This is a genomic window from Pedobacter ginsengiterrae (assembly GCF_039537385.1).
Lineage (GTDB): Bacteria > Bacteroidota > Bacteroidia > Sphingobacteriales > Sphingobacteriaceae > Pedobacter > Pedobacter ginsengiterrae.
The window spans coordinates 57672-115342 of sequence record NZ_BAABAK010000004.1 but is presented as its reverse complement, the minus strand read 5'-3'; the positions used below and the strand labels follow the sequence as shown (position 1 = coordinate 115342).

The window sequence follows — 57671 nt, the reverse complement described above, 5'->3', positions numbered from 1 at the left end:
AACTGAACCATGGGCGATTGACCAAAAGAATGGTTTAAAACCATATCCAAAATTACCGCAATGCCCTTTCCGTGGCATTCATCTATAAAGTTTTGTAAAGCTGTTTTAGTTCCGTAATATTTATCAGCAGCGAAATAAAACGATGGATTATAACCCCAACTTAAATTCCCCTCGAATTCGTTAACTGGCATTAACTCGATTGCGTTTATCCCCAAACCAATCAAATAATCCAATTTCGCTAACGTTGATGCATAAGTATGCTCAGTCGTAAAATCGCGGATTAGCAATTCATAAATGACCAGATTATTTTTTTCAGGACGAACAAAGCCATTATTTTTCCAGTTGTAAGTTGGTTGATTTGCTTGCATCACACTCACAATACCCGTTGTTTTCCCTGTTGGATAGGCTTTTAAATTTGGATAAATACTTGAAGTGATATATTTGTCATTATCTGGGTCAAGCACTTTTTCACAATATGGATCGGCAACTTTTAAATTTCCATCAACATAAAATTGATAAGCGTATTCGGTATTAGGATTTAGGTTATTGATTTGAATCCACCAGGTATTTCCGTCGCTTGTTTTCTTCATTACAGAAGCTGTTGTAGACCAGTCATTAAACTCTCCGATTAAAGAAACGGAGTTTTTTCCAGGTGCATAAAGGGTAACAATGGCTGATGTTCCGTTGTTAATGAAAGCAACTCCATCTTTTGCACCAGCAGGTAAATCTACAGACGGTAGAGTTGGAATTTCTGTTCCGCCATCCGTTGAGGATTTTTTGCAGGAGGTATTGAATGCCGCTACGAACAGCAATAGGTAAATGATTTTTCTCATTTGGTTAGGGATTTATAGAGGATTTTCGTCATTGCGAGGCACGAAGCAATCTTAAAGCTATTGTAGTAAGATTGCTTCGTGCCTCGCAATGACGATTAATTAAACTGATCTATTTTCTTCAATAGCCAGTTCTGAAGCTAATGTTTCATCCGTTTTCTTTGGTTCTCTGATGAACAGGTAACAAATCACAGCGGCTAAAATCATCAAGCCACCGCCCAACTGAACCGCCAAAAGTCTGTCGTTATTTAAAACATTGCGCATTAACCAGCCAAAACCTAAAGAGGCGATAATCTCTGGCAATACAATGAAGAAATTAAAAATCCCCATATAAATACCGATTTTATCTTTTGGTAGTGAACCGCTCAACATGGCATAAGGCATAGAAAGAATACTCGCCCAGGCAATACCAACGCCTGTCATACATAAGTACAACATGTTTTTATCGTGAACCCAGGCCACGCTGATTAAGCCAATTGCACCGCAAAGCAAACATAAAGCATGAGTGGTTTTTCGGCCCAAAGCATCAGCAATTTTTGGCAGAACCAGTGCAAAAAGAAAAGTGATTACACTATAATAAGCTAAAGTTAAACTTCCAAAATCGGCACCATGAGCGTAAACTGGGTCAGCAGCGTCTTTACCGCCAAAAACATTTACTGCAACGGCCGTTGTGTAATAAAACCACATTAAAAATAATCCTGGCCAGGTAAAAAACTGAACCAAAGAAACGATTTGCATGCGTTTTGGCATGTTTCTTAAAGCACTGAAAATTTCTTTTAATCCATTACTGAAACCTTTATCGCTTTGTTCTTTAAGCTCTTCTTCTCGAGGTGGGTATTCTTTGGTGGTAAAAACCGTCCACAATACAGCAGCGAAAAAGAAGAATGCGCCGATATAAAAAGAGAATTTTACGTTTTCAGGAATGTTTCCTTGCGTTGCAGTATTCTGTAGATGAAAAACGTTATTCATCAACCAAGGTAAGGCCGAAGCAATACTTCCTCCCAAACCAATCATCATGCTTTGCATAATAAAACCACGGTTAACCTGACTATCAGGCAATTTATCGGTAACAAAAGCACGGAAAGGTTCCATCGCGATATTACCGAAAACATCTAAGATCCAAAGCAGACCTGCCGCCATCCATAAAACGCTGCTATGTGGCATAAAAATTAAAGCAATACTACTTACAATTGCGCCAATCATAAAGTAAGGTCTTCTTCTGCCCCATTTCGGGTGCCAGGTTCTATCACTTAAATAGCCTATAATCGGCTGAACCAAAAGACCAGTTAATGGAGCCGCTAAAAACAATAATGGAACCTGGTCAGGGTTTGCACCCAGGTTTTCGTATATACGCCCCATGTTGGCACGTTGTAAATCCCAACCAAATTGGATTCCGAAGAAACCTACACTCATATTGATAATTTGTGCAAGTGTTAGTTTCGGGTTCTCAAAAATTGTTTTCAAGCTCATTATTATTGGTTTTTTTAACCGCAAAGGTCACAGAGTGAAAAAGCGCTAAGGCCGCAAAGCCAGGTCTTCTATTCTTTGCGAAAATCTTTGTGTTCTTTGCGGTTAATTATAAAGGTTTAAAATTCTATTACTTGTGCCGAAACTGGCCCAAGTTTTACAGGAATACTCGTTCCTGCTGGTATATTCAATTTTCTATCAGTAAGTAAATCTGTTACTGGAGAAGAGTTTTTCACTTTTAAAATATGGTCGGGGATTTCGATATTGGCCTCTAAAGTTTGATTTCTATCGAAGTTAGCCACAACCAATAAACGCTGATTGCCAGAATAACGAATAAATGCATACATGCGGTTATTCATATTTCCCGCTTGCGGAACATCGTAAATTTCGCCGTTCACAACCGCATCACTTGTTGAAGTTACCTTTAAAAGCTGCTTATAATAAGCTCTTAAATTTTGCTGTGCTGCACTTAATTTATGTCCATCGAATAAACCGCCATTCATCCATTTTTGATGATTAGGAACGCCCCAATAATCAAAGATTGTGGTACGATTATCATCGCCACCGAAACCCTCAGCACCTTTTCCAGGCTCGCCAACTTCCTGACCGAAATACAACATTACTGGACCAGAGCCAAGCGTAGCCGAAACCACCATTGCAGGCAAAGCCAGTTCAGCTTTTCCTGCAAATCCTGCTGATGCAATCCGTTCCTCATCGTGGTTTTCTAAAAAGCGCAACATATTTTTGCCAAAACCAGCGCTTTCTTTCTGCCACACGTAACGAATAGCGGCTACATCTGCATGAGGTTCGTTTCTAATTAATCTTTTCAGTCCGTCATACAATCCGACTTTATCATATAAATAATCGAATTTTCCCTCTTCTAAATATTGTTTATACACTTGCGGATTATAAGCTTCGCCAAGGAAAATTAAATCGGGATTGACTTTTTTAACTTGTGGGATAACCCAATTCCAAAAAGCAATAGGTACCATTTCGGCCATATCGCAACGGAAACCATCTACACCTTTTTTAGTCCAATAGATTAAAATGTCACGCATTTTAGTCCAAACAGGCGGAATGGGTTCGAAATGATTTTGTCTGCCGTTTTGATAATCAACACCGTAATTTAACTTAATGGTTTCGTACCAATCATCATATTTCGGCGATGCAGTAAAAGCATCATTACCTGTTGCTTTTGCAGGATTTTCATCAAATTTTCCATCCTGTAAACCAGATAACGGCGTTTTTTGTCCGTTGGTTGGCACTACAAACGGCTGACCTGGGACATAATAAAAATCGTTCTGCGTACTGAAAGCCTTTGTTACATCATCCTTAGCGCCAAAATCGATTACGTTTTTTGGCTTAGCGTAAGAATGATAACTTCTGGCTACATGATTTGGTACAAAATCAATAATTACTTTCAGATTTTTAGCGTGTGTTCTTTTGACCAGAGATTCGAACTCTTTCATTCGGTTCTTTACATCAACGGCTAAATCTGGATTGACATCGTAATAATCACGAATGGCGTAAGGCGAACCAGCTCTCCCTTTTACAACATCTGCATCATCAACCTTAATTCCATAAGCAGAATAGTCGGTTAAACTGGCGTGAGCGATAGCACCTGTGTACCAAACGTAGTTTACATGAAGTTCCTTAATGCCATCTAAAGCCTTATCTGTAATGTCATTAAACTTACCCGAACCATTTTGTTCAATGGTGCCGTAAGGGATGTTTGTCGTGTTTTTATTTCCGAATAAACGGGGCAATAACTGATATATAACGATTTGCTTATCGTTCATATTTTTACTCTTTTTTTGTGCAAAGGATGTTTGAGAAATTATGGTAAAGATAAATAAAAGAGCTAAAGTCCTCCCCCAACCCCCTCCAAAGGGGGACAAGCATAGAGCCGAAAAACTCTTTGCTTGTTTTAAGGTCTGCGGCTTAAACCCTATACCCTCAACCTCTAAACCATCAACCTTTCTCATACCAACTCCGCGTTATTAACTTCGATTTCTGCGTTTCCAGCCAGTTTATAAACCTGGTTTCTGATTCCGATTTCTAAATCAACATCATTGTTATTTTTAATAGTGATGCCGTTTTCTGTGATGTTTATCTTCAAAGTTGCACCTCTAAAACCAATGGTAAACGAGAACGATTTCCATTGTGTTGGCAAGAAAGGATTGAATTGTAATTTACCATCGCGGACACGCATACCAGCGAAACCCTCTACCACGCTCATCCAGGTTCCAGCCATCGATGTGATGTGCAACCCATCTTCTGTATCATTATTGTAATCGTCTAAATCTAAACGGGCAGTGCGTAAATAAAATTCGTAGGCACGGGCCTCATCATTTAATTTAGCAGCTAAAATACTGTGTACGCAAGGCGATAAAGAACTTTCATGAACCGTACGTGGCTCATAAAAATCGAAGTTTCTTCTGATGGTTTCCAAATCGTAATCCTCTTCGAAGAAATACAATCCCTGTAAAACATCGGCTTGTTTAATAAATGGCGAACGCAAAATTCTATCCCAACTCCACTTCTGGTTAATTGGTCTATCACTTGCGGGCAAATCTTTAACTAAAGTTTGCTCTTTATCTAAATAACCATCTTGCTGTAAGAAAATTCCCAGATTTTTATCCTCTGGATAATACATTTTCTCGATGATATCTGCCCAATCGGCAAATTCCTGATCATCGAAATTTAAGCTTTTTAATAAGCTGGTATATTTTTCGGGTTGCTGATTTTTTACAATTTCCGCAGCTTCTGTTGCATATTTCATGCACCAGGTTGCCAATAAATTGGTGTACCAGTTGTTGTTTACGTTGTTCTCATACTCGTTCGGACCAGTAACACCAAGCATTACATATTGCTGTTTTTCGCCACTCCAGTTTACACGTTGTTTCCAGAAACGGGCAATGCCGATTAAAACTTCTAAACCGAAATCCGACAAATAACTTTCATCGGCAGTATAGCGGATATAATTGTAAATCGCGAAAGCAATAGCGCCATTACGGTGGATTTCCTCGAAAGTAATTTCCCACTCATTGTGGCATTCTTCGCCATTCATCGTCACCATCGGATACAATGCAGCGCCATCTTTAAAACCTAATTTTGCCGCATTTTCTATCGCTTTACCCAATTGCTTGTGACGATAAACCAGTAAGTTTTTGCTCACTTCCTGCGGAGCAGTTGCTAAGTAAAAAGGGACACAATAAGCTTCGGTATCCCAATAAGTAGAACCGCCGTATTTCTCGCCAGTAAAACCTTTCGGACCGATATTTAACCGATCATCTTTACCTGTGTAAGTTTGGAACAGTTGAAAAATATTGAAACGAATCGCTTGCTGAGCCGAAACATCGCCCTCAATGATGATGTCGCTTTCTTCCCATTTGGTTGCCCAAGCTTCAGTTTGTTCTTTCAATAAAGTATCGAAACCTTTAACCGTAGCTTTTGTGATAACCGATTTAGCTTCTTTTAAAAGTGATTCTTTTGGATAATTTTCTGAAGATAAATTGGCTGCGATTTTAATCAAAGTGATTTCCTCGTTAGCTTTTACATCAACAGAAAAGGTTTGTCCAACGAATTTTTCTTTACGAACAGCCTCTGGATTGATAGCAACTTTCTCTGAATTTTTATATAACTCGATGTGACTTCCTGTACAAACCTCGAACTCCGTTTTCTTTGTTCTTAATTTGATGTAAGCTTCTGCCTCTGTGATTTCATCAGAAACCATTGTCCAGAATTTTTCATCGTAGTTGCTATCCTGATTTTTGATATCGCCATCGATGAATGGCATCAATGTGATTTTGCCATCAAAGTTTACAGGCGTAATGCTATAACGGATTGCACCTACTTCATCATCAGCGATACTGCAAAAACGAGTAGCTTTTACTTTTACAGTTTTACCACTTTTCAGTTTTGCAGTGAAAGTACGCTCTAAAATACCAGCATGCATATTCAAAACACGTTTGAACTCGCTCACTTCAGCGGTTGCTAAATCTAAGATTTCATCCTCCAGTTTTACTTCGATACCCACCCAGTTTGCGGCATTCAAAACTTTGGCAAAATATTCTGGGTAGCCGTTTTTCCACCAGCCCACACGGGTTTTATCTGGATAATAAACACCCGCAACATAATTACCCAAAAGGGTTTCGCCAGTGTAAGTTTCTTCAAAATTGGCTCGCTGACCCATGCGGCCATTACCCAAACTGAAAATACTTTCTGAAATTTTATTTAAATGTGGATCAAAGCCTTCTTCGATAATGTTCCACTCATCTGCTTTAATGTAATTCTTCATAATTTAAGCTGTTGTCATGCTGAAGAATGAAGCATCTGTTTCATCGCTTGCAGATCCTTCGTTCCTCAGGATGACAAATATTATAATGCCTCTAAATCCTTAACTGTTAATTTATCTAAACCACTTACCACTACATCGGCTTCGGTTAGTACACTTTTTTCGCCAATACCAATGGCTTTCATGCCACCGCGTTTGGCTGCTTCAACGCCTGCAACAGCATCTTCAAAAACAACACATTCATCAGGCTTGAAGCCTAAAAGTTCGGCTCCTTTTAAGAAAACTTCTGGATCTGGCTTTGATTTAGTAACCATATTCCCATCTACAATTTCATCAAAGAAATGAGCCAGATTAGTACGTTCCAAAATGATTCCTGAATTTTTGCTTGCAGAACCTAAGGCCAGTTTATAACCTGCTTTATGAATCGCTTGTAAAAAATCTACCGTTCCAGGTAAAACTTCAGCAGGTGTCATTTTAGTAATCATATCCACATACCAGCTGTTTTTTAAAGTCGCTAACTCTTCCTTTTCAGCATCAGTTTTTTCTACATTGCCCCAAGCCAGAATTTTATTTAAGCTTTCTACGCGACTCACACCTTTCAATTGCTCGTTCTGTTCTTCGGTAAAATCGAAACCCATGGTATTGGCTAAACGTTTCCAGGCTTGATAATGGTAAACTGCTGTATCAACCAGTACACCATCCAAATCAAAAAGACAAGCTTTAATTGAGGTTGAGGGTTGAAGGTTGAAAGTTGAAAGTTCCGGATGTTTATTTTCTTGCATTGTTTTATAATATTTTAGTAGCGAGTATCAAGTATTAGAATAGATAAATGAACTAGCTTTCTGCTTTAGTCTTTTTGCTTTTACCCTTTAATTTAGTTCTAACACTAACGTTGTTTTTGCTGGCACTTTAATCTCTTTCATTTGAATATTTTCTCCTGAGATTACATTTTTTGCAGTTGTGATTCCTGCTGTACGTTCAGCAAATCTATCAGTACTTAGAGTTTTATCTTTTTCGGTGTTATTTACAACAACCATTACTGTGCCTTTCGCACTTCCATTATAGCGGAAGTAAACATAAATATCATCTTGAGGTACAAACTGCATTAACTTACCGTTTTGCAAGGCATCGCTATTTTTACGGAAGTTAGCTAAAGTTTTCACGAAATTGAATGCTTCGTTTTCTTTATTAGTCCTGTCATCGGCAATGAATTTATCTTTCTTATCTCCATTCCATCCACCAGGAAAATCAGAGCGGATTAAACCATCGGGATTAGAAAAGTTTTTCATCAAAATTTCTGTGCCATAGTACATTTGCGGAATGCCTCTCATGGTTAGCAGAATAGACATGCCCATTTTATATTTTTCGAAATCTTCACCAACCATCGAATAGAAGCGGCTCATATCATGATTATCTAAAAATATGCAATTTGTATTCGCGTTTTTGTAAAGGAAATCATGTGACAACGTTGCATACAGGCGATTAATTCCATCTACCCAGCCGTTTTTTCCATTAATACCTTCATAAATGGCATCTTTTAATGTTGCATCCGTTATACCTTGTAAATGGGTATCAAAACCACGGTTAACCGTATTACCGCCAGTAAAAAATGCTTGATTAGCTACCGCGGTAACCAATGTTTCTCCGAAAACGGAAAGGTGTGGAAATTCGGCTTGTAATTTTAAAGCCCAGTCGGCCATGTAAACAGGATCGTTATATCCGTAAGTATCTAATCGCAAACCATCAATACCAGCATATTCAATCCACCAGATGTGGTTTTGAGTTAAATAATTTTGAACATAAGGATTGGTTTGATTTAAATCGGGCATTGAAGGCACAAACCAACCATCGAGCATTTGCTTACGATCGGCAGCTGATGCATGAATATCCATTACGGTTTGATCGCGATAGCTTGTTTGCGTATATTTTGGCCATTGATTTAACCAACTTTTCATCGGCAAATCTTTATAAAACCAATGATGCGTGCCGATATGGTTGTGAACGATATCTTTAATCACTTTCATGCCTTTAACATGAGCAGTTTCCACATATTTTTTATAAAGTTCGTTTGTACCGTAACGTGGGTCTATCTTATAATGATCAGTTACTGCATAACCATGATAAGAAGCTTGTGGCATGTCGTTTTCTACTTCTGGAGTCATCCAAACAGTAGTTACACCTAAATCTTTAAGGTAATCCAGGTGATTAATTACGCCTTGAATATCACCACCATGGCGGTAATACATACTATCACGATTTAGTGCAGTTTCAGTTAAACCCTGAACCACATCATTGCTTTTATCGCCGTTTGAAAAACGATCAGGCATTAATAAATAAATAAAATCTTTTTGTGTTACACCTTGAATTCTACCAGGGCTTTTGTCGCGGTTTTTTAATTCGTAGATATAAGAAAATAGTTTTTTGCCGTTGGCAGAAAAGTTTATAGGAAATTTACCTGCTTTAGCTGATGGAGTTAACTCTAAATCAACAAACAGATAATTAGGATTTTCGACTTTATTAACTTTAACCAGTTTTACACCTGGATAAGTTAGAGAAATTGTACTTGCAGCAATATTATCGCCATGAACAAGCAATTGTAATTTGGGATTGTGCATCCCTGTAAACCAGAACATCGGTTCCATACGCTCTAATTTTTGAGCGAAAAGATTAATGCTTGTATAAAATACAAGAAAAGCAAATATTATAAGTTTAATTCCTGCTAAATGCAAGAATTTAGTTTGAGCATTATTAGAAAGAGAACGAACGGAAGTAGTATGTAATTTGATCATGCTAAACTCTATGTATAAAAAAGCCCTGAAGAAATCGCATCCTTCAGGGCATCGAAAAAATATTATTGTTTTACCGAGGTAAAGCTTCCCGTTTTACCATCGGCATTAAGTGTTAATGTTATTTTATAAGTTCCAGCAGAAGCAATAACAACATTGCCCGAACCATCACCAATGCTAGTTCCCCAATCGTGGTTTAACCTAAATTTTAATTCTCCAGCAGTTAAAGGTATTGTAATCGTCCAGCTATTTTTCCCATCGTTTATAAATTTCATATCTGTATCAACAGACCAGTCACTGCCTGGTACAGCATTACCTATAATTGACCATACTAAAGGTGTTAACGTAAAAGTATTTGCATTTAAATCAACCACCAATTGTTTTGCTCCTTTAGAAACAGAATTGATATCTGCACCCGAAGTGCTGATTTTACCACCGCCAGCATCGCCGTAAGCAATATCCCATTTCTTAGCAGGCGTAATTTTAAATTTATCACCGTCAAAAGCAATAATTCCAGTATACACACCATTTCCCGTAGGCGAGATTAAACTATCTGCAGTTGCAGGATTCCAGCCCTGATAATTACCAGGTACGTAAATCCATGCCGTTAAAGGGAATGGTCTTGTGCTTATGGTAACCACATTACTATAAACTGGTGCTGTAGATGTAGAAATTGAAGACTTAATTCTAATCTCTACATCAGTATTTGCAGATGTAGAAATTCCTAACGACAATAATAGATTATTAAAGTCGAGGCCATTGTAAGCTTTTGTTGTTGCTTTAGCATCTAGAATTGTCTCTTTTGGTGCCGCAAAGTTTGTTCCTTTAACAGCTAACTGTAATGTATTTGAAACTGCAGCCTGATAACCAAAATTTGCATCAGTTAAACTAAAAGTTACAACATTTGTGGTTAGTTTAGATTTATCTAAAACAACGCTTGTAGCTGATGTTTGTAAAGCGCCTCCCGTGCCAGATGTAGCGATGGCTTTAGTTTCATCTTTTTTACATGACCATAGCGACAAAGCGATTAAGCTTAATGCCATGGATTTAAATAAAATTGATTTCATATCTTATGAATGATTGAGATTAATAACCAGTATTTTGTTTCAGATTTGGATTTGCAATTAAATCTGCCGTTGGAATTGGGTATAAGTTACGGTATGCAGGTAATGCAGTACCGGCTTTTACACCACCCTTAAATTGCCATAGATAACCACCATCTGTATATTTTCCGTAACGCACTAAATCAGTACGACGGTGACCTTCCCAATACAACTCGCGACCACGCTCATCTAAAAAGAAATCTATATTAATGGTTGATACATTACCTGAAGCATTTCCATAAGCACGGGCACGTAAAGCATTTACATAGGTTAAAGCTAAAGCCGTGGTACCACCAGTTCCGCCACGCATTACAGCTTCTCCATAAATTAAATATTGCTCGGCCAGGCGGAAGATTGGAAAGTCTACGGAACTGAATGTTCCGTTTAATGATGCACCCATAGCACCTGTTGAGGTAACATTTTTAAATTTAGTTGCACGTAAACCATCAGTAAATACACCAATATCGTCTATACCTGTTTTTGTTCCAAAGAAAACACCACGTTTATCTAAAGTACCATTAGCATCTGGAAACAAGGCTGGTAAATTAGCACGGGTTCTATTACCGCCCCAACCACCATTCGGCACACCATACGAGGTCGGATTCATATCACCGTTTATACCTGCATTAATCAAGAAAGTTGTACCTCCGTAATTCGTTCCATTTATACCATCGTAATTAATGCTTAGAATTATTTCCGCATTATTTACATTGTTATCAGCTTTAAACAAATCCATGTAATTTGTTTTTAAAGCATAGTTTGCATTGATTACTTTACTAGAGTAAGTTATTGCTTCAGTATATTTTGCTGTACCTGTGTATATCTGTGCATTTAAATAAATTCTTGCCAATAAAGCCCAGTCAGCGCCTTTATCTGCACGACCATACTCGTTTGTACGAGGCTCTGCTAAATCGGTTTCGATGGCTTTTAATTCAGACTCTACATACGTAAATAAAGCAGCTCTTGAAATTTGTTGGGGTGCAACTTTACCAATCGCATCATTTTCGGTTACGAATGGTGGATTACCAAATGCATCCATCAATACCCAATATTGATAAGCACGTAAGAAACGAGCTTCAGCACGATATCTGGTAACAGCAGTTGCATCTGCACCAGTAATATTGCGGCTAGCTAATTTTTCTGGTGTACTTTCACGTAAGAATTCATTAACAAATGTAATTTGAAGAATACTTCTTGAATATAGACCTCTTAAGAATTGATTGTCAACACTTGGAATAGAGTAATCTAATTCTGGAATACCTGTATCACCCCAGGCACAAATTGCTTCATCAGTGGTTAACTCTTGTGAAGTCCAGAATAATCTTAAAAAATCGGCAAAACCTGAGTTTAAACCACCAATATCACTCACATCAGAACCGCCTGGACTGGTTAAAGCATATGCAGCATATAACTTAGCTAAACTATTTTTGTATCCTGCAGGTGTAGCATACACCGTTTCTGCAGTCGCATCGTTTGTTGGTTTTAAATTTAAAGCATCCTTTTTGCATGAATTTAAAGACAACAGTAAAATACCTGATGCTAATATTATTTTAAATGAATTTTTCATCTTAATTTTTTATTTAAAAACCAACATTTAAGCCTAAAGTGAATGTTCTTGGTCTAGGGTATAAATTATAATCTATACCTGATATCGACTCTGGATCAATACCTTTGTATTTGGATACCACAAATACATTTTGGCAGTTTGCCGAAATTCGCATTGTGGTATTGCCTGTTGGAGAAAGCTTACCTACGTTATATGATAAACCAACGTTATCCATTTTCAAGAAAGAAGCATTTTTGATATAATAATCACTCAAATACTGAGAAGTTTGGAAACCTGTATTATAAAGATCGATACCAGAATTATTCAGAATACCTTGTGTGCTTAATACATTGTTCTTAATTCCTAAGTTAGAAGAAACGTTATCGTAAATGTAGTTACCAATGTTTGCTCTTAACACCGTACTGGCTGTCCATTTTTTGTAAGTGAACGAAGTATTAAAACCAAATGTGAAGTTCGGATCTGGAGATTTGAAGAAATACTGATCACTTGTATTGATTACTCCATCGCCATTTAAATCTGCATATACCCCTTCAATTGGTGTACCAGCAGCATTATAAACTTGTTTGTATACAAAGAATGCACCTGGCACTTGATTTACTGCATGATATTTAAGCGTTACACCACTTCCACCAGTAATATCGCCTGCACTAACTTTCGATCCTGGATCAGGATTTAAAGTTAAATTGGTAATTTTTCTTTTGTTGTAAGCCGCATTGAAACCAAAGTCCCAGGTTACCTTGTCGTTTTGTATAGCAACAAAGTTTAAACTTGCCTCAGCACCTCTTACATCCATATTACCTACGTTTGTAGTTAATAAATTTGTAAAGTTTGTTCCTACTGGGATGTTCACGATACTTAACAAGTCTTTCGTCTTTTTGTAATAAACATCCAAGCTACCATACAATCTTCCGTTTAAGAAGCCATAATCTAAACCAGCATTGTAAGTAGTTGTAGACTCCCATTTCAAATCTGGATCGTAACCAGCTGCACTATAATAATTGTAAAAAGTATTTCCTAATTGATACTGACCATTATTACTGTTTGCATAATATCTTGCTATATAGTCATAGTTTCCGATACCATCTTTGTTACCAGTTACACCATAACTTAATCTCAATTTCATATCAGATACAACTTTGCTATCCTTAAGGAAATTTTCACCAATAATTCTCCAGGTAAAGCCAACTGATGGGAAATAACCCCAACGATTGTTTTCAGAAAATTTTGATGAAGCATCTGCACGCATAGTACCATTTAAAATATATTTATCATTAAATGTATAAGTAAATCGACCATAGTAAGAAAGCAATTTATTTTGCTCTACAGAGAATGGAAATACTGGTGTTGTCAATAATTCGCCCGTACCTTTGTAAGTATTAAAATTAAAATTCGTCTGTGCGATATCATAATATCCATAACCAGCAGTTACATCGAATCTACTTTTAATGCTTTCTACATTTTTAGCATAGTTTAAGTAAAACTCCGAAAACTTATCGTGTTCGATGTTTTTTCTGCTTGAATAAGAACCCTGAGTAGATGCACTTTGAGCTGCGAAAGTTGGAACTGAAGTAGAACCATAACCTTTAGAAACATCATAGCCTACGTTTAAGTTAGCATGTAACTCTGGTAAAAAATGGAAAGAGTAATCAAACCTTGCATTACCAAAACTTCTTGCAGCATTACCATGGTTATCCTGTAATCTAATTAAGCCAACGGGATTACGTGGTGCGTTTGGATTTGGCACAGCGCCGTTAACCCATTCAAAATAACCACCGTATGTTGCTGGGCCTTCAACCGTTTTAGTAGGATCAAACTGAATAGCATTTTGTATTGCTGCATCATTTGGGTACTGAGACTGTGTTAATGAGCCCTTTAGGTTTAAATCGATTTTTAAATGATCGCCAAATAAACGAGGAGATAAAGTGAAGCCACCCGTGGCTCTTTTTAGTTTACCAGAAATTACAACACCATCCTGATCTAAATAACCACCAGAAACACGGTAAGGAACACCCTTAAATGAACCTGCTATACTTAAGTTATTGTCAGTAGTAAAAGCTGTTTGATAAATCTCATCCTGCCAATCGGTACTTGCTGTACCTAATAATGCTTTTTGAGCAGCACTACCATTTGCGTTAACATAAGCACGAACCTGATCAGCAGAAAGTACATCTACTTTTTTAGCTACTGTACCTATTGAATTGTTTGTACTGAAATTGATTACAGGAGCTCCAGAACCACCCTTTTTAGTTGTAATTAAAATTACACCGTTAGATGCTCTTGAACCATAAATGGCCGTTGCATTCGCATCTTTTAAAACCGTGAAGGTTTCAATATCATTTGGGTTAATTAAAGAAAGCGGACTTGGTGCGTTACCAATGCTGTTACCACTAAAAGGAACCCCATCCACCACGATTAACGGATCATTACTTGCATTTAATGATGCGCCACCACGAATACGAATCTGACTTCCACCGCCTGGAGCACCACTACCGTTGATGATGTTGACACCAGCAACCTTACCTTGAATTAATTGATCAGGTGTAGTAATTGTACCTTTTTGGAAATCTTTTGAACTTACAGTCGTAATCGAACCTGTTAAGTTTTTCTTTTCTGCTGTGCCGTAACCGATTACAACAACTTCATTTAATTTTTGTGCATCTGGAACCAATTTAAAATCGGCGGTTGCATTTGCGGTAACATCTACTGCTTTATCTAAAGTTTGGTAACCGATAAAACTTGCTGACAACGTTAAGGTTCCATTCGATAACCCAGCCAGTTTAAATTTTCCGTTCACATCTGTCGATGTTGATCTGGTTGTTCCTTTTATTAAAATGGAAGCACCAGGCAACGGTTGGCCAGTTTCATCAAGCACTGTTCCAGATACAGATCCAGTTTGTGCTTTTACGATTAATGCTGAAAAAACTAACAGCACTAAAAGCCCCTGTTTTAGCAGGTAAAATACTTTCATATTCGAAGCTCTTTTAAGTATAAAAATTTGGTTAAATATTATTGTGATTTACACACATGCCTAATTTACAGCAGGAAATCATAATTCAAAATTTATTTAAAAAATATATTTTCAGCTCAATAGCGAAGCTGAATTTTAATAGAAAAAGACCGAGTTTTAGAATTTAAAAAAGCTCTATTCAAGCAGATATATGTTTTTAAATAATTTATAATCAGATAATTACAAATAAATAGAAACTATTTTATGTGTATTTTTTACACTAAGCTATTTTTCTTGTCAATTTCGGGAACGTTCCCGATGATTTTAAGAGAATTTAAGAATGTTTTTCGGGAACGTTCCCGAAAAATCGGATGAATTCTGCGTAAAACACACTAAGTGTTGATTTTTTTTGATCAAAATCCTTCGGAAAAAGACTGCTGTTTTTTAGGGTTTTTGGGGCGAATTTGAGGTCGAATTTCGCTTGATAATTTTCGATTGCAGAATCAGTTCTGAAGGTATTTTTTTATCCACTTTTGATAACAAAATATCGAACAACATTCTGGCTGCTTCTGTACCAATTTCAGTAGCGGGTTGTGTTATTGTGGTTAAAGATGGGTTAAGTAATGGAGCAATTTCCAAGCTCGAAAAACTAATTATTTTTACATCCTTAGGAATCGAAATATTCAAATCGTAACAAGCGTAATAAGTAGCGAAAGCCAAACGTTCTACCGATGTAAAAATTCCATCAGGTTTTAGATCTGTTAATGCAGCTTTGATAATTATGCTGTTTTCATCGTAACTGTTACTACAATCTACAATCAGGTTTTCTTCAAAAGGTAAATTGTGCTTTTCCAGTGCATCTATATAACCTTGCATACGCGTTTTACCAATCGATAAACTTTTATTAACTACCAGGTAAGCAATTCGAGTACAACCTTGCTCTATTAAATGTTCAGTAGCCAGAAAACTGCTATTATAATCGTTTGTAACAACTCTTGGCGTTTCAATATCTTCATAAATTCTATCGAAAAAAACTAAAGGTAATCGCTTCCCTCCAAATTTATTCAGGTAATTATGATCATTAGCTTCTCCAGATACCGACATAATTATACCGTCGGCCCTCCCATTATGTAAGTGTCTAATAAAATTTACTTCTTTAGAATAGTCATCATCGGTTACATAAATTAAAATATGGTATCCGTTTTCTCGGGCAACGCGTTCTATACCGTGAATGGCTTGGGAGAAGTAATTATTTGCAAGTTCGGGAACAATAACTGCAATGGTTTTACTCTTTTGTTCTCTTAAATTACTTGCGTAATGATTAGGCTGATAGTTTAATTCTTTGGCTTTTTCTAAAATAAGCGTTTTAGTTGAAGCGTTAATATCACTGTTATCTCTAAAAGCTCTTGAGATTGTAGATGTAGATAAATTTAAGGCTTCAGCTAATTTTTTTATGTTAATACTATCCATTTTGGTTAAAAGCCTGATCATTATAAATAACGTGGTAAATATAACTAGATTAATACATTACTTGTATTGATATTTGTAAATCTACATTTAATCACCTACAGAGCATCTAAAGGCAGTATAAAACCCATATTTATACTATATTGTAATTTAACGTAAAAAAATAATCTATATTTATCAAAACAAAATGTTAGCTAAGTATATTAATAGTATGCCTAAAGTTTCAAAGGCAAATACACAATAAGCAATACTTGGTATTAAGAGTAAGAAATGGAAAATAAAAGAATACTAATTGCTGATGATGATGAAGGAATAGTTGATGCCGTAACCATGATATTGCAAGTAATGGGATATGAAGTCGACTTTACATATGATGGCGGTGCGGTATTGGATGCCGTTAAAAACAAACCAGATCTTATTTTACTAGATATCTGGATGAGTGGTCACGATGGTAGAGACATTTGCAAACAACTTAAAAGCGATCCTGATTTTAAAGAAATCCCTATTTTAATGATTTCTGCAAGTAGAGATATTAAACAATCGGCCCTTGATGCTGGTGCCAACGATTTTATGGAAAAGCCTTTTGAAATGGATTCCTTATTGAATAAGGTTACACATTTACTGAACTAATTGTTCCTTAAAGTATATTTTCTCAGGCAATTCTTTAAAAACAAATTCGGTAACGCCACATAACCATAGTTTATGATTAATATAGTTACCTCTAAAACTTTCTAAAAGATAATCTCCACCACCACCTAAATTCTCTTCGCGGGTATAAATCAATTTTAAAATTTCTGCATTGGGCATGTGCAGATCTGCCATAAGCAAGCTACATTCGTTGGTTGATACCGAAACCCATTCTAATAACTCGTCGGCACCTTCAACCATTTGTAAATCAGCTTCATTCCCATCCCACTCAGGAATATCGGCATACCATTCCCCTTTCGCATTTTTATAAAATCTGATTAATCTTTCCATATTTTGTAAAGAAAAAAAATCTAATTGAATATTCAAGATAAAAATCCCGAATTTTAGATCATTAGATGGCTGAAGAAAACCCAACGGTATTAAGAAAAATTATTCATATTGATATGGATGCATTCTATGCGTCGGTTGAGCAACGTGATTTTCCCGAATACCAAGGTAAACCTTTAGTTGTTGGAGGCAAACCCGATAGCAGAGGCGTGGTTTCAACGGCGAGCTACGAAGCCAGAGTTTTCGGTATCCGTTCGGCTATGTCATGTAGTAAAGCTTATCAACTTTGTCCATCTGCCATATTTGTTTATCCTCGTTTCGATGCTTACATGTCGGTTTCGCGAAGTATTCGTGAAATTTTTAGCCGTTACACGGATATAATAGAGCCACTTTCTTTAGATGAAGCCTATCTCGATGTTACTGAAGATAAATTAGGCATTGGATCAGCCATTGATATTGCCCAATCCATAAAAGATGCCATAAAGAATGAGCTGAATTTAACTGCATCAGCTGGAGTATCAATTAATAAGTTTGTAGCAAAAATTGCATCAGATATAAATAAACCAGACGGATTAACCTTTATCGGCCCATCGAAAATTAAAGGGTTTATGGAAAAACTTCCTGTAGAAAAATTCTTTGGTGTGGGTAAGGTAACCGCAGCTAGAATGAAAGCGATGCAAATTAATACTGGTGCAGATTTAAAAAAACTAACTGAACAACAGTTGATCGCTCAATTCGGTAAAGCAGGTAAATTTTATTATAAGGTAGTTCGCGGATTAGATGATAGACCTGTTCAAGCCAACCGCGAAACTAAATCAGTTGGTGCAGAAGATACACTTGCCGAAGATACAAATGATGATTCTGTTATGCATAGCTTACTGCAGCAAATTAGTATCACTGTAGCAAAACGTTTGGAAAAATATCAGCTTAAAGGAAAAACGGTGACCTTAAAAATAAAATTTGAGGATTTTAAACAAATTACCAGAAGCAGATCTTTTGCAACACCGCTTAACAACGCAGAAACCATTTACAGCGAAGCCATTAAGTTACTTAACGAAGCTAATATTGGCTTAACAAAGGTTAGATTACTTGGAATTACTTTATCGAGATTTTATGACGACATCAGGCTCGATAAAACAGAGAATAATCAGCTTGAGTTGGAATTTTAATAGCGAAAACTATCAATTTAATCTTACGGTTTACCTTTGAAACTATTTTATTGAGGCTTAAAATTGGATTAAAAAAAGGTTTAACAATTAAAAAAAGATATGAAATCGATCTTCATATTTGAATTAAAATTATTACACAAAGCTACTCAAATACACAACATCCATAAAATCAACACAATACAAAATAAATAATTCAGTTTAGTCATAAAAAATACTTAACTTAACTTGTAATAAATAAACAAACTGTCATGAAAGGCATTATTAAAAAAAACGCCACGACATTAACGCAGGAGTTAAATTGGCTGTCAAAAGTTATCGATACCAGTATTAAGTTATTTTTCGGCGAGAAAATTGAATTCGAAAGTATTTATGATGTTCAACCACCAGATATTACTCATGATGAGTCTTTTTACGCTGAAGTAATTAAACGCGATCAAATCACTATACCTGAAAGGATTGTTTTATTACTTTCCATTGCACCACACGTTAAACCAGAAATGCTTGATGTTTTTCTTATAAAAAATAAAACCCTCGACAAATACTTTACCGAATTTGGTGGCATAAAAGATGCCAAATACGATGGATTTATTCCTACTGGCGAAACGGCAGCATTTATTTTGGCAATGAATAATTTAGAAAGCAGATTTGATTTATTTAATCTTTTTTGCGACGATCATTACTTCAACAAAAGAAATATCCTGCACATTATAAAGCCTAGAGGTTACGAGCCTTATCTTTCTGGGGCATTAGTACTTTCTTTAGAATATCTAAGTTATTTAACGGTTGGCGTTTCAAAATTCACCGCTGTACATTCAGATAATTAAAATATTTATCTGATAGATTAAATGATTAATAAGAATTTACAACCATAAATAGCTTTAAATTAAATTACCCTTTTAAAAACTACTTTAATAAAAATTAGATCTGAGCCATCCAGATGTTAATATCTATGCCGTGTGGGATCTCAATTTTCTTTCTTATTCTGTATTTTTTGCCTTCAACAGCCCGAACCGAACTCTTTGTATAACGGGCAATTTCTTTGGTTTCGAAATTTAGCCTGAGTAATGCACAAAATTCAATTTCTGATGCAACCAAATTCGGTGCAATACTTAAAAGCTTTTTACTAAACTCCGTATCAAACTCATTAAATTTTACAAAAAATGCTGGATTATTCTCTACAGCAAGCTGAACAATCTCTTTTAGTTCTTCCGTTTTAGCAGGAGATTGTACACGACTGTTAAACTCAGCCTTTTTTACCAGTTCATCTATTTTTTGGTGGGCTTTCTCAATTGACATTGCACTTTCAGTACGCAATAGAATCTCCGCATCGTTTAGCCTAACTATAAATATGATTAGTAAGATTGCAAATACCACTACCAGAAATAAGGAAGCCAGGTAAAATTTATTTAGCAAGGTTGTAGTTTCTTTATAATTTTTAAGTGCCAAAACTTTAAACTCATCAATCATTTTATAATTGATGTCTTTTACGTTACTTATTATAATTTGCAGCTCATTTGTGATGTGGCTATTTAAAACAATAAGTTCGCCCTGCATAGCTAGTAATTTTTTATTTTCACGTTGTAGCTGCTGTAATTTGTTAAGATATGCTCTTCGATCGTTGCCAGCAATTTTAGTACTGTAAGAATCAATCTGCTGGGTATTTTTGTGATTGATTATTTCAATTGTTTGGTTTTTTTCCTTATTCGAAATGGCATCCTTTAATCGCTTAAAAAAACTCTTCTTTTCAGGCTTTATAACCTTTACAATGGTATCGGCTACATTTTTAACTTTATTTTCCTGTTTAGGAACATTACGATTTAAATTATTAAGATTTTGTTCTGCCTCTTTATTAAAGTTAGCGTAAATCGTTAAGAGAGAATCAAAACTATGTTTCAATACAAACAGCCGATCTGATAAATTTGATTTCTTTTGATACCAGAATTTCACTTTATTAATCTGCAATTCAGTTAAATGTGAAGTATCCGTTCTTTCAGTAAGAAGCGTATCAATCATATTAAAAACCCTGGAGATTTTTTTGTTGTAGTCTACATATTTTTTACTGCCAGCATTGATCAACGATTCTTGAAAATCGCCTTCTGCCTGGTGTATAAGCAATAGAATTTGTTCTGGTTCGGTTTTTACATGTTCTATATTAGTGGCCAGATTGGAAATGCTTCTCAGTTTTACATTAATTGTATTTAAAACAATTAGCGCTGCTCCAGCTGCAATAATAACAAACACTAAAAACACCAAAAGTATTTTTTTTGCCAGTGCTCGGGTATAAGTTAGCTTCATCAATGGGATATAATAGGGTAAATAATCTGTCGCTATCGCAGAACTATTTCATGGATTAATTGTGCTAAATTGACAATAATCAAAGAAATAACTTCTACTCACATCTACACGAACAGCTATTAACGCTCAATAGCGACTAAAATGTGAGAATACTAACAATGATTTACTGTATTAAAATAAGCATAACATTTACCACTTCCAAGTGATAAAATTTACAAACATTCAATTTGATTGCCCATCGCAAACATTTTTCAATATTGATTATCAATAATTTAAATATTCCGTGTAGATGTACGTATTGATTATTTATTAATGTTTATCTGAAAACTATTCTTTTGCTACACACAAATTTTAAGTCTAAAAATATGAGAACCAATTTTTTTCAATCCATTAACAACCTGCCAGAAGCAGATTCGTGGAAAATAGACATTGCATTTACTGACGAAAGCCGAATGATTGTTACTGTTTTTAATGATGAATTAAAAGTTGACCATAAACTTCCAATTGCAATTTTTGTTGGCACGGCTAAAGAAATTAATGAAATTTTCTTTGATGTGCTTCTATCAAAGGCTAAACAAAACACTTCGCTTTTCTTAAATATTCAAGTCAATCAACGAACCCCCGTACTCCAAAAAGCAAGTAGTTTATAAATACATTTTTTATATTTTAAGTGAATGACTAATTATTTCCTTTTAAAAGCTGTCTGATTGCCGCAAATGTTGAGAGCATCACTAACGGTACTAAAAGAGATGGAAGTAATACAAAAGGGAAATAGCCTAGCGCTATATTGGCTTGTTGGCTTTGATAAGACCCTCGCGTTTCAGCGCCTTGATAATTCCACCCACTCCAATAGCCGTAAAGATCAATTTTAAGTCAAGGTATATTGACCGGAAAGTGGTTTTCTTCAAATGGGGATATAGGATGAGTGCACACGCTCTTTTATTATCGGAAAGCCACGTCTCACCGAACAAGGAGCATACCTCGAAGGAATAATCTATTAAGGCGCGAATGCGTTCAGGCTTCTTTTCATCATTAATGATGATATAATTTAAGCTTTGATTATGTTCAAATGATTTTGCTAATAGTTCAATTATCAATTTCCTATCAACAGATTTTGCTTTTATCATTAAATTTATAGTTAGTGCCTATTGAGAATCGTTTTTAGATACTCGATCAACAAAAGGGAAAACTAGGGGAATTGGAATTTGATATCAAGTACCAGCTTTTGTTTCTTAACTAGTCCAATAAATTAATTTTTACCTTTCTGACAATTAAAACCTTCAAATATCTATCATTAGATTTAAATCAGGCTTCTTGTAACTTCCATGATAATTTCTAACTGTTAAAGTAAATCCATTTGATATTTTAATCCAGGAGAATTTAGGCAATGTTTGCCGGAAAGAGAAAGAATTAAATTGACCCTAAAAGAAACTGTCGGAACTAAAATCCAGTAATCCTGATAGTATTTATCATTATTTAGGTTTAAAAATTTGGGTAATTAGGACTCCACCAAGAACAAACACAACGGCTGCTAACTGCCAAACTGAAACATTTTCCGATGCCAGCATCCAACCCATAAGAATAGCAATAATTGGATTAACATATGTGTGAGTGCTGACAATAGCAGGTGGTTGGACTGTAACGAGATAATTAAACGATAAATAAGCTAATAGCGATCCCATGATTACAAGGTAAATTAGACCGATCCAGGCTATGGTTGGAATGGGACGTAAAAGCAAATGTGGCCACTCTCCCATAAGACCAGCTATAAATGATGAGCAAATACCGCCAGAGATAAGCTGCACTGCACTATTTACCATAGTTGAATTGGTCGATGACAAATTTTTATTTGCGTACAATACGCCAATAACCCAAGAAATCGCGCTGAGAATAGTGATGACAGCACCAAAAATGGGGTGCGATTGGATTTCGGTTTTATTATCTGGCGCAAAATAAGTAAATAGAACGATCCCGACGAAACCAATTATTAAACCTGTAATAATACGCTTATCCGCAAAATAAAATGTCCATCGACTCCTATCTAATAATAGAAAGAACAAGGGTTCTGTTGCTACAATGACAGCCGCCGCACCTGAACTAATATATTGCTCTCCTACTACCACCAATCCTGAGCCACCAGTTAGCATCAATACTCCGCTAATGATTAAGATTTTTATGTCCTTTGGTTTCGGTAATTTGGTTTTTTTGTAACAGATCCAAGCGGAAAGTATAATTCCTGCTGCCAGATATCTTAAAGCAGAAATGGTAAAAGGCATAAAACCCTTCAATGCAAAAGAAATCGCTAGATAGCTAGTTCCCCAAATAAAGTAAATCGCAATAAATGCGCAAATCACTAATAGCTTCTTATTTGACACTTTAAATCTTACCATTAAAATCAATTTTACTAGTGTAAATTAAAATACTAAACTATCAAAAATTGTTTTAATGGTGTGATTTTTTTTTTACTTTTGAAGATGAATAAGTTATCAACAGTAAAAACGATGACGTTTGACGGAGGGGCAGATTGTCTTGATTTTATCAATTCTGGTTACCACGCGGAAAGAGACATAGTAGTTGAGAAGTTACATAGCTATGATGATTTGCTCATTTTATCTGAACGCCTTGATTTACTTACTTCTCAGCATCTACATTGTTTGACATTGAAGGCCGCAACTAACCCTGAAGAGGCAAAAGCAGCACTGATAAAGACTTTAGAAGCCAGAAAATTACTTTACAATATTTTTGCTGGCTTGGCAGCCAGACCCCAGAAAAATACTGAGCAATTGATTTTAGATCAAGTCAACGCCCTATTTTCAGACGCATTAAAGTATAGGAGATTGATTTTTGAAAACGGTAATCTAATTTTTTCCTTTCAGCCGAAAGTAGATGATTTAATGGCTCCTCTCTGGAAATTTATTCTTTCAGCATATGATTTATTCAAGACTCAAAATTTGAATTATATCAAACAGTGCCAACGATGTGCATGGCTATTTTTGGACCAAACAAAAAACCATCGCAAAAAGTGGTGCAATATGGAACCTTGCGGAAATATTGAAAAAACTAGGCGCTATTATCAGAATAAAAAACGCAGTTAGAATCTCTGAAAACTGACTTCTATCTTAGTTTTGAGTTTATAATAAATCTCACCAATAATCTATAACCCAAATGATAACATATCTCGTCGACCATATTTCTAAGTATGTACCATTGATTCCTGATGAAATAAAATTTTTAGAGCAACATCTTGTATTTAGAAAAGTAGGTAAGAAGAAAAAGATTTACCATCCAACAGATACCTTTTCCGAAAACTATTTTGTTATTGAAGGTTGTCTTCGGTTATATAGTAAAGACGAAGAATGCAAAGAGCGTACAATTCAATTTGCAATCGAAAACTGGTGGATGTTCGACCCCAGATCAATTTCTCTGAATGGCACCCCAAATTTCTATATTGACGCAATTGAAGAAACTACGCTAATTGTTATATCAAGAGATAGTTGGAACTTATTAGGTTCTCGAATACCGGCATTAGAACACTATTTTAGAATAATCTTTCACAGAGCCTATAATGCCTCATTATGGAGGATTAACCACATTTTTTGTTATCAAGGTTCAGAAAGGTACTACCACTTCACAAAACTCTTTCCTTCTTTTGTACAACGCATCCCTCAATATATGCTAGCTTCCTATTTGGGACTAACCCCAGAATTTATAAGTATGATACGAGCGAAAAAATCATAATCCCTTATTTCTTAAAATTGTTTAAGGATTTTTAGGTTCAAGGCTCTTTAAATTTGCCTTACATAAATATTCAGGATATGAACATACAAGAAATTAGACCAGAGGCATTTAATGCCCAAATCGCTTTTGCAAATGCTATAAAGCCTAAAATTATTACTCCAATACAAACTGAACTATTAAAAATCAGGATATCACAAATTAATGGTTGTTTTTATTGTCTTAAAATGCATACCGAAAAGGCAATTTCGATTGGTGAAACCCAGTCACGATTAACGGCACTACCGGTTTGGAGAGAAGCCCCTTTGTTTACCCAAGAAGAAAAATCGATTTTAGAATTGGCGGAGAGACTTACTCTAATACATTCTCATCAAGACCCTTACGAAGGCATTGTTGATATTATAGGGAAAGATGTTGCAACAGATGTACTAATGACAACTGTGGCAATAAATAGTTGGAATAGAATTATGAAAACGCAAGTGATTAATCCATAAATTTTATAAGATGCTACAGTACGAAAAAGCAAATTACTTTAGAGACCAGCATAATTCACCTAAACTTTTAATGCTTCCTAATGTGTGGGATGTAATGAGCGCTAAGTTGATGGAATCTGTTGGCTTTCATTCATTGGCTACTGCCAGTGTTGCATTAGCCGCAGCAAATGGGTATCCGGATGATCAACATATTCCTCTTGAACTTTTGTTGCAGCAGGTTTCGAAAATTGTAAGGTCGGTTTCAGTTCCCGTAAGTGTAGATTTCGAAAGAGGCTATTCAAATAATTTGAGCGAACTTCAAGACAATGTTAAGCGCCTAATGGATACAGGTGCAATAGGAATTAACATTGAAGACAGCGAAGCAGGTGGAAAAGGCCTTAAATCAATAGCCGAGCAGTGTAAGATTTTGGAAATGATAAGGAAGGTTGCTAACGATCAAGGCATCAATCTAGTTATTAACGCCCGTACTGATGTTTATTTGAACAGACAAATAAAACAACCTGTTGCAGAAGCTATCAAAAGGGCAAAAGCTTACGGCGATGCAGGCGCTGATTGTTTTTATCCAATACTAATCAGTAGGATGGATGAATTGGAGACATTGGTTAAGGAGACGTCGATACCGATAAACGTATTAATGATCAAGCCCTTCGCAAATCTTTTACAGTTAGAGCAGCTCGGAATAAAACGCGTCAGCCTAGGGCCAGGAATGCTCAATTATGCTATTACAAAGATGCAAAATGTTGCAAAGGCTCTCCGTGAATATGATACAAAAGGGTATTTTGATGAAGAATCTGTAAATACAGCTTTTCTTAACCAGCTGATTTAATAGGACAATTAACCATATAAATGAAAACACTTTATTCTCTTCAAGATGCTGTGCAGCTTATAACTTCTGACAAACATAACCTTAAAGTGGTTATAATGTGCGGATTGGCTGGATCTGGTAAAACGACCTTTTCTCAGATCCTTGAAAAACATAATTTTATGCGGTTATCGATTGATGAAGAAATATGGGCTAAATATGGTAGATACGGGATAGATTACTCCAAGGATCATTATGGGGCAATTCAGACTAAGGCTTACAAATCGCTATTGCACAGATTTTATGATCACCTTAAATGCCGTGACAATATAGTGGTTGATATGAGTTTTTGGCAAAGAAAAAAAAGAAATGAATTTAAAAGAATAATTGAATCTGAAGGTGGAAAATCGTTTCTAATATATATGGATACCCCCATTTCAATTATAAAAAAGCGGCTAGCCTATAGAAAAAATAGATTTGACGCTAATTCAGCCTTTCCAATCACCGATCTCATGCTAAATGAATTTGTAAGCTCTTTTGAAATACCTGAAAATGAAGAGCAATTTAGAATCGGTGAAGAGCTTTAAAGTTTATGCAAATAAGCCCGTTAATTTATTGTTATTCAGGCAAACGCGTTAGCTATTGATTTTATGAGGATTCTTAAAGAACGCCTCTTATTCTTTTTCTAATAAGAAATCCTATCTGGATCCGGAGAGCTGTCCTGAACAATTATGTCAAAAAAATATCGAATAATTTTCGTCATATATTGTATTTTTTTTTGCACCAGACCTCTTACAACTGTAAAGTGTTTCTCGTAATCCATTACATGGATACCGTTCATTTCTTAAACTAGATTAATTTTTTTGCCTCAAAATATTGCAGAGCTTTACAATATTAGAAACACTGGTTTTAGCTCTCTGATTTTCTAAAAAAGACTTGATTTGCAATATTAAAATTCAAAAATATGGAGGAAGAAAAGACTGAAAGAAAGGATATTATAATAGTTGCGTACGAGATGAAATATCACGCTGCGTTTAAAGCCATTAATGAGGAATGGATCAGCACTCATTTTCAAATGGAACAGGAAGATTACAATTCTCTAGAGAATCCCCAAGAATTCATACTTAATAGAGGAGGAAAAATATTGGTGGCACTTTTGAATAATAAACCTGTAGGCGTATGTGCTTTAATTAAGATGAAAGATTCGGAGTATGATTTCGAAATGGCTAAAATGGCTGTATCCCCAGAAGCGCGAGGAAAGAAAATTGGTTGGTTACTAGGAATCAAAATTATTGAAACCGCAAAAGCTATTGGAGCAAAAACTTTATATCTCGAAAGCAACACCATTTTAAAACCGGCAATCAGCTTATATTATAAATTAGGATTTGAGAAAATCGTGGAACAACACACAGCTTATAAACGCTGCAATATTCAAATGAAATTGGAACTGAACAATTTAAAATAAATATGAATGCAGAAAAAATCTGCACTATATAATATCAATTATTCTATAAACTATCATTTATTAAAAAACATGGAGCAAAGATTTAACATTCAACAACTGGAACCCAACGCTTACAAGGCAATGTTCGAATTGGAAAAATATCTTAGTAAAACTGACATCGAAGAATCACTTTTCGAATTGATTAAACTAAGAGTATCACAAATAAACGGCTGCGCCTACTGCATTGAGACACATTCCCGCACAGCATTAGGACATGGAGAACGCCCTCAAAGAATTTTTGCATTGAGCGCTTGGAAAGAATCACCGTTATTTAATGAAAAGGAGAAAGCAGCTTTAAAGCTTGCAGATGAAGTAACCCTAATCTCAATCCAAGGACTAACGGAAGAAACTTACAAGGATTTGAGAAAATATTTTTCTGAAAACGAAATTTCACAGATGATTATGCTTATAGGTACATATAATCTGTGGAACCGGATAGCCATTTCGACTCATATGTTCGTTCCTGACAATAATCAATAAAAATATGTTAGGAATATTGGAATATGTTGCTTAGTGATAAAGCAAATTGACATTTAGCGAGCAAACGGTTGATTGATCTTAAAAAACAACTATAAGAAATCAACGACGAAAAAAGCTTTAGCGGAGTTGATATGTCACTGTCCAAATAATTCCATTTTCTCTAACGTTTCGTGAATATTCGTTAATCGACAAGCAATCCTTAAAAAATATAACTTTCATGAAAAAGAATCAATCTAGCAAAACAGCTGAAGGTGTAGCGCTCATTAGGGCCATTGAATCCGAAAAACCAGTAAACATCCGGATATGTTATGATCCTTTCGCACGAGCATTCATACCTAAGATTTCTTACTTTTTAAGTAAGCTGTTCATCAATTCAGGGATATACAACAGGGTAGCTCAGGGTTTAATTGAACTTTTGATAGTAAGAGATAGGTATATTGATGATTGCCTAAAGGGATTCATAAGGGAAGGTGTTGACCAGATAGTTATATTAGGTGCTGGATTTGATACCAGAGGTTATCGAATAGATGGGATTGAAAAGATAAAGATTTTTGAGGTAGACCATCCGGATACCTTGAAAATCAAATTGAAACGGCTCAAAAAAGTTATTAAAAAAGAACAACAGAATATTTTCCACGTTCCTGTAGATTTTAATACCCAGTCACTTGCAGAGCGCCTTCTCGAAAGCGGATACAATGATCAGCTCAAAACTTTTTTTATCTGGCAGGGAGTAACTGTTTATCTTACTAATGAGGGTGTAGATAATACATTGTCATTTATAGCGAACCGGTCAGGGGAAGGCAGCAGCATAATTTTCGACTTTTTTGATAATGAAATGTTACAAGACACCAATCGGCCGGAAGTTAAGATGATGCATCGCTCTGCCAAAGTGACAGGGGAAGGTTTCCTTTTTGGAATAGACAGTGGAACAATTGAGGTTTTCCTTTCCAAGCGAGGGTTTCAAGATGTCGAAAATAAAACAGCCAAGATGTTAACGGAAATCTATTTAACTGGGCAAAATGCTCACCATAGCATTCCTGAAGGATTTAACATTGTACTCGCACGAGTAAAGGAAAGGAATTTTAATCAAGGGTAAACCAGATGATCGTCAGGAGCGATAGCGGGTGTTTACTAAAAAACTAAATAATAGAGGCACACAAACTAATAAATAAATGAAATCGATAAAGACTTGCTTAGTAATTCTTTGCGTTTTAGGAATGACAACCTTATACGCCCAAAAACAAACATCAATCCACATACCTGAAAATGAAATAGGAACAATTACATTTAGCTCAAAAGTTCCTATAAAAAACATAGGGATATTTATTTACGACGGGTTTAACACCTTGGATGCAATGGGACCTTATCATATACTTTCCCAGATAGTAGGTTCAAAAGTTTTTTTTATTTCAAAACGAAAGGGATTAGTGAGAAATCAAACAGGTATGGAGGTAAAAGTAGAAAAATCTATAGATGAGGTAAACCACCTAGACATCTTAGTAATTCCGGGAGGTGCCAGGGAAACCTATCTACACACAAAAGATCAGTCATTGCTAGATTGGATTAAACGAATTGATAAAGGTTCTGTTTACACCGGAGGTGTGTGCACTGGGGGCTGGATACTGGGTGCTACCGGACTGTTAAAAGGTAGGAATGTTACGACCAATTGGTACCGTGCAGAAGAAATAATGAAGAAGTACGGTGCTAATTTTAAACCAGAGCGATACGTACGCGATGGCAAATACTGGACCTCTGCTGGGGTAACGGCAGGAATGGACATGTCACTTGCTATCGTTAATGATCTTATGGGAAATCAGTATACACAGGCGGTCATGCTTGACTTGGAATATGATCCTAAGCCTCCAATTGATGGAGGAAGTATCGAAAAGACAACACCAGAGGTTAAGCGATTCATGAACAGATTGTACGATGGCATTTTTACTCCTGTCATGAAATAATAACAGAAAAAAAAACCGGCACGTTATAGAAATTGGAAGCCGTGAGGCCAGGAAGCACCTGTTGTCTTAATATAAATTGAAGCTATCAGTCATTAACAAATTGAAATGTTGCCATTCCGTTCACTCATCAATTTTGGCGAAAGAAAGAATATGCCTATTTTTCAGTTCATTGCCAATCATTTAATTACCCTTATTCGACAAGGAAAAATACTACCAGGATCGAGTTTGCCGGCAACTAGGGAAATGGCTATTTTAATCGAAGTTCATCGAAATACAATCACGAAGGCATATAATGAATTGAGGGCTCAAGGTTGGGTAGATGCAATACACCGGAAGGGATTTGTAGTAAGAAGCGATTTACCAATATCAAAGCCGAGATCTTACCCATTAGAAATAAAATATTATTCCGATCCAGTTATTCCTGAGAAAGCTTCGATTTACATTCCGAAAGGCTTTAATTTTATACCTCAAAAGCTTTACCCTGGCTCTATATTTATAGATGACGGCTTTCCTGATATACGACTAGCGCCGATAAAGGAACTTTTAAAAGGTTATCAAAATATAATAGACCGGAAATCTGTAAAAGAATTATCATTCGCCAATTCACTGGGCGACTCACGACTAGCATATTCTACAGCCGATATGCTTAACAAGACAAGAGGACTGAATACCAGATCAGAAAATATTCTCATTACACGAGGTGCACAAATGGCTATCTACCTCGCTGCTGCTATTCTTCTTAAAGAAGGTGATGAAATTGTTGTAGGTGAGCCAGGCTACTTCATGGCAAATAGCGTATTTAGGCAATTTGGAGTAAAAATTAACTTTTTACCGATCGATGAAGATGGCATAGACGTTGATAGAATCGAGGATTTATTACGGAAAAAAAATATAAAATTATTGTATTTAATTCCGCATCACCACCACCCGACTACTGTGACGTTAAGTTTTTCGCGTAGAATTCAACTACTCAAATTGATTCAAAGATATCGTATATGGGTAATTGAAGATGATTATGACTACGATTTTCAATATCAGGAAGGGCATATATTACCATTAGCCAGCAACGACAAAAGTGGTCAGGTTATTTATATCGGGTCATATAGCAAAATTTTAACACCTTCTATACGTATCGGTTTCATGGTAGCCAGCACGCAACTGATTGAAAGAGCGATCACACTTCAAAAACTTATAGATTTTGGTGGCGATGTTGCTATGGAGTCCTCACTTGCCTCATTAATTGATCGTGGTGATCTTAGCAGGCATGTAAATCGTTCCCTAAAAATCTATAAGCACAGATTCGAGAATACCTCAAAGCTAATCAACTCTGAACTTCGCCATATAATCTCCTTTAGAAAGCCCTTAGGTGGGATGGCACTATGGTTGAAATTTGAGGATAGTTATCCTTTGTCTAAAATTCTCTTAAAATTAGCCAAGTCCGGAGTTGTCATTTCAGGAACGACTTATTATAAAGATGCATACAAGCACTATAATCACATTAGATTTGGATTTGCGTCACTCACTGATAATGAGCTTCAAAATGTTATAGAAGTCTTCAAAAAAGTAATTTCTAAAAGTTAATTTTAGTTATTACACTTTTCGTTTACATCAGATCATATGCATGTTTTAAAAACAGAAATTCTTATAAATTGACAGCACTCAGGCGTATTTGGCTTCAAACGCATGTTATGTTGATCCCATTTTTTAATTTTACAATATTCCCTTAGCCAATCCAACCACAAAATATTGATAACGGCATCATACTTAATATGGTTGGTATAATTATTGAATAAGCAATACCAGAAATATAAATTGCCTTGTTATATTTTAAGTGGCTCCAACCCATTGATCTGAAAGCACTCTTGAAACCATGTAGTAAATGCCAAAATAGTGAGAAACAACCTAATAGATAAACTCCAACCATAACAGGATTATCAAATTTCTCAAGCATCATCTCGTAGAGTGGGAGTTCCTTGCTGAAACGGAGTTGATTAATTCTATTCGGAATCCAGAAAGCTGAGGTATGAATAATAAGAAAAAGAAGTATCAAAGTTCCTAACAATGCCATGCTTCTACTGTACCAGGTACTAGAAGCCGCATCATTTTTATAGGCATATGATATTGGCCGGGCTTTACGATTCTGATTCCAAAGATAAAGCCCTTGCCATATATGAATCAAAAAACCTAGTATCAGAAAGATCTCTATGGTTCTGGTTACGGGATTATTTCCCATAAAGTGCGCAACAGCGGTAAAGGTTTTTCCGTGGTCATTGTAAAATATAAGTCCATTGATTGCGGTATGTATTATGAGAAAGATGATTAAAAACAGTCCTGTAATTGCCATTACAATTTTTTTTCCAATGCTACTGGTTAGGGTCTTATTTAGCCAATTCATACTATTTAAAGGGTGAGGTATGTTCTGAAATTTTTATTAAAACAATTGTTGGATTTAAATCTTCACACACAAATTGTGAATACAAAATTATGTAAAGCGGTGTTACATAAATAGTCCAGAAGTTACTTTCAAAAGGTACCAGATTGAAAAATGCTTTTCTTGGAAGGAAGAGAATAGTTCTAAATTTTTTTCTTTCGTAAATGATAGATCAAAGCGATTGTAGATACAATTAATTCTAGCCATCTAAGTATTACCTGATAGCTAAAAGCAGTAGGTCTTTCCAGATCAAATGAGAAATAGCACCACTCCAAGATTACTTGTGCTATGAATCAACGTTTACTGATATAGTAAATAAACAACATCCATACCGCGAAGGCAACGATAAAAGCAGGTAGCGGATTCGACATTGCCGTTCCTGCCAGAAAAGCTCCGGTAGCGATGACGCACGTTAGAAAAAATAAAATTAAATTCTTCATGATTTTTAATTCAAGGTTTAAATATTAACAATCGACGTGGCCCAATTACAGAGGCAGGCAGATTACTTTTACGCAGCATCGCTAATTGATGCCTCTTTTTTTTGTTTTGCAAGTAATTTTATATCTAAACGTCTTAGCAAAGTGACCACTTTTTTTTGCACATCATCAACAATACTCCAATCTTTTTCAATATAGATATCTGTTGTCCGGTGTTCGTCATCAACATGGTTCAGAGCCAGTGCAACATCGTCTTTACTAATACGACAGGCGTTCCGTGCAATAGTTGCAAATGTATGCCTAGCCCAATAAGTCGTCACTACTGAAATACCTGTGAGTTTTCTCAGTTGTTTCATACCCTGGCTTAATGCCGTATCTAAAGCTCCATAGGTAGAATAACGTACAGATAGCTTCCCAATGTATTTTTCCAAAAGTGGCTTGGCTTCTTCAACAACCTTTATGCTGATAAATGCATTATCTTTTCTTCGACCTTGGGTTTTAGAACGGTTATATTCAATTCGTCCATTTCGAACATTTTTTCTATTTACATTATAAAAATCTACCGCATTCATTCCACAGGTAAGAAAAGAAAGTATAAAAAGCTCTTTTGCAAGTTCTGCCCGACTTCCTGGTTCTGTTATGCAATCTCTAATTCGCAAGATCTCCTCAATCGAGTTGTTTCGTTTCTTTGTTAAAGGAACCCGGCCAAGTTTATATTTTTTAAAAGGATAATGTTTAATTCGATGGAATTCCAAATCTTCATTATTATAAAAATCTCTGGCTTCATTGAACAATGTCCGTAGATCTCTCATGTGATTGTGAAGACCAATTTCACTCATAGCTGGCCGATTGATTACAACTATTTTCCCTAATTGGTTTATCCTTTCCATTTTTCTTTCTGACTTCAGGTAACACTCATAAGAATATAACATGGTCGAGTTAATCTCTGTTACAGAAACAGTTGGCCGTCCAAAGTAGTCTATAAGACTATTTTTGATTCTACTTGATTATGCGCAGTACCTTCTCGACCTTCCAATTTTGTTTTTTGAATATGTTCATTGCAAAATGCAATAAAATCGATATCTGCATCTTTATCCCTAATATAATCCCGTAATGCTCCAGCGCTAAATGAACTAAGCTTGTTGCCAAGCTCGCTAACTGTTCTTCGGTAATCGATCAACTCGCTTTCAACCAAGTCGGCAATAAACCTGTCCTTTATCTTGAACTTTGATGTTAGCTGTTTGCCAACCAAATAGTGATTAGTGTTAATGTACCTTCTTTGGCCTTTATGGAAGATACAGACTTTTACATTGTAGGTTCCATCAGCTTTTTTGTGATGCTTGTAGATTTTTGCACTTATTGTTGCCATAGTTTATTGTGCACACAGCAGGTTGATTATAATAACTGGTTATTCATATGAATGGTGTGCTTACTTCGCATGGAATAATTAATCCAATCATTTTTATTTATTATTTTTAGTTAATCTTCTTTTTCTCCGATCAAAAGTTGGATTACCTTTTCCTGTAGTTCATCAATAATGCTCCAATCTTTGTCAACATAGATGTCTGTAATTCTTCTCTCCCGATCCACATGGTTCAATGCCAGCGCCACATCGTCCTTGCTCATTCTGCATTTATTGCGTGCTAAATTACCAACAGTATGTCGGGCCCAATAATAAGTAATCCCATTGACATTTAACTGATTACATAACTCTCTCATCCCTGCACTTAAGGCTTTATTCAAACTCCCAATATTGCTATATCGTTGGCAAAGAGATCCTACGTATTTATTTATAAGTGGCTTTGCCTGGGGTATGATCTTTATACTAATGAAAGCGTTGTCCTTTCTTTTGTCTTTGGTTTTTGAACGGTTGTATTCCAATCTCCCTCCGACAATATTGGACTTATCTACTTTAAAAACATCTACAGCATTAATGCCACACATATAGAAAGACAGCATGAATAAGTCTCTGGCCAACTCGGCTCTACTTTCTGGTAAGGGGCTGCTATCCCGGATCAGCTTTAATGTATCTATGTCTGTATTACGTTTACGGGTCAGCGGTGCTCCAACGATTTTATACTCATCAAAAGGATAGTGCTCAATCCTTAATAATCCCAAGCTTTTTCTATTGTATTTTCTGCGAGCATAGTTGAAAAGTCCCCTTAAATCCCGCATATAATTATGCACACTGGCGTCTTTTAAGGGATGCTGAAAAGTTGAGATTGGTTTGTGGAACTGGTTCAATCTGGTTATTACCCTTTTTGATCTGAGGTGATGCTCCCAGTCACCAAGCATATCGTAGTTGATTTCCTCGATGAATATCTTCTCTTTACCAAAAAAATCTATGAGGCTGTTCTTTACCGTTCGGTAATTGGCGGCACTCTTACTTCTACCAACTTCTTCCAGATAAGCTATAAACTCGGTGCAGAAAGCTATAAAATCAATCCTTTCATCAGTCTTGGTCAGATATCTTTTGAGTTCATCGGCACTAAAAAGGTGGAGTTTTGGTCCAAGGTTGCTAATGGCCAATCTATAGCTATCCAATTCGGAATTGACCAGTGTTTTAACAAACTGATCTTTGATTAAGAACTCCCGCTTGTTTTCGGGGTGCCTTTTTAACTGTTTGTCGCAGAGAAAGTGTGTCGTTTCGATGAACCTCTGCTGGTTTTTGTGGTAAATTCTGATCTTTACATTGCACGTACCATCATTTTTGTAATGGTGAACGTAGATTTTTGCATCAACTGTTGCCATTTTAACTTGAAAAAAATTGCGTTTACGGATACCGGAAGTCCTAAATCGCGGGATTTTCTTTGTTAAATATTTGTAAAAGTCATACGTTAAATTCGACAGTTTTTCCTGTAAAACTTAACATGATTTGGCTATTGAAAAGACAAAATGGAGGTAGGAAACTTCCTATTATGGAAATAAAAAACCCCATCCTATTAGCTAGAAATGGGGTTTTTATGTGATTTTCAGGCTTGAAAATCTTTGCTCCCTCTGCTGGGCTCGAACCAGCGACCCTCTGATTAACAGTCAGATGCTCTAACCAGCTGAGCTAAGAAGGAATTTTTAACCTGGTTGTAATCATTTTTTACCAAAATCATTTGGCAATTTTATCATAAAAAATCCCCACATTGCTGTGAGGATTTTTGCTCCCTCTGCTGGGCTCGAACCAGCGACCCTCTGATTAACAGTCAGATGCTCTAACCAGCTGAGCTAAGAAGGAGTGCTGGTTGTTTCCTAAAACGAGGTCTTTTGTGCTTTGCAGTACATATGCCCTTGTTCGTTTTGGGAATGCAATATTAGGGCTTTTAAATTATTTATGCAATATTTGCAGTGAAAAAATTTTAAAAAAATTCAAAATAAAATATATGAGCCTGATAATCATAGGTACTGTAGCTTTTGATGCTATTGAAACTCCCTTCGGAAAAACAGATAAAATTGTAGGTGGAGCAGCAACTTACGCAAGTTTAGCAGCTTCTTACTTCTACAACAAAGCAAAAATTGTTGCAGTTGTTGGCGATGATTTCCATAAATCGGATATCGATACTTTTACTGAACACGGAATTGACACCGAAGGATTACAAATTAAGGCAGGCGAAAAATCATTTTTCTGGTCGGGAAAATACCACAACGACATGAATAGCCGTGATACTTTAATTACCGAATTAAATGTATTGGAAAACTTCGACCCGATTATTCCAGAAAGCTACCAGGATTGTGAATACCTAATGTTAGGCAATCTTACTCCACAAGTACAGCAAACGGTTATTAAACGCCTTAAAAACCGCCCAAAATTAATAGTTATGGACACTATGAACTTTTGGATGGATATTATGATGGACGATTTATTAGAAACCATTAAAATGGTTGATGTTTTAACCATCAATGATGCTGAAGCTCGTCAATTATCTGGAGAGTATTCTTTAGTTAAAGCAGCTAAGAAAATCCTGGCAATGGGCCCTAAATACTTAATCATTAAAAAAGGTGAGCATGGCGCTTTGTTATTCCACGAAGACAAGATTTTCTCTGCTCCTGCTTTACCATTGGCCGAAGTTTTCGATCCAACAGGTGCTGGTGATACTTTTGCAGGTGGCTTTATTGGTTATTTGGCTAAAGTGGGAACCATCAACTTTAGCAATATGAAAAATGCAATTATTTACGGTTCGGCTTTAGCTTCGTTCTGCGTAGAAAAATTCGGAACTGAAAAGTTATTAAACTTAACAGAACAAGAAGTTGCCTCAAGAATTCAGGAGTTTGTAAATTTAAGCTCGTTCACGATCGAAGCCTAGGTAGCAGACCACTACAAATCTTAATTGTACAAAAACACTTAGCCGCCCTGTTGCTGATTAGATTAATTCAATCAGCAAAAGGGCGGCTTTATTATTCTTGAGGAATCTAGTTTGAAAGCCCTGATTCTTGGCCATACCCAAATCCATGCTTCTCCAAATCATCGTTCTTTTAATTGCTTTTATTTTACATTTTATACTGCGAAAAGTCATAACTTTGCTTAGTGTAAATTAAACACTAAGCATCTCCATGAATAAGAATTTAATTCCATTAACCTTGGGCGGTTTGGGTATTGGCATAACAGAATTTGTTATGATGGGCCTACTTCCAGATATTGCCAAAGATTTACATATAAGCATCCCAAAAGCAGGTCATTTAATTTCTGCTTACGCTTTAGGCGTTGTAATTGGAGCACCGTTATTAATTATGATAGCTGGAAAATATCCACCTAAGAAAATATTAATAGCCTTAATGGTAATGTTTACCGTCTTTAATGCCTTTTCTGCATTTGCGCCAACCTTCGATACCTTATTTATTGCAAGATTACTTTCTGGCTTACCCCACGGCGCCTTTTTTGGCGTTGGTTCGGTAGTTGCCAGTCGCATTGCAGCAAAAGGAAAAGCTGCTCAGGCGGTTTCGTTAATGTTTATGGGTTTAACCATTGCTAATATCGTAGGCGTTCCTTTAGGTACATTTATTGGTCATAACTTCTCCTGGCGAATTTCGTTTGCCGTTGTAGTTGCTGTTGGTTTAATCACATTATTAAGTTTAAAATTATGGCTGCCAGCTTTAGAGGCTGCAAAAAATCGCGATTTGAAAAGCGAATTAAGTTTTTTTAAGAAGCGCGAAGCCTGGATTATTATCTTCATGATATCGATTGGTACAGGCGGCTTATTTACCTGGTACAGTTACATTGCTCCGCTAATGACAGAAGTTGCTGGCTTTTCACCGAATGCAGTAACTTACATATTAATGCTCGCGGGTTTAGGTATGATGGCTGGAAATTACCTCGGCGGAATCCTGGCAGACAAATATTCGCCAGCTAAAGCTTCGGCTACGCTGCTGGTGACCATGGTAATTACCTTAATTATCGTACACTTCGTATCCGATAACCAGATTTTAGCCTTAATAATGACTTTTGTTACTGGCGCAGTTTCATTCTCTCTGGCCGCACCAATTCAAATGTTAATGATTCAATCAGCCAAAGGATCAGAAATGTTAGCCGCATCCGCAAGTCAGGCGAGTTTTAATATCGGCAATGCCTTGGGCGCATTTTTTGGCGGCCTGCCATTGGTTTATGGTTTTGATTATACTTCACCAGCCTATGTTGGTGCTGCTATGGCATTGATCGGGGCTTTCTTTGCATTTTGGTTAATCAAAAGCAATCAAACCGTCGAAGTTGGCGAGAAAATTCCCGTAACATCTTTTCATTAATAATTGGAGTTCTTCCTAGTAGCTTTCGTCTAATCTAAGCTTATTGTAAGAAAGTCTTTCTCTATAATATCCTTAGTGCAAATCCATATCAAGTCCATAGTAAGTCCATGTTTTACCCATAAAATACGGACTTATCTTTAAGTATCTCCAGTTTTACATTGGCTACGGATGCGACAGAGGATAAGTATAACATGACTGAACATGCTATATGCATTCCATGTCAAATAGTTTTCAGATTTAGTTTCACAAGTTCTAAAGTAATTTCAAAGTAGAAACTATGTTTTAATCTAACTACTTATATTTGCCCATGCTTAAAAAAGAACGCTATAAACTTTTTGTAGAACATTTTTCGGCCAAGCAACCCGATGCTGAAACCGAGTTACACTATAATAATCCTTACCAGCTTTTGGTATCAGTAATCCTTTCGGCACAATGTACCGACAAAAGAGTAAATATGGTTACACCTGCCCTTTTTCAGCGTTTTCCAAATGCAAAAGCTTTGGCTGAAGCAACACCTGATATTGTTTTCGATTACATAAGAAGCATAAGCTATCCAAACAATAAAGCCAAACATTTGGTTGGTATGGCTAATATTTTACTCCATGAGTTTAACGATGTTGTGCCATCGGGGATTGACGACTTACAGAAAATGCCTGGTGTTGGTCGTAAAACAGCAAATGTTATTGCATCGGTAATTTACAATGCGCCTGCAATGGCTGTTGATACACATGTTTTCAGGGTTGCCAATCGTTTAGGTTTAACCAATGGAAAAACTCCCTTGGCGGTTGAAAAAGACCTGGTTAAAAACCTTCCTGAACACGATATACACATTGCCCACCATTGGTTAATCTTGCATGGTCGCTATGTTTGCGTGGCCCGAAGCCCCAAATGTGATATTTGCGAAATTACCTATATGTGTAGGTATTTTGAAAAAAACAACCTGAAAAAACTGAAAGCTGAAAATTAAATGTTTCGCGTATTGATTTATAAGCGCATAACAGGCAACCCTAAACCGATAACTGCACTGTAAAAAATTATTTTTACTTTACTATTGACATTAGCCAAAAAACATTTAACTTAGCTAAATATTTTAGTATTACAACTTATTAACATCCGAGCATATTAGCCGACTATTCAATTATATTTACGGAATCAAATAACAAAAAAATGGCAAGCGCAAATCCTGATAAATTAAAAGCCCTACAATTAACTCTAGATAAATTAGAAAAATCTTATGGTAAAGGCACCATAATGAAACTTGGCGATACCGCTATTGAACCGATTGATTTTATTTCTACTGGTTCAATTAGTTTAGATATTGCTTTAGGTATTGGTGGGATTCCAAAAGGTCGTGTAATCGAAATTTATGGTCCTGAATCTTCTGGTAAAACAACTTTAGCAACACATATTATCGCCGAAGCCCAGAAAAAAGGTGGTATTGCTGCATTTATAGATGCAGAACACGCTTTTGATCAGTTTTACGCTAAAAAATTAGGTGTTGATACCGATAACCTATTAATTTCTCAACCTGATAACGGTGAGCAAGCTTTAGAGATTGCGGATAACTTAATCCGTTCTGGAGCAATTGATGTAATTGTAATTGACTCTGTTGCTGCTTTGGTACCTAAAAGTGAAATTGAAGGCGAAATGGGTGATAGCAAAATGGGTTTACATGCCCGTTTAATGAGTCAGGCGTTACGTAAATTAACAGGTACAATTTCTAAAACTGGCTGTTGCTGTATCTTTATTAACCAGTTACGTGATAAAATTGGTGTAATGTTCGGTAACCCAGAAACTACAACTGGTGGTAATGCATTGAAGTTTTATGCTTCAGTTCGTTTAGACATTCGTCGTATTTCGCAAATTAAAGATTCTGACGAAGTTTCTGGTAACCGTGTTAAAGTTAAAATCGTTAAGAATAAAGTTGCACCACCTTTCCGTATTGCAGAGTTTGATGTAATGTTTGGTGAAGGGATTTCTAAAAACGGTGAGATTGTAGATTTAGGTGTTGATTTTGGTATTATCAAAAAAGCAGGTTCTTGGTACTCTTACGGAGATACTAAACTTGGACAAGGTAGAGATGCGGTTAAACAACTTTTAAGTGATAACCCAGAATTAGCTGAAGAATTAGAAATTAAAATTAAAGCCGAAGTAACTGGCGATAAATTAGAAGAAAAATAGTTTCTATTATAGTTAAACAAGAATGGCCGTGATAATCATCACGGCCATTCTTGTTTAAAATCCATTTGGATTTAGTTTGTATCCTGACTGAAAATGGCGTTAAAATCTTTAGTTACATATACAATTACCAATATCGCTGCAATAAGCAAAGCGCCAAGAATAATTACGCCCCAGCTCCCTTTCAATTTGTTTTTATCTTTTCTGATGAGATAATATAAAATTCCGATTAAGGGAATTGCACAAACTATCCAAAATATTAACGATGCACCTGTCATATATAAAAAATCTAATATTATTAATAAACAATTAGCTGCTTAACCAATTCGATCGTTAAGCAAATTAAAATTCCATTCTCGCCAATGGCGAAACTTCCTGTCCTACATAATCCTGCTTCAAATATTTTTGATAGCCTGCAATAGCAATCATTCCTGCATTATCTGTACAATATTGAAAAGCAGGAATGTAAACCTTCCAACCCAATTCATCTGCGGTTTGCTGCAAAGTATTTCTTAATCCAGAATTCGCAGAAACACCGCCAGCAATTGCAACTTCATTAATATTATACATTTTTGCTGCTTTCTTTAACTTATTCATCAAAATCTGAATAATGCTAAACTGAACGGAGGCACAAATATCCGCTAAATTTTCGGCAATAAAATCTGGATTTTCCTTTTCCTGTTTTCTAATAAAATAAAGAATAGAAGTTTTAAAGCCACTAAAACTAAAATTTAGATCGGCAATTTGTGGCTCTGCAAATTTAAAAGCTTTTGGATTACCCAATTGGGCATGCTTATCAATTAAAGGTCCGCCAGGATAAGGTAACTGAAGGATTTTAGCCGTTTTATCAAACGCCTCTCCTGCTGCATCATCTAACGTTTCGCCAACAATTTCCATATCGAAATAATCCTTAACCAAAACGATCTGTGTATGTCCTCCAGATACGGTTAAGCAGAGAAAAGGAAAGTTAGGTTTAGGTTCATCAATGAAATGCGCTAAAATATGCGCATGCATATGATTGACAGAAATTAACGGTATATTTAATGCTAGTGCAAAAGATTTAGCAAAAGAAACCCCAACCAAAAGTGAACCCAATAAACCTGGCCCGCGTGTAAAAGCGACTGCATTTATGTCCTGTTTTGTGACACCTGCATTTTTTAAAGCTTGCGCTACAGCTGGAACAATATTTTGCTGATGTACCCTTGAAGCTAATTCAGGGATTACACCACCATAATTTTCATGAATTGTTTGGTTTGCAATAACATTGGCCGTAATTTTGCCGTTGTTACAAATAGCGACAGATGTATCATCGCAAGAAGACTCGATAGCAAGTATAACAGACAAATTATTTTTATTTAAGCTGCAAAATTATTAAAAAACTATTTAAAATACTCCTTTGGGTAATTGCATCAATACTTTTGCTGCTTGCGCTACTTGTTTTTTCACTGCAATTTAAGTCTGTACAAACTTTTTTTGCAAAAAAAGCCGCTGCTTATTTATCAAAGGAGCTTCATACTACGGTTTCAATTAAGAGTCTTTATATTAAGCCTTTCAAATCCATCGTGCTTGAAGAGTTACTGGTAATGGATCTTCAAAAAGATACATTGTTAAACGCTCCGACGCTAATGGTTGATATTAACCAATTTTCTATCGACAAAAAGATAATTGATATTAATACCATACAACTTAATAATGGAACCTTTTTCTTAAAAGATCTCAAAGATAATTCTTCTAATCTCGATTTCATTATAAATTATTTCGATTCTGGTAAGCCTACTGTAAAAGATCCAACTAAAAAGCCTTACAAATTGGATTTTGGAAGAATCATTATCAACAAGCTAAATTTCAGATACAGAAATTACAAAGCAAAAGATTCTTTACAAGGCAAAAGTGTAAATTTCGAAAATGTTGACGTAAGAGAATTAAGCGGAATTTTTGAAGGCTTTGATTTTAAAGACCACTTACTTAAAACCAACATCAAAAACCTAACGCTCAGGGAGAGAAGTGGTTTTTACTTAAAAAATCTTACTGCTGAAACAACTGTAGATTCGAACGCGATCGAGCTTAAAAACCTATTACTGCTAACCAATCAAAGTAGGCTGACGAATTATTTTCAAATGAAGTTTAAATCTTTTAAAGATTTTAACCACTACATTGATAATGTTAGGATGAAAGCGATTTTCAAGGATAGCCACATTACATCGAGAGATGTTGCATTTTTTGCGCCAGAAATGAATGAGATGAAGCTGGATATTGATGTAGATGGTCAAATAACTGGTTTGGTTAATAACCTGAGAGCTAAAAAACTCTCCATAAAATCTGGTAAAGCAACCTATATAAAAGGCGATTTCATATTAAAAGGACTTCCGAAATGGAAAGAAACCTTTATGGATTTAAAAATCGAAATGGCTGGAACCAACAAAAGAGATTTGGATGAAGTTTTAGGTGGAATAACAGGAAGTAAGAAAAAATTAATTCCATCCATTGTCGATAAATTCGGCAATATTAACTTCAACGGAAGTTTTACTGGTTTTCAAAACGATTTTATTGCCTATGGTGAATTCAAAACCAAGCTGGGCAGAATCGTTTCTGATGTGAACATGAAAATTGATAAAAACGATGTGCCTTCCTATACTGGCAGTGTAAAAACTTTCGATTTTAATCTTGGTAATTTATTGGATGAAAAAAGTTTAGGCCGTATAACATCATCATTAAATGTTAAAGGCCGCGGCACAGAACTTAAACACCTTTCAGAAAAACTGAGCGGCGATGTGGAATACATAGATTTTAACAATTACCGTTACAGAAATGTTAAGGTCGATGGAACTTTCGATAAAAAATATTTTGATGGCAAATTAAGTATAAACGATAAAAACATTAAACTGATTTTTGATGGTGGAGTAAACCTAAATCCTAAATTACCTGTATTTAATTTTAATGCAACGATTACTGGTGCCCGATTAAAAGCCTTAAATCTTTTAAAAGATTCGTTAATGGTTGATGCGAAGTTTAACACTAATTTTTCGGGAACAAACCTGAATAACATCGAGGGCAGGTTGCGGATACAAGAAATTACCTTAAGAACCCCTAAAGGCACTTATAGTATAGATTCGGTAGAGCTTAGCGCAAACGGAACAGGCGTTGCCCGAAATTTGACCATCAAATCAGATATTCTGGATGCCAGTATTAACGGGAAGTACGACTTAAATTCTATTGGTTCTTACTATAAAGCAATTGCTAAAACTTACATTCCTTCTTTCCAAACGAAGATTATAAAATACAATGAACAAATTTTTGAATTCAATTTAAAAATTAAAAAATTCGAGCCGCTTGCCCAGTTAATTTCACCAGGCTTGGAGATTAATGAAGGGGCAAATTTCATCGGGAATTTCGATTCGAGAAATAATACGGCTACATTAAATGGCTTTATTAAAAACCTAAAATATCAGGGTGTTGTGGTAAATAATATCATTGTCGATGAAAACACTACTCCGCAACAACTTCAGTTAAACATAACTTCCGATCGGGTACAGCTTAACGATAGCTTATTTATTAAGGATGTTAATATATCCAACATCCTACGAAATGATAGTTTGGCCTTCAACTTAAAAATGTCTAATTCTGATGAAGCCAATCAGCTCGATTTAAATGGTTTGGTTGAATTTACCAAAAACCAGGACACTACGGCAAGATTGAGTGTTTTACCATCCATACTAAAAATTAACAACGAAGAATGGCGGATTGAGGAGAAGGTACGTATCATTTTAAATAATGGCAAAACCGAAATCAAGAACTTCGATCTGGAAAATGGCAATCAGCAAATTACCGTTAATGGATTAATTTCTGAAGATCCAAAGGATTTGCTTCAGGTTGGATTTAAAGATTTCAATTTAAAAACAATTAACCCCTTTACAAAAGGCTCGGGTGTTAAGCTGGCAGGAAATGTTAACGGAAAAACCGACTTATATGGGATTTTAAAAGTGCCCAGGGTAATTGATGATGTAAAAATCGATTCGTTAAATTTTAATGATATATACATTGGTACGCTTACTGATACTTCATCTTTTAATAGTGAAAAAAATCGGATTAATGTTTATACACGCATTATGGCCGATGACTCCGAAACATTTAAATTAACTGGTAATTTAGATCTTAAAGAAAAAGAGATCGATTTAAATGTTAAAATGGATGAGAGTAAACTGACCATTTTTGAGCCATTTGTGAAGCAACTTGTTTCCAATTTAAAGGGAAATGTATCATCAGACTTAACTGTAAAAGGCAAATTCGATAACCCAAAAATAAACGGTACACTTTCGCTAGATAAGGCACAAGTAATGGTTAATTACCTCAAAACCACTTATGTAATCACCGATGAGGTAAATGTAGAAAATAGTGTAATTAGTCTGGATGACTTTAAGTTAAATGACCTTGAAGGACACGAAGCTACAGCTAATGGCTCGGTAGATTTAAACAATATTGATGATCCTACTTTAGACGTTACCGTTAACGCAGAAAGCTTAATGGCCTTGAATACCACCAACAAGGATAACTCGGTTTATTTTGGTAAAGCTTATGGCACGGGTAAATTTAGCTTTAAGGGCCCGACAAGTAAGATGAAGATTGATATTAAGGCCAAAACAGAAAAAGGAACGGTATTCAATTTACCTTTAAATAGCTCTGAAACGGTTTCTGATAACGATTTCATTAACTTTATTAGTTTAGACTCAGCTAAGGTTGTTAAAAAAGCTACCACTTTCGACGGTTTAACATTAACCTTTAAATTAACAATAGATCCAAATACGACAGCAAATATTTTTACCACCCTGGGCAACCTAAGTGGAAAAGGTAATGCAGAATTAAATCTGAACATTAACAGTTTAGGCGATTTCGAAATGTCGGGCGATTATATTATCGAAACGGGAAGTTTCGACTTCACCGCTCAAGAGGTTATTAATAAGAAGTTCGAAATCAGGCAAGGCGGAACCATCCGGTGGACTGGTAACCCGACCGCAGCGCAAATAAACTTAAAAGCGGTTTATGCGCTGAGAGCGAACTTAAACGAGTTGTATAAAGCTGCGAACAGAGATGCAAGTAGTAATGCAAACCAAAGGGTAAATACCGAGGTTGAAATGGGTTTAACTGGCTTATTATTACAACCAGATATTAAACTGGATATTAATTTCCCTGCCCAGCCTGCAATTAAGGAGGAATTGCAAACTTATTTCAGCGATCAGAATAACCTGAATTTACAGGCCTTTAGTTTAATTATCAGAAGAAGTTTTGCTCCTGGAAATGGTGGTGAATCTATCGGGAAACAGTTGAGCTCGAGCGTATCGAGTACGGCAACCGAATTGGTGTTTAATCAGTTTAATAATGTCCTATCATCCTTAAACTTAAACTTTGTCGATTTAAATGTAAAATCGCTGAGTGAGGCAAATGCTTCGTTTAAGTTCTTTAACGACCGCCTAATTGTTAATGCAGGGATTGTTGACAGAAACAGCTTAAATGACTTCACCGTTATTGATTTTGCAGACCGAAATGTTGGTAGTGAGGTTGAAGCTTTATTCCTGATTAAAAAAGATGGAAGTTTAACGGGTAAACTGGCCAATAAACCACCAACACAACAAAGTATTTTCCTAAATAGCGGCATAAGTGCAACAGCCAATGTAACCTCAATTGGATTGGTGTACACGCAACAGTTTGACACGTTTAAAGAATTTCTTCAGAAACTTACAGGTGCTTATCGGAGAAACCTGAGAAAGAAACAGGCAGAACAACCTGTTAAAACGAATAAATCGATTAATAAAGAAGCCATTATTAATCAGAGTAAAAATAATCAGAGAAGATAATTTTCTGTTACCAGTAATCGATTATAAAGCCGATTACTGGTAACAGATGATATTTTTAACCTTTCATAATGGAGTGACCCATTTTATCTCTCTTGGTTTTTAAATAACGTTCATTATGTACGTTACTTTCAATTTCGATTGGAATGTTTTCTACAATTTCTAAACCATAGCCAACTAAGCCTGCACGTTTTGTAGGGTTATTACTCATTAAGCGCATTTTGGTTACCCCTTGCGATCTTAAAATCTGAGCCCCAACACCGTAATCGCGTTCATCGCCCTTAAAGCCTAATTTAATATTCGCTTCAACGGTATCAAAACCTGCATCTTGTAAATTATAAGAACGTAGTTTGTTGATTAGTCCAATACCACGACCTTCCTGATTCATGTAAACTACAACACCTTTGCCTTCCTTTTCAATCATTTCAAGGGCTTTATGTAGTTGAGGTCCGCAATCGCAGCGGCAAGAGCCAAAAATATCACCTGTTACACAAGAGCTGTGAACACGAGCAAGAATAGGCTCTCCTTCCTTCCACTCACCTTTAGAAATAGCCAGGTGTGTTGCATTATTATCAAGCTGGGTATAAGCCGTCATTTTAAAATCGCCCCATGCAGTTGGCAAGTCAATGGTAACTTCCTGTTTTACCAGGCTATCAATGCCCAAACGATAAGCAATTAAATCTTCGATAGAAATAATTTTAAGCTGGTGCTGTTCTGCTATTTTAAACAAATCAGGTAAGCGAGCCATTTCGCCATCTTCTTTTAAGATTTCGACTAAAAGTCCTGCTGGTTTCATTCCTGCCAGTCTGGCTAAATCAACCGCAGCCTCTGTATGGCCTGCTCTTCTAATTACGCCACCATCTTTTGCTCTTAAAGGAAAAATATGTCCAGGTCTGCCTAATTCATCGGGATTTGTATTTGGATTAACCAAGGCAAGCATTGTTTTAGAACGATCGCTTGCTGAAATGCCCGTTGTACAACCATGCCCAACTAAATCGACAGAAACTGTGAAATTAGTTTCGTAAGCGGCTGTATTTTTACCAACCATTAAATCCAGGTTTAGTTCATCACAACGTTCTTCAGTTAAAGGGGCACAGATTAAACCACGACCGTAAGTTGCCATGAAATTGATTACTTCGGGTGTAGCATTTTCTGCAGCAGTTAAAAAATCGCCTTCATTCTCTCTGTCTTCATCATCAACAACGATAATAACTTTACCGGCTTTGATATCCTCAATAGCCTCTTGTATGGTATTTAATTTTGTTTGCATTTTATGTAAAGTACAATATTATTTAACGGCTAAAAGCTTTCAAAACAATATGCTAAGCCTATATTATTCGCCATTAATTATATACAAATGTACAACCTTATTAAAGAATATAATTAAGAATATATCATTTAGAAGTAAAGGAAATATACCTTAAGATCTTTGCTTAATTTTGAAAAGTTTGATAAAAAACTGCTTGTAATAATTTACATCAAACAAGGCCGAATCTACTGTGGCTTTATAGGTAAGAAATACAGCAAGTGGCGTTAACAGGATAAAAGCAATCCACATACCAAAAACTGGATTAATTGAACCTTCTCTGGCTGATTTTTCGGCCACAGTGGTAACAATATGGTAGATTAGGAAGAAACAGATGGCAATTACAACAGGCAAACCCATCCCCCCTTTTCTAATAATCGCACCAAGTGGCGCCCCGATGAAAAACAACAAAATACACGATGCGGCTAAAGTAAACTTGCGTTGATATTCTACGCTGGTAAAAATAATTTCACCGTTCAAATCTTCCTGTCGCGGTGCACCGTTAGATAAACTCTGTGTGATTACTGAAACTGTATTTGAGGCATTTTGAATACTAGCCAATCTTGAACCATTTGGAATGCTTTTGAGCATAACATTATCGATCTTTTTAGGAACAACTTTTAACTTGGTGTAGCCTGCTGCAAGATTATTCTGTTTAAAATTATTACCAAGTGTTCTGGCGGTATTACGGTTAAGGGTATCCATTTGCTTAGTCAGCGAATCGCGTTTCTTAACAATTCCTTTTAAATTAAGCATTACCGTACTATTACCAAAGGCATTTTGATCTGTCTTCTGCAAATCGAAAGATTTCATATCGAACTTAGGCTCGGTTTCTTTAAATCTGGTTCTGGATAAGATCTGCCTCGGATTGTAAACCCCATTGCTATTAGATTGCTCTTCGTAAGTTACTCCGTTTTTAAGGTTAAACACTAAGTAAACTCCATCTTTCGATTTCTTCATCTCGCCTTCTTTAGCAAGAATAACCTTAGGAATACCGTTGGTACCTTTATGATCATAAATCATAATTCCATACATTTTCCCATCTTCATCTTTACTATCAACACGGATAGAATAATCGGGAATACTATTGTTAAAAACACCTGGTTTAATTAAAAATGCCAGTTTTTTGTTCCTAACATCAAACATCAGCGAATAAAACTTAAGGTTCGCCTTCGGCAGAATATAATTGGAGAAAACGAATGAGCTTACCGTTAACATTAGAATTAGTACGATAAGCGGACGCATGGCTTTTTGCAGCGAAATACCAGCCGATTTTATAGCAACCAGTTCGTAGTTTTCACCAAGGGTACCAAAGGTCATGATGGAAGAAAGCAGTACGGAAAGGGGCAATGCCATCGATATTTGTACCATCGATTGATAATACATAAGCTCCAGGATGGTGTACCATTCAAAGCCCTTCCCAATAAGATCATCAACATATTTAAAAAGGAAAAACATTAAGAGGATAAACATCACTACAAAAAAAGTAGTAATAAAGGGCCTGATGAATGTTTTAATTATTAGAATATGGATCTTTTTCACCCTACAAAGGTAAACAAAGCAGAATAAATATTATGCACCTAAAACGCTGATCAGATAATCGATCTGATTATCCCAAATTAATTTCTTTTCTGCCAGCAAATCATCGGTTGCGAAATCGGTTATGGCTAAGGCAACATCATTGGTTAGTTCGTCCTGCACAATTTCCATCTCGAAATAGCATTGCGGTTCATCATCCAGCCATTTAAACTTAACCAGTTTATTTTCTTTTATAGAAACAAGTTTTGCCTTTTGCTGCTCATCATCCCATGTAAAGGTGTAAACCTGGTCGCGAAAATTTACATCATCGGCAAACCATTGTGATAAGCCGTTTGGCTCACTTATAAAGCTATATAATATTCTTGGTGACGATCTAACTTCGTACTCTAATGTAAATTTTTTCTTATCAGCCATATTAGTACAAACCAGAATAAATCCGGACTATTTTTAATATTATTTTTCTAAAGAAAGGTAATTTATTCTACATCTGCAACAATATAATTTTCATCTGCTATTTTTGCGATACAAGTAGGTTTAACACTTGTTTATTGAAAATTATTCGACTGCTTAGTGTATAATGGAGCAGCTATCTTCCTCAAAAAATGACAAAGAAGGCTTTATAGCAAAAAACGAATTTGCTGAACAAGCAACCTGGACTGTAAATGAAAAGCCGTAAAAACTTATTTATCTTAGATTAATAAAATAAAACACCCAGCAGATGATCAAAAAGATATTAATAGTTTTAGCATTGGCGATATCATTTGGATTTGGTTTCGCATCCAACTCTATCCTAAACAAAAAACAAGTAATAAAGGAAAAAGTAACTGGTATTGGTGGCATTTTCTTTAAATGCAAAGACCCTAAGAAAATTAGAGAATGGTACAAAAATCATCTTGGGCTAAACACAAACGATTACGGTGCGACTTTTGAATGGGGTGCATCAACAACAGACCCAACTAAAAAAGGTTCTACACAATGGACTCCGTTTGCCGAAACAACAAAATATTTCGAACCCTCTGCAAAAGATTTTATGATTAACTACCGAGTGGCTGACTTGGAAGCGCTGGTTGTTGAATTAAAAAGAGATGGTGTAACCATTGTTGATAAGATGGAAACTTATGATTACGGAAAATTTGTACATATCCTAGACATGGAAGGCAACAAAATTGAACTTTGGGAACCTAAAGATTAGATAACGCAAAGTGTTTAGTTTTGGATAGTAAGAAAATTTGCAGCCTCATGCCTGATCGGATAACGCAACGGCATTTAAATTATAGTTGAATTGTATTAGGCAACAGCATATATAACGTTATAATTTTCAGGTAAACTGAAAAAACCGTCCTAGTCATTCCCATAATCATTAGATTTACAAAAGGTTACATAAATTTTATTTTATTTTTCTTCAGAAAGGTAATTTATTCTATATTTGCAACTCGAAAAAATAACCATACCAATATTTACATTTATAAGTAGATATTACCCGGCGGGGTAGCTCAGATGGTTAGAGCGCAGGATTCATAACCCTGAGGTCGGCAGTTCGATCCTGCTCCCCGCTACAATAAGGAAACAGCATATATTTGTTGTTTCCTTTTTTTATACCATAAAAATCTGTTAGTCAAAACATTAGCACCTCAACAAGAACAGTTCGATTTTTAATGAAAATTCTTTAGCCTTATTTATCTTCCAGACTAAAAACACGCTTTAAAACAACTTTAAAGCGTTATTTTCGCGTTCAATTTTTCTTTAAGGATATATGGTTTTGGAGACTTACTTAAGCCACTGTAAGTGTTGCAACAATGTACATCAAGTTTAGAATCATAGCAGCTTCTTTTTCGTCGATTTGAATCCCGTGTTTGGCTAAAACACTAATCGCACGATATGAATGTACTTTTCGATCCAAAAAATTCGTGGTATGCGGTAATATATATTCAATATCTGCAGTTTTAATATTTTTCTTTGTGCATAATACCTTACAAATTGCACCACTGGTAGACAACTGGAATATACTATGACACACTATTTTCAAGGCACTTACAAATAATTAAAAATTGGTGCAAAGGGGTCAAATAAATTGGTTTGTGCACATACATTCTTCATTGCCCTGACTATCCTACTCATGGGTGTATTATGCCTAACTTCGGCACCTCAGTTAAGCCAGACAAATTTAAGAAAGAAGAGATATCTTTAGGATTAGGTATATTTTGGGTGCTCAGGTTATTTATCCAGTTTTTTGGATACGCTTCGCTATTATGGAAAGGCAAGACATTTGAAACAATAATCCATATCTTGTTTGCAATAATTCGGGCATATTTAAGTACGGTATTTTTAATTGCATATTTTAGCTAAAAGTTGCATAGGATAATTTAGGAAAGTATTTACACTGATATTATCGATCAAAATAAACGAAAGATTAAACCTGAAATCATGAAAAAACAGAATTGGATTCGATGTATATATTTGTTCAGATCGATGCTTCTTTAGTGGGGATGATGAAGATATGTAGGTTTGAGTCCGTTAGCGAGACTGAAATATGAAAATAGGTGCACTAATCGGCCTTGTCTTTGGCCTGCTTTGGTGGTGGGTTGGTGTTGATGCTGTGACTGGATCAGCCGCCACAATTCTCCAGATTCTAGGCATTTTTATATTTGCCGCCACGGGCATCTGGATTGTTAGGCGCCAGGCTACACCGCCACGGCAAAAGCCACGTTGGAATTACTACATGGCCGCCGTGATCGCAGAGGTCATCGCCATCATGTTTTCGCAAACCTGGCTCACTGCACGGGATTTAGGGCACCTACTCCTTCCTACAGTAGGATTAATCGTCGGTCTGCATTTCACCGGGCTATGGCATGCCTTCGCACGCCGCCGCTTTTTAATCCTCGCTGTGGTAATGACCGCTATTAACCTGTTGGCACTACTTCTGCCACTTACGCCCGCAGAGCGACTGTTATTATCTGGATTTGGTTCATCAGCATCTCTACTCATTACAGTTCTACTGCCCTGAAGGTTTCCATTTTGTCGTTATCTTCCGCATTTTCAAGATTATTCTCCGCAAAAAATGCGGACATAAAGACAGCTATTCTCCGCATTGCATTTAGTATTTAAGGGGAAAAACTTTATTAAAAACACAAAAATGATGTCCCAAAAAGTTTGGGATAAAAGGACTTTAAGCTTTCTTCTTATCCAATCAGGCCAGCAAACCGTAATTGAACTATGGTAATAATACAAGCCTTTGTACTTCGATAGCTCCACCATTACAAAGCCTCTAAACGTTGTGCGTATGCTAAACCAACAGTCCTCAAAAAATAAAAAACCAAGTTTTAGTTAAGCGCCAAATTCAAACTTACTTGATTTAAGATCCATATGAAATTTGCTTAAATAATGTCGCTGTAACATCTATTCTCCAAATCCGTCATACATAAAAACAAACTTATGTCGGTTAAAGCTGAAGCTATACTTTTTCGAACCTCATTTAATATCGTATAAATTATAAGAAGCAACTTAGTTTAAGGAATTCATGTAGCCCACTTGAATAGAACGTTCAAAACGTAGAGAAAATGACTTATCTGCAGTTATTGGAAGATAAAAGAAGCGTTAAGCAGATCAGTTTGAGATGCGACATTGGTATAAAATGAAAATATAATCTTCTCAATAATTTTGTAATGTTGCAATTCACAAGGTTTTCCAAATCATACAATGGAAGAAACATTCTAAGTATTGATAACCTCTCGATGGATCAGGGAATTTATTTTCTTAATGGCATTAATGGTGCAGGGAAAAGCACGCTGTTAAAATGTGTCACTGGATTCATCAACTTCCAGGGAGATATATTCCTGAACGGAATTAATCTCCGAAAAAATGGTATATCCTATAGACAGTTGGTAAATTTTGGGGATGCAGAACCTTTATTCCCCGACTTTCTTACTGGCCTGGAAATGATTAAAATTTTTGAGCATGCAAAGGATGCTCCAGATGGACAAACAAAAGAATTAATAGATTCAATGGAATTGAATGCCTTTATTAGCGATCCTATAGCCTCCTATTCAAGTGGGATGTTAAAGAAGCTATCCCTACTCCTTTCATTTCTGGGTCGTCCGAAACTGATATGCCTTGACGAGCCAATGATAACCTTGGACCGATCATCCATACTCAAACTAAGTAAATTGATAATAGATTATAATACGAATAAAGGCACAAGTTTTATTATATCCTCGCACCAGAATTTGGAAGGACTAGATTTAGACGGCTACAGTATAATGAATTTGGTGGATGGCAAAATAACAATATCATAAATATCTTTTAATGATAAAAATCTTTTCAAATGGTTTCTACAGACAAAATGGTGCAACGATATTGTTTGTTTTTTCTACGATACTGATCTATTGCTTCTATATCAATACACTTGGAGATGTAGAACTTAAAGAGGTAACCAAATGGAACCTTGCCATAACCATCGCAGTTGTAAGCAACCCTTTAATGGTTGGTATGTTTATAATCGCTACTTTAATCTATGCCTTTAAAGTCTGGCAATACTTCATCAAACAGATTCAGCTTCCAGCCAATGAATTCATTTTCTATAGTGTGAACGCAGCTTCAAAAAGGACGCAATTCATCGCTTGGTTCGTCGTACACTTCAAGATAATGATTCCATTGTGGTTATATAGCCTTTTCTCTATAATAATTGGGTTTTCCTATCAATTTTATGTTATTCCCATAGCTTTAAATCTATTTGTATTATTCATCAATCAAATGCTTGCTTGTTTAAGTTTCAGAAAGCTTAACAAGTTTAAAGAAGAGCGCAATTCACGTATAGGATATATTTTCAATTTACCCTTTAAAAAAGGCATTCATACGCTCTATTTCTTAAACTTGTTGGACAGAGGTAAAATAGCTTTCGTTCTTACTAAAGTTATCTCTATTGTAATTAGTGTAGTGGTTATAAACTTATTTGAAAATGAAACAGATATAAAAAGGCCGTTACTGATGGTTGTGTTATTGATCGTATCCTCTCATATCATCATCATTTTTAATGAACATACCTTCAATGAGAGGTATCTTTATTTTATTCATAACCTCCCATTTCCACTATGGCTAAAATGGCTTGGACCTTCAACTAATTATCTATTTATTTTACTTCCAGAAATCGCATGGTTAATTATTAATTTCAATGCTGTTTACAGTATACAACTTATAATCGTTGGGCTATCGATGATCCTATTTTTACGGGCACTAATGTATTACACAGGCAGTGTAATGAAGAGATATTTAATTTGGTTTTTTCTTTTCTTTAATCTGTCATTTTTACTCATTATTTATAACTTTTATTATTTAATCCCTCCTGTAGCTTTTTTAGCCGGTTTTATGATCTTTAAACAAAGTTATGGCAAAAATAAAAGCATTGACTAGAATTAAAATTCATTGTAAAGTTTTGTAGCCAAGGGAATAATAAGATGGTTTAAGCTATTATCTAAATTGAACACAAAGGGGAGAAACGAAATGCAGTAGGCTTTTATCATCAATCCTTATCTATTATCATTTTCCGGTGCTCAATTCCCCATTTTATCATTTCAAGGATAATATTGCCGAAGGTGGTGCAATACTCAGTTGACTCATACGCTACTAAAACGGGCGAATCTGGATACACAGTCCGTTTGATAATTTTGTTCAGTTCCATTTCCTTAAGCTCGCGGGATAGCATACGCGTGGTAATGCCAGGGATACTCCGCTCTATTTCTCTGAAACGTTTATTGCCGTTGCAGATTGAGTTGATGATAGGTAGGCGCCATTTCCCTCCGATTACATATATGGTATCCTGCAAAGCCCGTACTTCTTCGGCTTGATCTCTGGGGTTGCTTAAAATATTTTCTGTGTCTTTCATTGGTATACTCTGTGATACTGGTTACAAAGTTATATCATTTTCTAAATAACTTTGATAACAAATTATTAATACAATGGCAAAAACAATTTTTATAACTGGAACAAGCAGCGGACTTGGAAAACTAACCGCCAAATACTTTGCCCAACAAGGCTGGAATGTAGCCGCTACCATGCGGAGCCCTGAAAAGGAAACCGAGTTAACAACTTATAGCAATATTAAAATCTTTAAGTTGGATGTAACCGATATTGAACAAGTAAAAAATGCGACTAAACAGGCAATAAGTGCTTTTGGGAAAATAGATGTAATAGTGAATAATGCTGGCATGGGAACTTATGGCGCCTTAGAACTGGCAAAAGAAAATGATATTGACTGGCAGTTTGCCGTGAACACCCGTGGTCCGATAAATATAATTCGTGCATTTTTGCCGCATTTGCGTGAAGTTGGTGGCGGCATGTTTATCAATATAAGTTCATTTATGGGCGTAACAACCGCTGCGCCGTTAGGCTCACTATATAACATGTCTAAATTTGCGCTAGAGGGCCTCATCGAAGGACTTTATTACGAACTGAAACCGTTGAATATTGAACTGCGATTAATAGAACAAGGTGGCTCTAAGGATAATAATTTTGTAGATAATGTAACTTGGAACACGGATCCTGAAATCACGGCCTATGATGAAATGACCCGTAAATTAAAAAACCTGTTTGCCAACGCCGGGGATGAACATAAGGATGATCCAATGGTTATCGTTAATGCTATTTATGGGCTGGCTTCTGGTGAAAGCAAAAAATTTCGCACCATAATAGGCGCATCGGGTAACTATCTCGTTAACTTACGCAATTCTGTACCTATAGAAGAATATTTGGAAACCATAGCAGCTAATTTTGGCTAATTTCGTTATAACTACAGCTTAACAGTCATCATAAAAGTTCAAACTTCCGCAGGTTCACTTTACTGCTAAAAGCGCATCGAAAGATGGGCTTTTTTGCTTAAAGGGTATTTTATATCCTAAGCAATATTGCTCCAACTTGTTCAGAATTGAAACCCTAATTTATTTTTGTTTCGACATGCCTTGAGGAGTCTACCGAGAAGCAGGTTTATAATCCGCTATGGAAGTTTGGGAATATTATAACGATAGATCACAGCATTTTTCCCTTCGCTGATGCAGTAGTAGGCTTTTCCGTCTGGAGTGAAGCCAATAGCCTCTCCCTGTGACTCTAAGGTATAGGGCAGATTTGTGGGCTTGCGACGTAAAGCTTCGGAAATTGATTCTTTACCATTTCGCTGCCAATAATAAACACCTGTGTAGGTTTTCAATAGAATCTGCCGCCCGTCACGGGATATGTCACCAGAAACGACATACTTTAACAAGCCCCTGCCAGGTAAATAAAGGCTTCCCTGCTTTTTCATTGTTATGGTATCCTTGTTTTTGAAAAAAAGCGGAGCTGAATATATTCCAACAGTATCCTGCCGCTTCGAAACGATGATCAATTCTTTCGAAATAGGGTCGATCATTAAAGTTTCGGCATCTTGCGGACCATTTGGATATTTGAGGTGGACAGCATCATTTTGGATCTGCATGTTACCAGAGAGCTTGCTCGGCTCTGCAAATCGATATACCGTAACATAAGGACGTTTGCCACCATTATCGCCGATATCGCCCAGGTAGATGTAGCTCTTATCCTTTACAGGGCCAGGGCCGCCAGCTATATCTTCGCAATCAGTTACACCTAACCGCTTTATGGAGGGATCTCCTTTGAAATATAATGTGGAGATCAACTTGCCTTTAGCATCGATGGCAAAGAACCGCGAAGTGTCGCCACTGTCATTATGTGCAAAAATCAGATTGCCTTTGGAGATAAACAGTCCAGATAGTTCACTAAGCTCAGGCGGAACAACCTTAACTGGCGCATTCTGTGCTGATGCACCGTGACCAAGGAACACCAATAAAAAAGTGAAAATTGCAATTCTGGATGGGATAAATGCCATCAGTCTATCTGTGTTAGGGCGCATTACGGTTTGAGGGTTTGAAATCCAATGGCGAATTTGGACAACTTTGTCGGAAGAATCAAGTCAATTAGCGAAAAAGCCAAAAACCGTACGCAGTTTATAATTTTCAAACATTGATTTATGCGTTGTTTTTTCATATTGGGGATCATCAAAATTGATTGATTACTTACTGGCTTGAAATATTTCGACTTTCCCTGATTTCATGTCGTAAACTCCTCCAACAAGGAGTATTTCTCCTTTTGATTCCATTTCTCTCAAAATCGTACTTCTATTTCGAATTTCCTGGATGGATAGCTTTACGTTTTCATCGCAAACAGCCTCCACAAATAATGGATTGGAAGAAACCGCTTCGCTTTTAAAGTTAGCTTTAGCACTGATCACCGCGGGATTAATTTTTTTGAGCAATGTTGTGATATTACCCAATTTTACGCCATCTATAGCAGATT

The 57671-nt window shown here is 36.0% G+C and carries 50 protein-coding genes and 3 tRNA genes (2 of these 53 cut by a window edge); 25 read left to right on the top strand and 28 right to left on the bottom strand.

Annotated features, from left to right (window positions below; translation table 11 throughout):
* The 10 genes from ABD692_RS05230 to ABD692_RS05185 all read right to left on the bottom strand — a co-directional run.
* Window positions 1–833, bottom strand: partial view of an alpha-amylase family glycosyl hydrolase gene (locus tag ABD692_RS05230; protein ID WP_344765586.1) — the start only. The gene continues 1051 nt to the left of window position 1, outside the view; 833 of the gene's 1884 nt are visible here — the first part of the coding sequence; the start codon lies at window positions 831–833; its stop codon lies beyond the left edge, outside the window.
* A gap of 99 nt (window positions 834–932) precedes the next feature.
* Window positions 933–2300, bottom strand: coding sequence for an MFS transporter (locus ABD692_RS05225; RefSeq protein WP_344765584.1), 1368 nt, complete (start codon window positions 2298–2300; stop codon window positions 933–935).
* A 116-nt stretch (window positions 2301–2416) separates the two neighbouring features.
* Window positions 2417–4096: an alpha-amylase family glycosyl hydrolase gene (locus ABD692_RS05220; protein ID WP_344765582.1), complete on the bottom strand. Its 1680-nt coding sequence runs from the start codon at window positions 4094–4096 to the stop codon at window positions 2417–2419.
* A 182-nt stretch (window positions 4097–4278) separates the two neighbouring features.
* Entirely contained in the window at window positions 4279–6597 is a 2319-nt protein-coding gene (locus ABD692_RS05215; protein WP_344765580.1) for a glycoside hydrolase family 65 protein, read from the bottom strand.
* A gap of 80 nt (window positions 6598–6677) precedes the next feature.
* Window positions 6678–7376: a beta-phosphoglucomutase gene (pgmB, locus tag ABD692_RS05210; RefSeq protein WP_344765578.1), complete on the bottom strand. Its 699-nt coding sequence runs from the start codon at window positions 7374–7376 to the stop codon at window positions 6678–6680.
* Between the two features lie 87 nt (window positions 7377–7463).
* Window positions 7464–9383: a glycoside hydrolase family 13 protein gene (locus ABD692_RS05205; RefSeq protein WP_344765576.1), complete on the bottom strand. Its 1920-nt coding sequence runs from the start codon at window positions 9381–9383 to the stop codon at window positions 7464–7466.
* A gap of 62 nt (window positions 9384–9445) precedes the next feature.
* Window positions 9446–10423, bottom strand: coding sequence for a SusE domain-containing protein (locus ABD692_RS05200; RefSeq protein WP_344765574.1), 978 nt, complete (start codon window positions 10421–10423; stop codon window positions 9446–9448).
* Window positions 10424–10466: 43 nt separating this feature from the next.
* Window positions 10467–12050, bottom strand: coding sequence for a RagB/SusD family nutrient uptake outer membrane protein (locus ABD692_RS05195; protein WP_316761909.1), 1584 nt, complete (start codon window positions 12048–12050; stop codon window positions 10467–10469).
* A gap of 13 nt (window positions 12051–12063) precedes the next feature.
* Entirely contained in the window at window positions 12064–15018 is a 2955-nt protein-coding gene (locus ABD692_RS05190; protein ID WP_344765571.1) for a SusC/RagA family TonB-linked outer membrane protein, read from the bottom strand.
* 423 nt (window positions 15019–15441) lie between these two features.
* Entirely contained in the window at window positions 15442–16488 is a 1047-nt protein-coding gene (locus tag ABD692_RS05185; RefSeq protein WP_344765569.1) for a LacI family DNA-binding transcriptional regulator, read from the bottom strand.
* 246 nt (window positions 16489–16734) lie between these two features.
* On the opposite strand from ABD692_RS05185, the gene ABD692_RS05180 reads away from it, so the two are divergent.
* Window positions 16735–17094, top strand: a complete 360-nt coding sequence (locus tag ABD692_RS05180; RefSeq protein WP_316761919.1) for a response regulator — start codon at window positions 16735–16737, stop codon at window positions 17092–17094.
* Here ABD692_RS05180 and ABD692_RS05175 read toward each other — a convergent pair.
* A complete protein-coding gene (locus ABD692_RS05175) occupies window positions 17083–17442 on the bottom strand; it encodes a DUF6717 family protein (RefSeq protein WP_344765563.1) in 360 nt (119 codons plus the stop codon). The genes ABD692_RS05180 and ABD692_RS05175 overlap by 12 nt on opposite strands.
* A gap of 65 nt (window positions 17443–17507) precedes the next feature.
* Here ABD692_RS05175 and dinB point away from each other — a divergent pair, with 65 nt between their 5' ends.
* On the top strand, window positions 17508–18608 hold the full coding sequence (gene dinB, locus ABD692_RS05170) for a DNA polymerase IV (protein WP_344765561.1): 1101 nt from the start codon (window positions 17508–17510) through the stop codon (window positions 18606–18608).
* A 248-nt stretch (window positions 18609–18856) separates the two neighbouring features.
* Window positions 18857–19432 (top strand): hypothetical protein, encoded by a 576-nt coding sequence (locus tag ABD692_RS05165; RefSeq protein ID WP_344765559.1) that lies wholly within the window; start codon window positions 18857–18859, stop codon window positions 19430–19432.
* A 94-nt stretch (window positions 19433–19526) separates the two neighbouring features.
* Here ABD692_RS05165 and ABD692_RS05160 read toward each other — a convergent pair whose 3' ends face one another.
* A complete protein-coding gene (locus tag ABD692_RS05160) occupies window positions 19527–20903 on the bottom strand; it encodes a helix-turn-helix transcriptional regulator (RefSeq protein WP_344765557.1) in 1377 nt (458 codons plus the stop codon).
* 365 nt (window positions 20904–21268) lie between these two features.
* Here ABD692_RS05160 and ABD692_RS05155 point away from each other — a divergent pair, with 365 nt between their 5' ends.
* On the top strand, window positions 21269–21553 hold the full coding sequence (locus ABD692_RS05155; protein ID WP_344765555.1) for a hypothetical protein: 285 nt from the start codon (window positions 21269–21271) through the stop codon (window positions 21551–21553).
* A gap of 132 nt (window positions 21554–21685) precedes the next feature.
* On the opposite strand, the gene ABD692_RS05150 is transcribed toward ABD692_RS05155, so the two are convergent.
* Both ABD692_RS05150 and ABD692_RS05145 read right to left on the bottom strand, forming a co-directional pair.
* Entirely contained in the window at window positions 21686–22030 is a 345-nt protein-coding gene (locus ABD692_RS05150) for a hypothetical protein (protein WP_344765552.1), read from the bottom strand.
* Window positions 22031–22375: 345 nt separating this feature from the next.
* Window positions 22376–23293: an EamA family transporter gene (locus ABD692_RS05145; RefSeq protein WP_344765550.1), complete on the bottom strand. Its 918-nt coding sequence runs from the start codon at window positions 23291–23293 to the stop codon at window positions 22376–22378.
* An 84-nt stretch (window positions 23294–23377) separates the two neighbouring features.
* Between ABD692_RS05145 and ABD692_RS05140 the strand changes: the two genes are divergently transcribed.
* The 10 genes from ABD692_RS05140 (at window position 23378) to ABD692_RS05095 (ending at window position 31457) form a co-directional block, all read left to right on the top strand.
* Window positions 23378–23998 carry a CGNR zinc finger domain-containing protein gene (locus tag ABD692_RS05140; protein WP_344765548.1) on the top strand — a complete coding sequence of 207 codons (621 nt, stop codon included), beginning with the start codon at window positions 23378–23380 and terminating at the stop codon, window positions 23996–23998.
* 70 nt (window positions 23999–24068) lie between these two features.
* The gene (locus ABD692_RS05135; protein ID WP_344765547.1) at window positions 24069–24641 is read left to right on the top strand and encodes a Crp/Fnr family transcriptional regulator; all 573 of its coding nucleotides are present in this window, start codon (window positions 24069–24071) and stop codon (window positions 24639–24641) included.
* A gap of 77 nt (window positions 24642–24718) precedes the next feature.
* The gene (locus ABD692_RS05130) at window positions 24719–25132 is read left to right on the top strand and encodes a carboxymuconolactone decarboxylase family protein (protein WP_344765544.1); all 414 of its coding nucleotides are present in this window, start codon (window positions 24719–24721) and stop codon (window positions 25130–25132) included.
* 10 nt (window positions 25133–25142) lie between these two features.
* Window positions 25143–25958, top strand: coding sequence for an isocitrate lyase/PEP mutase family protein (locus ABD692_RS05125; RefSeq protein WP_344765542.1), 816 nt, complete (start codon window positions 25143–25145; stop codon window positions 25956–25958).
* 20 nt (window positions 25959–25978) lie between these two features.
* Window positions 25979–26521 (top strand): P-loop nucleotide/nucleoside kinase family protein, encoded by a 543-nt coding sequence (locus ABD692_RS05120; RefSeq protein WP_344765539.1) that lies wholly within the window; start codon window positions 25979–25981, stop codon window positions 26519–26521.
* A 377-nt stretch (window positions 26522–26898) separates the two neighbouring features.
* On the top strand, window positions 26899–27399 hold the full coding sequence (locus ABD692_RS05115; RefSeq protein WP_344765536.1) for a GNAT family N-acetyltransferase: 501 nt from the start codon (window positions 26899–26901) through the stop codon (window positions 27397–27399).
* 6 nt (window positions 27400–27405) lie between these two features.
* On the top strand, window positions 27406–27918 hold the full coding sequence (locus ABD692_RS05110; protein ID WP_344765534.1) for a carboxymuconolactone decarboxylase family protein: 513 nt from the start codon (window positions 27406–27408) through the stop codon (window positions 27916–27918).
* A 217-nt stretch (window positions 27919–28135) separates the two neighbouring features.
* Window positions 28136–29014 carry an SAM-dependent methyltransferase gene (locus tag ABD692_RS05105; protein WP_344765530.1) on the top strand — a complete coding sequence of 293 codons (879 nt, stop codon included), beginning with the start codon at window positions 28136–28138 and terminating at the stop codon, window positions 29012–29014.
* A 76-nt stretch (window positions 29015–29090) separates the two neighbouring features.
* The gene (locus tag ABD692_RS05100) at window positions 29091–29876 is read left to right on the top strand and encodes a DJ-1/PfpI family protein (RefSeq protein ID WP_344765527.1); all 786 of its coding nucleotides are present in this window, start codon (window positions 29091–29093) and stop codon (window positions 29874–29876) included.
* 105 nt (window positions 29877–29981) lie between these two features.
* Window positions 29982–31457: an aminotransferase-like domain-containing protein gene (locus tag ABD692_RS05095; RefSeq protein WP_344765525.1), complete on the top strand. Its 1476-nt coding sequence runs from the start codon at window positions 29982–29984 to the stop codon at window positions 31455–31457.
* Window positions 31458–31599: 142 nt separating this feature from the next.
* Here ABD692_RS05095 and ABD692_RS05090 read toward each other — a convergent pair whose 3' ends face one another.
* The 6 genes from ABD692_RS05090 to ABD692_RS05065 all read right to left on the bottom strand — a co-directional run bounded on the left by ABD692_RS05090 (window position 31600) and on the right by ABD692_RS05065 (window position 35970).
* Window positions 31600–32271 (bottom strand): succinate dehydrogenase cytochrome b subunit, encoded by a 672-nt coding sequence (locus tag ABD692_RS05090; protein WP_344765522.1) that lies wholly within the window; start codon window positions 32269–32271, stop codon window positions 31600–31602.
* 544 nt (window positions 32272–32815) lie between these two features.
* Window positions 32816–33634: a site-specific integrase gene (locus ABD692_RS05085; protein WP_344765520.1), complete on the bottom strand. Its 819-nt coding sequence runs from the start codon at window positions 33632–33634 to the stop codon at window positions 32816–32818.
* Window positions 33635–33723: 89 nt separating this feature from the next.
* Window positions 33724–34113, bottom strand: a complete 390-nt coding sequence (locus tag ABD692_RS05080; protein WP_344765518.1) for a hypothetical protein — start codon at window positions 34111–34113, stop codon at window positions 33724–33726.
* Window positions 34114–34223: 110 nt separating this feature from the next.
* Window positions 34224–35495, bottom strand: a complete 1272-nt coding sequence (locus ABD692_RS05075; RefSeq protein ID WP_344765515.1) for a site-specific integrase — start codon at window positions 35493–35495, stop codon at window positions 34224–34226.
* A 240-nt stretch (window positions 35496–35735) separates the two neighbouring features.
* Window positions 35736–35809 (bottom strand) — tRNA-Asn (locus ABD692_RS05070).
* Between the two features lie 87 nt (window positions 35810–35896).
* Window positions 35897–35970, bottom strand: a tRNA-Asn gene (locus tag ABD692_RS05065).
* 145 nt (window positions 35971–36115) lie between these two features.
* Between ABD692_RS05065 and ABD692_RS05060 the strand changes: the two genes are divergently transcribed.
* From ABD692_RS05060 to recA, 4 genes are all read left to right on the top strand, one after another.
* Window positions 36116–37036, top strand: a complete 921-nt coding sequence (locus tag ABD692_RS05060) for a PfkB family carbohydrate kinase (protein WP_316761940.1) — start codon at window positions 36116–36118, stop codon at window positions 37034–37036.
* 247 nt (window positions 37037–37283) lie between these two features.
* The gene (locus tag ABD692_RS05055; protein WP_344765514.1) at window positions 37284–38468 is read left to right on the top strand and encodes an MFS transporter; all 1185 of its coding nucleotides are present in this window, start codon (window positions 37284–37286) and stop codon (window positions 38466–38468) included.
* Window positions 38469–38775: 307 nt separating this feature from the next.
* On the top strand, window positions 38776–39435 hold the full coding sequence (gene nth, locus ABD692_RS05050; protein ID WP_344765513.1) for an endonuclease III: 660 nt from the start codon (window positions 38776–38778) through the stop codon (window positions 39433–39435).
* A gap of 200 nt (window positions 39436–39635) precedes the next feature.
* Entirely contained in the window at window positions 39636–40649 is a 1014-nt protein-coding gene (recA, locus tag ABD692_RS05045; RefSeq protein WP_056094982.1) for a recombinase RecA, read from the top strand.
* A gap of 71 nt (window positions 40650–40720) precedes the next feature.
* Here the strand turns inward: recA and ABD692_RS05040 are convergent, their stop codons facing one another.
* Both ABD692_RS05040 and tsaD read right to left on the bottom strand, forming a co-directional pair.
* Window positions 40721–40924 (bottom strand): hypothetical protein, encoded by a 204-nt coding sequence (locus ABD692_RS05040; RefSeq protein ID WP_316761953.1) that lies wholly within the window; start codon window positions 40922–40924, stop codon window positions 40721–40723.
* A gap of 64 nt (window positions 40925–40988) precedes the next feature.
* On the bottom strand, window positions 40989–41990 hold the full coding sequence (tsaD, locus tag ABD692_RS05035; protein WP_344765505.1) for a tRNA (adenosine(37)-N6)-threonylcarbamoyltransferase complex transferase subunit TsaD: 1002 nt from the start codon (window positions 41988–41990) through the stop codon (window positions 40989–40991).
* A gap of 218 nt (window positions 41991–42208) precedes the next feature.
* Here tsaD and ABD692_RS05030 point away from each other — a divergent pair, with 218 nt between their 5' ends.
* Window positions 42209–46495, top strand: a complete 4287-nt coding sequence (locus ABD692_RS05030; protein WP_344765503.1) for a translocation/assembly module TamB domain-containing protein — start codon at window positions 42209–42211, stop codon at window positions 46493–46495.
* Between the two features lie 55 nt (window positions 46496–46550).
* Here the strand turns inward: ABD692_RS05030 and ABD692_RS05025 are convergent, their stop codons facing one another.
* From ABD692_RS05025 to ABD692_RS05015, 3 genes are all read right to left on the bottom strand, one after another.
* Complete coding sequence (locus ABD692_RS05025) at window positions 46551–47762, bottom strand: bifunctional 3,4-dihydroxy-2-butanone-4-phosphate synthase/GTP cyclohydrolase II (RefSeq protein WP_316761961.1); 1212 nt, start codon at window positions 47760–47762, stop codon at window positions 46551–46553.
* Window positions 47763–47912: 150 nt separating this feature from the next.
* The gene (locus ABD692_RS05020; protein WP_344765499.1) at window positions 47913–49340 is read right to left on the bottom strand and encodes an LptF/LptG family permease; all 1428 of its coding nucleotides are present in this window, start codon (window positions 49338–49340) and stop codon (window positions 47913–47915) included.
* Between the two features lie 30 nt (window positions 49341–49370).
* Window positions 49371–49751, bottom strand: a complete 381-nt coding sequence (locus ABD692_RS05015) for an START-like domain-containing protein (RefSeq protein WP_316761967.1) — start codon at window positions 49749–49751, stop codon at window positions 49371–49373.
* A 304-nt stretch (window positions 49752–50055) separates the two neighbouring features.
* Here ABD692_RS05015 and ABD692_RS05010 point away from each other — a divergent pair, with 304 nt between their 5' ends.
* From ABD692_RS05010 to ABD692_RS04990, 5 genes are all read left to right on the top strand, one after another.
* Entirely contained in the window at window positions 50056–50529 is a 474-nt protein-coding gene (locus ABD692_RS05010; RefSeq protein WP_344765494.1) for a VOC family protein, read from the top strand.
* 290 nt (window positions 50530–50819) lie between these two features.
* Window positions 50820–50893: transfer RNA gene (locus ABD692_RS05005), tRNA-Met, on the top strand.
* Window positions 50894–51867: 974 nt separating this feature from the next.
* A complete protein-coding gene (locus ABD692_RS05000; protein ID WP_344765492.1) occupies window positions 51868–52341 on the top strand; it encodes a hypothetical protein in 474 nt (157 codons plus the stop codon).
* Window positions 52342–52999: 658 nt separating this feature from the next.
* Window positions 53000–53629, top strand: coding sequence for an ABC transporter ATP-binding protein (locus ABD692_RS04995; protein WP_344765490.1), 630 nt, complete (start codon window positions 53000–53002; stop codon window positions 53627–53629).
* A 10-nt stretch (window positions 53630–53639) separates the two neighbouring features.
* On the top strand, window positions 53640–54743 hold the full coding sequence (locus ABD692_RS04990; RefSeq protein WP_344765488.1) for a hypothetical protein: 1104 nt from the start codon (window positions 53640–53642) through the stop codon (window positions 54741–54743).
* Between the two features lie 109 nt (window positions 54744–54852).
* Here ABD692_RS04990 and ABD692_RS04985 read toward each other — a convergent pair whose 3' ends face one another.
* The gene (locus ABD692_RS04985) at window positions 54853–55215 is read right to left on the bottom strand and encodes a winged helix-turn-helix transcriptional regulator (protein WP_344765486.1); all 363 of its coding nucleotides are present in this window, start codon (window positions 55213–55215) and stop codon (window positions 54853–54855) included.
* A gap of 73 nt (window positions 55216–55288) precedes the next feature.
* Between ABD692_RS04985 and ABD692_RS04980 the strand changes: the two genes are divergently transcribed.
* On the top strand, window positions 55289–56107 hold the full coding sequence (locus ABD692_RS04980) for an SDR family oxidoreductase (protein ID WP_316762395.1): 819 nt from the start codon (window positions 55289–55291) through the stop codon (window positions 56105–56107).
* Window positions 56108–56322: 215 nt separating this feature from the next.
* Here the strand turns inward: ABD692_RS04980 and ABD692_RS04975 are convergent, their stop codons facing one another.
* Both ABD692_RS04975 and ABD692_RS04970 read right to left on the bottom strand, forming a co-directional pair.
* Window positions 56323–57204 (bottom strand): hypothetical protein, encoded by an 882-nt coding sequence (locus ABD692_RS04975; protein ID WP_344765483.1) that lies wholly within the window; start codon window positions 57202–57204, stop codon window positions 56323–56325.
* 183 nt (window positions 57205–57387) lie between these two features.
* Window positions 57388–57671, bottom strand: the final stretch of a protein-coding gene (locus ABD692_RS04970) for a carbonic anhydrase family protein (protein ID WP_344765481.1). Its footprint extends 490 nt past the window's final position; only the last 284 of its 774 coding nucleotides appear in the window; its start codon lies off the right edge, out of view; the stop codon is at window positions 57388–57390.

Bases quoted from the DNA above. Each gene is read 5' to 3' on its own strand.
- ABD692_RS05095 (WP_344765525.1), top strand. From the start codon at position 29,982: ATGTTGCCATTCCGTTCACTCATCAATTTTGGCGAAAGAAAGAATATG.
- ABD692_RS04990 (WP_344765488.1), top strand. From the start codon at position 53,640: ATGATAAAAATCTTTTCAAATGGTTTCTACAGACAAAATGGTGCAACG.
- ABD692_RS05185 (WP_344765569.1), bottom strand. From the start codon at position 16,488: ATGATCAGGCTTTTAACCAAAATGGATAGTATTAACATAAAAAAATTA.
- ABD692_RS05055 (WP_344765514.1), top strand. From the start codon at position 37,284: ATGAATAAGAATTTAATTCCATTAACCTTGGGCGGTTTGGGTATTGGC.
- ABD692_RS05010 (WP_344765494.1), top strand. From the start codon at position 50,056: ATGATCAAAAAGATATTAATAGTTTTAGCATTGGCGATATCATTTGGA.
- ABD692_RS04980 (WP_316762395.1), top strand. From the start codon at position 55,289: ATGGCAAAAACAATTTTTATAACTGGAACAAGCAGCGGACTTGGAAAA.
- ABD692_RS05110 (WP_344765534.1), top strand. From the start codon at position 27,406: ATGCAGAAAAAATCTGCACTATATAATATCAATTATTCTATAAACTAT.
- ABD692_RS05175 (WP_344765563.1), bottom strand. From the start codon at position 17,442: ATGGAAAGATTAATCAGATTTTATAAAAATGCGAAAGGGGAATGGTAT.
- ABD692_RS05200 (WP_344765574.1), bottom strand. From the start codon at position 10,423: ATGGCATTAAGCTTAATCGCTTTGTCGCTATGGTCATGTAAAAAAGAT.
- ABD692_RS05140 (WP_344765548.1), top strand. From the start codon at position 23,378: ATGAATAAGTTATCAACAGTAAAAACGATGACGTTTGACGGAGGGGCA.
- ABD692_RS05100 (WP_344765527.1), top strand. From the start codon at position 29,091: ATGAAATCGATAAAGACTTGCTTAGTAATTCTTTGCGTTTTAGGAATG.
- ABD692_RS05075 (WP_344765515.1), bottom strand. From the start codon at position 35,495: ATGGCAACAGTTGATGCAAAAATCTACGTTCACCATTACAAAAATGAT.
- ABD692_RS05155 (WP_344765555.1), top strand. From the start codon at position 21,269: ATGAGAACCAATTTTTTTCAATCCATTAACAACCTGCCAGAAGCAGAT.
- ABD692_RS05025 (WP_316761961.1), bottom strand. From the start codon at position 47,762: ATGCAAACAAAATTAAATACCATACAAGAGGCTATTGAGGATATCAAA.
- ABD692_RS05000 (WP_344765492.1), top strand. From the start codon at position 51,868: ATGAAAATAGGTGCACTAATCGGCCTTGTCTTTGGCCTGCTTTGGTGG.
- ABD692_RS05015 (WP_316761967.1), bottom strand. From the start codon at position 49,751: ATGGCTGATAAGAAAAAATTTACATTAGAGTACGAAGTTAGATCGTCA.
- ABD692_RS05220 (WP_344765582.1), bottom strand. From the start codon at position 4,096: ATGAACGATAAGCAAATCGTTATATATCAGTTATTGCCCCGTTTATTC.
- ABD692_RS05080 (WP_344765518.1), bottom strand. From the start codon at position 34,113: ATGGCAACAATAAGTGCAAAAATCTACAAGCATCACAAAAAAGCTGAT.
- nth (WP_344765513.1), top strand. From the start codon at position 38,776: ATGCTTAAAAAAGAACGCTATAAACTTTTTGTAGAACATTTTTCGGCC.
- ABD692_RS05190 (WP_344765571.1), bottom strand. From the start codon at position 15,018: ATGAAAGTATTTTACCTGCTAAAACAGGGGCTTTTAGTGCTGTTAGTT.
- ABD692_RS05195 (WP_316761909.1), bottom strand. From the start codon at position 12,050: ATGAAAAATTCATTTAAAATAATATTAGCATCAGGTATTTTACTGTTG.
- ABD692_RS05090 (WP_344765522.1), bottom strand. From the start codon at position 32,271: ATGAATTGGCTAAATAAGACCCTAACCAGTAGCATTGGAAAAAAAATT.
- ABD692_RS04975 (WP_344765483.1), bottom strand. From the start codon at position 57,204: ATGGCATTTATCCCATCCAGAATTGCAATTTTCACTTTTTTATTGGTG.
- ABD692_RS05145 (WP_344765550.1), bottom strand. From the start codon at position 23,293: ATGGTAAGATTTAAAGTGTCAAATAAGAAGCTATTAGTGATTTGCGCA.
- dinB (WP_344765561.1), top strand. From the start codon at position 17,508: ATGGCTGAAGAAAACCCAACGGTATTAAGAAAAATTATTCATATTGAT.
- ABD692_RS05115 (WP_344765536.1), top strand. From the start codon at position 26,899: ATGGAGGAAGAAAAGACTGAAAGAAAGGATATTATAATAGTTGCGTAC.
- ABD692_RS05060 (WP_316761940.1), top strand. From the start codon at position 36,116: ATGAGCCTGATAATCATAGGTACTGTAGCTTTTGATGCTATTGAAACT.
- ABD692_RS04995 (WP_344765490.1), top strand. From the start codon at position 53,000: ATGTTGCAATTCACAAGGTTTTCCAAATCATACAATGGAAGAAACATT.
- ABD692_RS05120 (WP_344765539.1), top strand. From the start codon at position 25,979: ATGAAAACACTTTATTCTCTTCAAGATGCTGTGCAGCTTATAACTTCT.
- ABD692_RS05205 (WP_344765576.1), bottom strand. From the start codon at position 9,383: ATGATCAAATTACATACTACTTCCGTTCGTTCTCTTTCTAATAATGCT.
- ABD692_RS05215 (WP_344765580.1), bottom strand. From the start codon at position 6,597: ATGAAGAATTACATTAAAGCAGATGAGTGGAACATTATCGAAGAAGGC.
- ABD692_RS05125 (WP_344765542.1), top strand. From the start codon at position 25,143: ATGCTACAGTACGAAAAAGCAAATTACTTTAGAGACCAGCATAATTCA.
- ABD692_RS05180 (WP_316761919.1), top strand. From the start codon at position 16,735: ATGGAAAATAAAAGAATACTAATTGCTGATGATGATGAAGGAATAGTT.
- ABD692_RS05160 (WP_344765557.1), bottom strand. From the start codon at position 20,903: ATGAAGCTAACTTATACCCGAGCACTGGCAAAAAAAATACTTTTGGTG.
- ABD692_RS05085 (WP_344765520.1), bottom strand. From the start codon at position 33,634: ATGGAAAGGATAAACCAATTAGGGAAAATAGTTGTAATCAATCGGCCA.
- ABD692_RS05150 (WP_344765552.1), bottom strand. From the start codon at position 22,030: ATGATAAAAGCAAAATCTGTTGATAGGAAATTGATAATTGAACTATTA.
- ABD692_RS05135 (WP_344765547.1), top strand. From the start codon at position 24,069: ATGATAACATATCTCGTCGACCATATTTCTAAGTATGTACCATTGATT.
- ABD692_RS05130 (WP_344765544.1), top strand. From the start codon at position 24,719: ATGAACATACAAGAAATTAGACCAGAGGCATTTAATGCCCAAATCGCT.
- ABD692_RS04985 (WP_344765486.1), bottom strand. From the start codon at position 55,215: ATGAAAGACACAGAAAATATTTTAAGCAACCCCAGAGATCAAGCCGAA.
- ABD692_RS05040 (WP_316761953.1), bottom strand. From the start codon at position 40,924: ATGACAGGTGCATCGTTAATATTTTGGATAGTTTGTGCAATTCCCTTA.
- ABD692_RS05105 (WP_344765530.1), top strand. From the start codon at position 28,136: ATGAAAAAGAATCAATCTAGCAAAACAGCTGAAGGTGTAGCGCTCATT.
- ABD692_RS05225 (WP_344765584.1), bottom strand. From the start codon at position 2,300: ATGAGCTTGAAAACAATTTTTGAGAACCCGAAACTAACACTTGCACAA.
- pgmB (WP_344765578.1), bottom strand. From the start codon at position 7,376: ATGCAAGAAAATAAACATCCGGAACTTTCAACTTTCAACCTTCAACCC.
- recA (WP_056094982.1), top strand. From the start codon at position 39,636: ATGGCAAGCGCAAATCCTGATAAATTAAAAGCCCTACAATTAACTCTA.
- ABD692_RS05165 (WP_344765559.1), top strand. From the start codon at position 18,857: ATGAAAGGCATTATTAAAAAAAACGCCACGACATTAACGCAGGAGTTA.